Source organism: Rathayibacter sp. CAU 1779 (genome assembly GCF_054551755.1).
Map to the genome: position 1 here is coordinate 1,755,781 of NZ_JBTOLK010000001.1, position 56,777 is coordinate 1,812,557.

Consider the following 56,777-nt stretch of genomic DNA (forward strand, 5'->3'; position numbering starts at 1 on the left):
GGCGCGACAGCGGTCCGCTCGTGCGCAACAGGTCGAGGATGGCCGTGCGGTTGATGAGCGTCACGTCCCTGGTCGTTGCCGTGCGGCGTTGGCCGGGCTGCGGCGCGGCCGCGACGGAGGGCACTCCGTTGCCGTTGCCGTTGTCGGCGCCTTTCGTGCTGTCGCCGTTGCGAGACGTGGTCACTCGGCTGTTCCCTTCGTGTGACGGTCGCCCGGACCGGCGATGTTCTGCGGTGAACGCCTCTTGGCGGCGAAGCGCAGCGTGAGCACCTCGAAAGGCGTCAGTCGAATCGTGCCATCCGATGCGGGCGAGGTGCCGACGGGGATGTCGGTCGGCTCTTCGAGCAGCGACACCGCCTCACCCGGACCGTAATCCGCGTCGACCGTCAGCCGTGCGACGGCGCGCCGACCGTTCGGCTCGTACAGTCGCACGATCAGGTCGCCTGAGCGGTCGTCCGCGAGCTTGACAGCCGAGACGAGGATGCCGTCTCCTTCGACACGCACGAGCGGACCGACGGCCTTCGCGCCGGTGATCCGTCGCAGCGGTGTGTCGAGGTCGATGGCGTGCCGCGCGGCATCCGCCACCTGCGATCCGACGACCAGAGCGTATTCGTGGGTGTGCACGCCCTGGTCGGCCATCGGATCCGGATACCTGGGCGACCGCACGAGCGAGAGCCTCACGGTGGTGGTCACGCCGGTCGCATCATCCGAATCGCGGAGCACGTCGTAGCCGTACGTCGAGTCGCCGACGAGGCTCGCGCCGAATCCCGGCTCTTCGGCGTGCACGAACCGGTGCATCGAGTGCTCGAACTGTGCCGTCTGCCAGCTCGTGTTGGAGTGGGTGACGCGTTTCACGTAGCCGAACTGGGTCTCGGCTGCCGTGTAGTCGGCGTTCAGCGCGAGGGGGAAGGCCACCTTGAGCATGCGCTCGTGCTCGTGCCAGTCGGTCTCCTGCGCGATGCGGATGACCGCGGATGCGGGCGACACCGTGATCCGCTGGCGCACGTGCGACTTCGAGAAGCTTCGTTCCACGATGACGTGCACGCCATCGGTGTCGCGCTGAATGTCGATCGAGTCGGCGGCGGTGAGGCTCTCGACGCGGTTGCGGTAGTGGGCGTCCACATCCCAGGCGTCGCGCGTGTTGGGGAAGTCCTGGTGCAGCTGCAGGAGGCCTGCCCGGCGACCGGATGCGATGGCATCCCGCCCGCTCGCCTTCTCGATGGCCGAGGTGATCAGGCCGTCGGCGGAGACTGCCACGCGCAGCACGCCGTTGTCGATGATGACGCCTCCGTCGACGTGCTCGATCGTGGGTGGCTCCGCGTTCGCGGGCTCGGGCACCGCGATGCCGAGGGCGGAGACGCCGGCACGCTCGAACGGGGCCGCGTTGGCGAGGAGCTCGACGTCGCCGGGTCCGGCCAGAGCATCGATCGAGCGCCGGATGATCTCCTCCGCGCCTCTGGAGAGTGCGGCGTACGACTCGACGGCCTCCCTGTGAACCCACGCGATGGAGGTGCCGGGCAGGATGTCGTGGAACTGGTGCAGCAGCAGCATCTTCCAGAGAGCATCCAGCTCGTCAAAGGGATACGTCGCGCCGGTTCGCGCCGTCGCGGTCGCCGCCCACAGCTCGGCCTCGACGAGCAGCTGCTCGCCGCGTCGGTTGCCCTGCTTGGTGCGGTGCTGGCTCGTGAGCGTTCCGCGATGCGCCTCGAGCACCAGCTCGCCGACCCAGACGGGTGGATCGGTCAGCTCGTGCTTGGCGCGCTCGAAGAAGTCGTCCGGCCGTTCCCACGTCACCCGCGGGCTTCCCTCCAGTGAGGCGAGCCTTCGCGCTCGTCCGACCATCTCTCTCGTCGTTCCGCCGCCGCCGTCTCCCCAGCCGACGGCGGCGATGGAACCGGAGGCGCGGTCCGCCTCGGCGAACCGACGCCTGGCACCGGCCAGCTCGTCGACGGAGAGCCGGGCGTTGTACGTGTCGATCGGCGGGAAATGGCTGAACATGCGGGTGCCGTCGATGCCCTCCCAGTGGAAGGTGTGGTGCGGGAACGTGTTCACCTGGTTCCAGGACAGCTTCTGACTGAGGAACCACTCGAACCCGGCCCGACGCATCAGCTGCGGGAGTGCAGCCGAGTACCCGAAGCTGTCGGGAAGCCAGACCCCCTTGCACGTGATGCCGAACTCGCGGCGGAAGAAGCCCTGCCCGTAGGTGAACTGGCGCACGAGCGACTCGCCGGAGGGCAGCACGGCGTCGCTCTCCACCCACATGCCTCCGAGCGGCACGAAACGACCATCGCGCACGGCGGCGACGACCCGCGAGTAGACCTCGGGGCGGTTGTCGCGCAGCCACTCGTACTGCTGTGCGCTCGACATGCCGTACAGGAAGTCGGGCTCCTCGGACAGAAGCTGCGTCATCGAGGTGGTCGTGCGCGCCACCTTGCGCACCGTCTCGCGCACCGGCCAGAGCCACGCGGAGTCGATGTGCGCGTGTCCGATGGCGGAAAGCGTGTGCTCGCTGGCGGATGCCGGGCGCTCGAGCAGCGGACGGAGCACGGCGCGCGCAGCCGACGCAGTCTCCGCGACACGGTGCAGGTCGATGGCGTCCATCGCCCGATCGATCCCGCGCAGCACGGATGCCCGCCGCGGCCCGTCCTCGAGCTCGGCCTGCAGTTCCAGCAGCACCTCGACATCCAGCGCGAGTTCGTGGCACTCGGCGTCGAAAGCGGTCAGATCCGCTCGCCTCACGGCGTACAGCTGCTGGTCGGATGCGGTCGACCTGTCGCCCTGCCAGGTGGGGAAGAGCGGCAGGTGGTCGAGCAGGTTCGGGTTGGCTGCCGCCTCGACGTAGAACTCGACGTTCTCGCCAGGTGCGGCGCCGATGGGGATCCACTGGTTGCGCGGGTTGATCGCCTTGATGGGCTCGAGATCCGGTGTATACGCGAGGCCCTCGCACTGGAAACCGGGCCACGTGGTGTCGAATCCGAGGTCGACGACGGCCTCGATGCGTTCGCCGTGCCAGCCATCCGGGATGCGCGCAGTCGCCTTGAACCACGCGGTGGACCACGCGGCACCCCAGGGATCGCCCAGGCGGTAGGGCGTGTACTGGAGTGCGAGCGCCTTGGCGGGAGCGATCGGCTCACCCGGCACAGGGGCGATGTGAAGCTCCAGCGCGATGCTGCGCGAGGTGATCGCGGGCCTGATCCGTTCGTCGAGTACACGCTGTGCTCGTTCGACGACGAGTGCATCGGCCGGTTTCATGCCTGTGACTGCCTTCCGCGTTGAGGGTTTCACATCAGGGTGAGATGCCTGCTCGCCGTTGCTACGACTGACGTGGACGCGTGGAAGATCCAATTCGCGTTGCCACTTAGACATCATAGTGATATGAATATCTAACCACCTCCGCAGGCCGCTCCGGCTCGTCCGCTCGGACAGGCTCTGCCCCATCGAAGGACTCAATGATGACTCTGAAGACATCGCAGCCGGGGACGCGGCTACGTCGAGTGCTGGCTTCCGTCGCCGCCCTGTCGGCAGCGGCTCTCGTGTTGGCCGGATGCTCGTCCGCAGGCAGCAGCACGTCGAGCGACAGCAAGAAGGTCACGCTCTGGCTCTCCTCCAGCGCTGCACAGCAGGCGGGTTATGACCAGCTCGTCTCGCAGTACAAGAAGAAGACCGGCGTCTCGGTCAAGATCGTGAACATCCCCTACAGCGGATACACCACGAAGCTGCGCGACGCGGCACAGGCCAATGCGCTGCCCGACATCGCCAGCGTGCCGGCGCTCGACCCGATCTGGACCAACAAGCTGATCGACCTGTCGTCGATCGTGAAGACCAAGTCCAACAAGATCAACGAGAACTTCATCGCCAAGACCTCCGACGGCAAGGTGCTGGCGATCCCGTCGGACGTGACGGCTTCAGGTCTCTTCATCAACAAGAGCCTGTTCGAGCAGGCGGGGGTCTCGTATCCGACCTCGCCGAAGGACACCTGGACGTGGCCCGAATTCATCGCGGCGGCTGACAAGGTGCGCGAGGCGACGGGCGCCAAGTACGACCTCACGTTCGACTCGTCCCCGTCGCGCCTGCGCGCCATGGTCTACGAGATGGGCGGCAAGTACATCCACGCCGACTCCAGCGGCACCTTCTCGGCCGACGCCAAGACGCAGAAGGCCGTCGAGTACTTCGTGGGCCTGAACAACGACACGACCATGCCGAAGTCGGTGTGGACGAGCGGCGCCGACCCGTCGGCCCTGTTCCAGAGCGGTCAGGTGGTCGCCTACTGGTCAGGCGTGTGGCAGGTTTCCTCGTTCGCCGAGAGCATCACCAAGTTCGACTGGGCGAGCGTTCCGACACCGGCTCAGCCCGTGCAGGCCAGCGACGTGAACTCGGGCGGTCTCGTTGTCGGGTTCAACAACAACACGGCGCAGGCCAAGGCCGCGAAGGACTTCCTCACCTGGATGTACGAGCCGGCCCAGTACAAGAAGCTCACCGAGGTGAACGGCTACCTGCCGGTGGAGAGCGGGCTCAACCCCGACTACCCGTTCAAGTCGGCTGCCGCGCAGAATGCCTTCAAGCTCTACAACGAGGAGCTGCCGCTCTACGCGCCCATCTCGGGCTACTTCAACCAGGCGCAGACGAAGTGGGTGCTCGACGGCAAGTCGCTGACCACCGATCCGAGCGTCACCGAGATCGGCAAGGCGATCAACGGTCAGGAGTCGGTGGACACCGCCCTGAAGAACATCGTCGACGGCTACAACCAGCAGGTCGGCAAGTAGCCGACCCGCGTGATCCGCGGATATCAACGATGACAGTCACCGGAACCGCGGCGCAGACGGCCGCTTCGGAGCTGGGGCGCACAGCCCCCGCTCCGAAGCGGGGCCGTCGTGCGCCGCGTCTCAACCACTACACGATCGCCCCGCTCGTGCTGATCGCGGCCAACGTGGTGCTCTTCGCCCTCTTCTTCGTGTGGCCGGCGGTCATCGGTCTCGGGTACTCCTTCACGAACTACACGGGCGTCGGCGACCCGCAGTTCGTCGGCCTCGACAACTACGCCAAGCTGCTCGGCGACTCGAGCTTCTATGCGGCGCTCCTGCGCACGCTCGAGTTCACCATCATCGTGGTGCCGCTCAGCTATGTGATCTCGCTGTTCATCGCGAACCTCATGGTGAGCAGCTACGCCAAGGGCAAGGTCGTCGCCCGCATCATCTTCTTCCTGCCCTGGCTGGTCTCGCCCATCATCACGGGCGTCGTGTGGCGCTGGCTGTTCGGTGAGAACTTCGGGCTTGTGAACTTCATCATCGAGTCCCTCGGCGGCAAGGCCGTGCCGTGGCAGTCGAACGCGAACCTCTCGCTGCTGGTCGTGGTCTTCGCGGCCACCTGGGCCGGCATGGCCTTCTCGATGCTGCTGTTCATCGCCGCCATCAAGAACGTGCCGACGTCGTACTACGAGGCGGCCTCGCTCGACGGGGCGGGTCCCATTCGCCTGTTCTTCTCGATCACTCTGCCGAACATCGCGCCGACCTCGTTCATCGTGATCCTTCTCACCACCATCGGCACGATGAAGGAGTACGCGCTCTTCGTGTCGCTGAACAACGGCGGTCCCGGTACGGACAACAACCTGCTCGTGCAGTACATCTACCAGACCGGATTCCAGCGCGGCCAGATCGGCTACGCGAGCGCGGCCAGCTTCATCCTGATGATCATCCTCATGGCCATCGCCGTCATCCAACTCTTCGTGAACAGGAAGGCGTCTTCCCGATGACCACGTCGACAGACCTCACACGCACACCGGATCTCGGGGACGCGGCGCGGACATCCGTGAACGTGCGACGTCCTGGAAAGCGCAAGAAGGGCATCCCGCCGCGCGAGATCGGGCGTCACCTCTCGGCGACCACGCTGCTGTGGGTGTTCGCCATCGGGTTCCTGTTCCCGCTGCTGTGGTTCCTGCTCAGCTCGTTCAAGCCGGCAGGCGACCTGTTCTCGTATCCGCTCACGCTGTTCCCGAAACAGTGGACGCTCACCGGCTTCACCACCGCGTGGCAGAGCTTCGACTTCGCTCAATACTTCGGCAACACCATCCTCGTCGCGTGCGTCACCACCGTGCTCACCGTCGCCGTCAGCTGTGCGACCGGATACGCACTGGCGAAGTACACGAACCGGTGGTTGAAGGTCTTCTTCGTCTGCATCCTCGCCACGACCATGCTGCCCACCGAGGTCATGCTTGCGCCGTCGTTCATCGTCGTGCGCGACCTCGGCCTCTACAACTCGCTGGCCGGCATCATCGTGCCGTCGATCCTCACCGCCACCGGCGTGCTCATGTTCCGCGGCTTCTTCCTCACCGTTCCCGACGATCTTGTCGAGGCGGCGCGCATCGACGGCGCCAGGGAGCTGTCCATCTTCTTCCGCATCATGGTTCCGCTGTCGCGGCCGATCATGCTGACGCTCGCGATCTTCTCGTTCCAGTGGCGGTGGAACGACTACATCTGGCCGCTGCTCGTGCTCAACGACCCGAGCAAGTTCACCCTGCAGATCGGCATCGAGAGCATCGTCGGCGCCCAGAACATCAACTGGTCGGTGCTGCTGGGCGCATCCGTGATCTCCATCATTCCGCTGGTGCTCATCTACCTCGTGTTCCAGAAGTACGTCATGGGGGCGAACATCAACGCGGGGCTCAAGGACTGATGCGCTTCATACCCTTCCGCGAGGCCATGCTGTCGCAACCCGGGCTGCTGGCCGCACTCGAGTCACGGCTCGACTCCGAACCAGCGGGCTTCCCGGGCGGCGTCGCTCCGTGGCATCCCGGCGAGACCGTCGTCCTCCTGGCGATGGGGGCAGCGCACCACTCGGCCGGCGCGCTGGCGCACGTGCTGCGCTCCGGCGGGATCCGAGCCCTCGACGTCGTCGCGTCCGAAGTGCTCGGAGCGGATGCCGCATCCCTCGGCGATCACGCCCTCGTCGTCACCGAGTCGGGCAGGAGCCCCGAGCCCATCGCCGCCGCCCGTGCGTTCCCGGCGGGTCGGCGACTGGTCATCACGAACGATCCGGATGCCGCGGTGCACGAGATCACGGACGCCGCCATCGACCTCGGAGGATTCGCCGACTCGCGGGCATACACCGTCGGCTTCACGGCGACGCTCGTCGCGTACGACAGGCTCGCGCGGGCGTTGGGGATCGCGCGGTCGGCGGATCCGTCCATCGCGTCCGTCGTCGGCCGGGCGTTGGAGTCGTTCGCATCGCCGGCGGAGGGGTGCGCGCCTGCCGTGGTGCAGGCATCCTCGATCGACGTGGTGGGTTCAGGGCTCTCCGCCTCAGCGGCAGCCGAGATCGCCCTGCTCGCTCGCGAGTGCCTGCGCATTCCCGCGACGGCATACGAGACGCAGCAGTACCTGCACGGTCCGATGGAGTCGGTCGGACCGGGAACGCTGGTCCTGATCGTCGGCGACGGGCGCGAGCGCGAGATCCCGGCATCGCTGGAGGGATCGGGCGCACGCTTCATCGTGATCGGCCGGCGCTCCGAACCTGGTGACGTGCAGTTCGACGTCGGCGCCGCGGAGGGATTCGCCCGGGTCGCAGCCGAGGTGGTGGCCGGACAGCGGCTGATGGCCGCGGCGAACGCCCTCCAGCCCTTCGAGATCGAGGAGTTCGTGCACGGCCAGTCGGACACCAAGGTCTGAGGCGCAGCTGCGTCCACCTCCCAGCAACACGAAAGGCTTCCCGTGACCGAACAGCCAGGCATCGACGCGCCCGCGAACGAGACGATCGTGCATGGCGGAGTCGTGCACAGCAATGCCGTGCACGACGACACCGAGCTCGATCGCGCGTTCCGCGATGACGTGGTGCGTGCGGCGAAGGCGCGTGCCGGCGTCCTCCTGGGAATGACGGAACAGGACGCCCGGTCGGGCGCGCACCGAGGGCTGATGCGGGACGCCAAGGTGCTGCTCTCGCTCGTCGCGGCGAACCGCTCCGAGGAACGGAGTGCCGACCGAGAAGTCCCGGACCCATCGGCACATGACCGATCGGCACAGGACCGATCGGCGCTGATCGCTGCAGCGGCGCTCCGCGTCGACGCGCTACGTGCACTCCAGTCGCCGTCCGGCCTGTTCGCCGGAGGGGACAATCTGCAGTCGCCGCCCGACAGTGCCTTCACCATCAACGATGCGTGCGATGCCCACGCGTTCCTCGAGGGGACGGTCGACGCATCCGCCGTTCGGGACGCGATCGGCACGATCATCCGCGACGCCACCCAGGCGCTGCTCGCCGGCGGCGTGCACACGCCGAACCACCGCTGGGAGATCAGCGCGGCGCTGGCGCGCATCCATCGCTCCTTCCCCGACGAACGGCTCGTCGCCCGCGTCGACGAGTGGCTGTCGGAAGGCGTCGACGTCGATCGGGACGGCCTCTACTCCGAGCGCAGCCCGAATTACGCGGCGCACGTGACGAATCCGTCGCTCAGCGCCATCGGACGCGCACTCGGCCGATCGGAGCTGACGGTCGAGCTGGACGGCATCGTGCATCGCAACCTGGAGACCACGCTGGCGCTGCTGCATCCGGACGACACCGTCGAGACGGTGCAGTCACGGCGCCAGGATCAGGCCACCACCCGGTTCCCGCTCGCGCCCTATCTCGCCGCATACCGCATCGCCGCCGTGGCGACAGGGCGTGTCGACTTCGCATCCGCAGCACGAAGGGCAGCCTCGTCGGCGCCGCTGGATGCCGAACTGCTCGCCGAGTCCCTGCTGCGGCCGGAGCTGCTTGCGCCGCTGCCCGAACGAGGAGATGCGGAGTGCTCGGTTGCCGATCCGTCGGGCCCATCCTCGTACCTGCTCGAGACGATCGGCCTCGCCGGTCGACGGTCGGATGCCGTCGAGACCGTGCTGTACGGCGGGTCCGACTACGCGACGCACGGCCGCATCCGCTCGGGGCTCGCCAACAACCCGACGTTCTGTCGGATGTTCGCCGGCGAGGCTGTGCTGGACTCCGTGCGGCTCTCGCGCTCGTTCTTCGACCTCGGACCGTTCCGAGCATCGTCGCTGCGCCGCGTGGCCGATGACGAGTTTGTGCTGGAGGAGACCCTCGTGGCCGCGTACTACCAGCCGCTGCGTGCAGCCGATCGGCGCAGGGACGGAGCCTACGAGCTCGACGACGACGGTCGATTCAGTGCGTCGATGTCGTTCCCGCTGCGTCCGCGTGACGAGGTGTCCATGACGACGGTCGTCGCCGCACGCCTGCTGGCGGACGGCGTCGAGCTGGATGTCAGCATCGCCGCGCCGCAGCTGCCGTGGTCGCTCGAGTTCGCGTTCCGGCCGGGAGGCACCGTCATCGGCGGGATCCCCGACGGCGAGGATGCGTGGGTGCTGCCATCGGGACGCGGCGGGTACGAGGTGGGTGATGCGCGCATCCTCCTCGATGTCGAGGGCGCGGAGCTCAGCGCGGCACCGCTGCCCTACGAGCCGGGTCAGGACTACGGCTTCCTCGGCGGAACGGATGCTGCGAGCGGCGTTCGCGTCCGTGTCGGCGGCACGGCACCGGCAACGTTCGGCGTGAGCATCCGCGCCGAGCGGGGGGTGCGCCGATGAGCGCCGTACGACCCGCCCGCATCGCCGTGATCGGGGTGCACGGCTACGGCGCCGCCCACGTGCTTCGCGCTCAGGAACTGCACGCGGAGGGCCGAGCCGAGCTCGTGGGCCTCGTCGATCCGCTCGACGGACCTGTCGTTCGCGAAGGACGACGAGTCGAGGGCGAGCTGCCCGCCATCGTGCCCACCATCGATGCGCTGCTGGCGGAGACCGAGGTCGATGTCATCGTCGTCGCCACTCCGCTGCACACGCACGGCGAGCTTGCGGCGAGAGCGCTCCGTTCCGGGGCGGACGTGCTGCTCGAGAAGCCACCGGTGACCGACCTCGCTGCGTTCCGTCGGCTCGTCGACGTGCAGCAGGAGACCGGGCGGATGGTGCAGGTGGGATTCCAGAGCCTCGGCTCCCTCGCCCTCGCCGAGCTTCAGGCGTCGATCGCGCGCGGTGAGCTGGGGACCATCGAGGCCATCGGCGCCGCCGGATCGTGGACGCGCGACCGCGCGTACTGGACGAGATCACCATGGGCCGGCAGGCGCGAGCTGAACGGTGTTCGGGTCTCCGACGGTGCGGTGTCGAATCCGTTCGCGCACGCCGTGATGACCTCGCTGTACATCGCGGGCTGGGATGATCCACGGGCGATCGCCGGCGTGGAAACCGACCTGCACCGGGTGAATCCGATCGACGTGGATGACACGTCGGCGCTCCGGGTGCATCCCTCCGAGCTGGGCAGCCGCACGTTCGACGGCGTTCTCACCTGCGCGTTCACGCTTGCGGGTCCGCGGGAGGACGATCCGTTCATCACCGTGCGCGGCAGTGAGGGCACGGCGGTGCTCCACTACACCCGTGATCGCCTCACGATGCCCGACGGCACGACGCGGGACTTCGGCCGGGCCGACCTCATGGACAACCTCATCGAGGCGAGGAACGGCGGAGCGCAGCTCCTGTCGCCGCTGGAGCGGACGGGCGGATTCGTGTCCGTGATCGAATCCGTTGCGGCCGCGTCGGTGCATCCAGTGCCTGCGTCGGCCATCGAATGGCTGGGCGACGATCTCGACACCCGGCCCGTGCTCGACGGCGTGGTGACGGCCATCGACCGTGCGATCGCCGAGGAGCGGCTGTTCAGCGAACTGGACGGGGCGAGCTGGGCGCGCTGAGGTGGCGACGTGTGCGCGGATGCTGCGCCGCGGCATCCGTCAGCATCGCCCCTGCCATTCGCCCACCTATATGTTAGTTTGTTAGGACAAAGATCGAACTGAAGGGTTGGACGTGACGGACGACAAGTCGACGGATGCGGCAGCGCACGGCGTGACGGCCCAGAAGACGGCGGCGCAGAACACGCTCGCCCGCGAAGCGGCAGCCTCGGACACGGCAGCGCAGAACGCGCCGTTCGACCTGATCACCATGGGTCGTATCGGCGTCGACCTCTATCCGCTGCAGGACGGCGTCGGTCTCGAAGACGTCGAGACGTTCGGCAAGTACCTCGGCGGCAGCGCCACCAACGTCGCCATCGCCGCTGCACAGCACGGTCTGCACAGCGCCGTCGTGACGGCGACGGGTGAGGATCCCTTCGGCCGTTTCGCCCGCCGCGAGGTGGCCCGCCTCGGCGTGGACCCGCGCTTCATGACGACAGTGGCGGGGCTCAATACTCCTGTGACGTTCTGCGAGATCTTCCCGCCGGACGACTTCCCGCTGTACTTCTACCGGGAGCCGATCGCGCCGGACCTGATGATCACGGCCGACCGGCTCGACCTCGACGCGATCCGCGGCGCGCGCATCTTCTGGGCGACGGTGACCGGGCTCTCCAGGGAACCCAGCCGTGCGACGCATCACGCCGCCTGGGCGGCCCGTGAGCGCCGGCCGCTGACGGTCCTCGACCTCGACTACCGGCCCATGTTCTGGGAGTCGGCCGCCGCCGCGACCGCCGAAGTTGGTCGGGCACTCGAGCACGTTACCATCGCCGTCGGCAACCGCGAGGAGTGCGAGATCGCCGTGGGGGAGTCCGACCCGCATCGTGCCGCGGATGCCCTGCTGGAGCGCGGCGTAGAGCTCGCGGTCGTGAAGCAGGGTCCGCGCGGTGTGCTGGCCAAGACCCGTGGCGACACCGTCGAGGTGGCTCCCGTGTTCGTGGACGTCGTCAACGGCCTTGGCGCCGGCGACGGTTTCGGCGGGGCGCTGAGCTTCGGGCTGCTGCAGGGCTGGGACCTGCGCACGGTCATCCGGTTCGCGAACGCCGCGGGTGCCATCGTCGCCGGGCGGCGCGAATGCTCGACCGCCATGCCGACCACGTCAGAGGTCGAGGCGCTGCTGAAGGAGTCCGTCGATGTCCGCGCCTGAACGGATGCGCGCGCCCGACGCGGTGATCGCGCCCGACGCGTTCGCCCGCCTGCGCGCGGCTCGACAGCGCGATCCGGAGTCCATCGGGGTGGCGCTCGCGCAGCGCGCGCGGCGTCCGCTGGTACGAGGCGACGGCCGGCTGTTCATCGTGGCGGCTGATCATCCCGCACGTGGCGCGCTCGGTGTGCGCAGCGATCCCACGGCCATGGCCGGCCGCTACGACCTGCTGCAGCGCCTCGCTCTGGCGCTCTCGCGTCCCGGTGTGGACGGTGTGCTGGGCACCCCGGACATCATCGAGGACCTCGTGCTGCTCGGAGCCCTCGACGACAAGGTCGCGGTCGGCTCGATGAACCGAGGCGGCCTTCGCGGCGCCGTCTTCGAGATGGACGACCGCTACACCGGCTACGACGTCGACGCCATGACGCGTTCTGGAGTGGATGCCGCCAAGCTCCTCGTGCGCATCAACCTGCAGGACCCCGCGACGGCGCGCACCCTCGAGGCCACCGCCAACGCGGTGACGGCCTCGGCACGCTCCGGCCTGCCGATCATGCTCGAGCCCTTCATGAGCGAGTGGGCGGACGGACGCGTCGTCAACGACCTGTCGACGGACGCGGTCATCACGTCGGTCGCCATCGCCTCCGGACTCGGCGCCACCTCTGCGTACAGCTGGCTGAAGCTTCCGGTCGTCGACCGGATGGAGCGGGTCATGGAGGCGACGACGCTGCCCACGCTGCTGCTCGGCGGCGACAGCGCGGCGGCACCCGACGAGACGTACGCGTCGTGGGCATCCGCTCTGGCGCTGCCGGGAGTGCACGGACTCGTCGTGGGCCGCACGCTCTTGTATCCGCAGGACGACGACGTGGCCCTGGCCGTCGACACCGCGGCATCCCTCGTTCACGGGCGCTGAGCATCCGGCCCGTCCGCACACGATCACTGCAGACCAGATCAGAAGGAACCATCGCCATGACGAACCTCACCGCAGCACCCGTGGCCGACGATACGCACACGGACCTCCCGATCGTCTCGCACTGGATCGACGGCGCGGCGTACCCGTCGGCCAGTGGTCGCACGGCACCCGTGTACAACCCGGCCCTGGGCGTTCAGACGAAGCGCGTGGCGCTCGCGGATCGGGCGGAGGTCGATGCGGCCATCGCCTCGGCGCAGCGCGGGTTCGAGGTGTGGAGCGGATACTCGATCGCGAAACGCCTCACGGTGTTGTTCGCGTTCCGCGAGCTGCTGAACGCCCGCAAGGGCGAGCTTGCCCAGATCATCACGTCGGAGCACGGGAAGGTGCTCTCCGACGCGCTCGGCGAGATCAACCGCGGCCAGGAGGTCGTCGAGCTCGCCACCGGATTCCCGCACCTCACGAAGGGCGAGTTCAGCGAGAGCGCGTCGACGGGGATCGACGTGTACTCGATCAAGCAGCCGCTCGGCGTCGTCGGTCTCATCAGCCCGTTCAACTTCCCCGCCATGGTGCCGATGTGGTTCTTCCCTGTCGCGATCGCGGCGGGCAACGCGGTGGTGCTGAAGCCGAGCGAGAAGGATCCGTCGGCGTCGCTGTGGATCGCTGCCCTCTGGAAGGAGGCCGGCCTGCCCGACGGTGTCTTCACGGTGCTGCAGGGCGACAAGCTCGCCGTCGACGGCCTGCTGAACTCGCCGGTCGTCCAGTCGATCTCGTTCGTGGGCTCCACACCGATCGCCCAGTACATCTACGAGACCGCGTCGAAGACGGGCAAGAGGGTGCAGGCGCTGGGCGGCGCCAAGAACCACATGCTGGTGCTGCCGGATGCCGACCTCGACCTGGTCGCGGATCAGGCGGTGAACGCGGGCTACGGCGCCGCAGGCGAGCGGTGCATGGCCGTCTCCGTTGTGCTCGCGGTGGAGCCGGTCGCGGATGAGCTGATCGGCAAGATCACGGAACGGATCGACAGGCTGCGCGTCGGCAACGGCGCAGGCGGCGCCGGTGGCGAACCGGACCTGGGTCCGCTCATCTCCGCAGAGCACAAGCGGAAGGTGTCGGACTATGTCGACATCGCGGAGGCCGACGGAGCACGGATCGTCGTCGACGGCCGCTCCTGCACGGTGGAGGGCGGCGAGGACGGGTTCTTCTTCGGACCCACCCTGATCGACGACCTGCCGACGAGCTCCCGCGCATACCAGGAGGAGATCTTCGGACCGGTGCTGCAGATCGTGCGAGTGAAGACGTTCCAGGAGGGGATCGACCTCATCAACTCCGGGCAGTTCGGCAACGGGACCGCCATCTTCACCAACGACGGCGGTGCTGCCCGGCGCTTCCAGAGCGAGGTGCAGGTCGGCATGATCGGCATCAACGTGCCCATCCCCGTGCCGGTCGCCTACCACTCGTTCGGCGGTTGGAAGAAGTCGCTGTTCGGAGACGCGAAGGCATACGGCGTACACGGCTTCGACTTCTTCACGCGCGAGAAGGCGGTCACCAGCCGTTGGCTCGACCCGGCCACGCAGAGCTCGGCGCACCGGGGAATCAACCTCGGCTTCCCGCAGAACGACTGATCACCGGCAGTCTCGGCCGGAGAAAGGCACCGCGTCACATGGTCGTGCGCAACGAATGGTTCTTCCCAGCAGGGTCGCTGACCCGGGGCGCCTGGGAGTCGGTCGTCGACGACGGCATCACGGGATGGCGGCACACCGGCATCCGCGTCGCCGAGCTGGACGACGGCGTGATCGAGCTGCCGGCCGGAGACGTGGAGCGCATCGTGGTGCCGCTCGCCGGCGGCTTCCGCGTCGACCACGACGACATGACGACCGTGCTCGAGGGACGCGCGAACGTGTTCGACGGCGCCACCGACGTGCTGTACGTGGGTGTCGGCCGCGCCATGAGCGTCAGCGGATCCGGCCGCGTGGCCGTCGCGGAGGCGGTGACGACCGAGCGGAAGCCGAGCGCCTATCTCGCGAAGTCCGATGTGCCCGTCGAGATCAGGGGAGCGGGCCGCGACACCAGACGCGTGCAGAACTTCGGCACGCCGGACGCGCTCGACGCTGCGGCGATCATCGCCTGCGAGGTGATCACGCCGAGCGGCAACTGGTCGTCGCATCCGGCGCACAAGCACGACGAGGCCGACGCAGGGCACGAGTCGCGGCTCGAGGAGATCTACTACTTCGAGTCGGCGCCCCGAGCCGGAGCGGATGCCCCGCCAGACGCTGACGCGTTCGGCACCTTCGCCACGTACTCGTCGCCTGCAGGCGAGATCGACACGAGTGCCATGGTGCGCACCGGCGACATCGCGCTCGTGCCGTTCGGATACCACGGACCGGCCGCAGCGGCGCCCGAATACGACCTCTACTACCTGAACGTGATGGCCGGTCCCGGCGAGACCCGGGAGTGGCTGATCAGCGACGATCCGCGGCAGAGCTGGATCCGCGACCGGTGGGCGACAACACCGCAGGATCCCCGGCTGACGGGATCCACCGACGAACGACACGACGCTCTGCCGGACGACGGCCGACAGGACGGCGATCGACGCGACGACGAACGACACGACAACGGAGCACACCGATGACGACACGACGCATGACCGTCGGCCAGGCGCTGGTCGAGTTCCTGGCGCACCAGTGGACGGTGGACGGCGACATCCGGGAGCGCACGGTGCCAGGGATCCTGGGCATCTTCGGCCACGGCAACGTTGCGGGCCTCGGCCAGGCGCTGAAGCAGTACAACGTGCAGGATTCCGGGCTGCTGCCGTACCACCAGGCGCGCAACGAGCAGGCCATGGTTCATCAGGCGGTGGGATTCGCGCGCGTACACAGGAGGCGCGCCACGCTCGCGGCGACGGCATCCGTCGGCCCTGGAGCAGCCAACATGCTCACCGGTGCGGCGCTCGCCACGGCCAACCGACTGCCCGCGCTTCTGCTGCCGAGCGACACGTTCGCGACGCGGGTCGCGGATCCCGTGCTGCAGCAGCTGGAGCATCCGCACGACACCGGCGTGCAGGTGACGGACGCGTTCCGCCCGCTGTCACGATTCTTCGACCGCGTGCAGCGTCCTGAGCAGCTGTTCTCCATCGCGCTCGCCGCGCTGCGCGTGCTCACGGATCCCGCGGAGACGGGTGCGGTGACGATCGTGCTGCCCGAGGACGTGCAGGCCGAAGCGCTCGACGTGCCCGTGGAGTTCCTCCAGGACCGCGAGTGGCACATCCGTCGTCCGGCGCCAGAGCGCTGGGCGCTGGATGCCGCGGCAGCGGCCATCCGCGGCGCGAAGCGCCCCTTCATCGTGGCCGGCGGCGGCGTCATCTACTCGGGCGCGGAGAACGCGCTGCGCGCGCTCGTCGAGAGCACGGGCATCCCGGTCGGCACCAGTCAGGCCGGAGGCGGCGCGCTGAACTGGGACCACCCGCAGTACCTGGGCGGGGTCGGCGCCACGGGAACGACCGCGGCGAACCGGCTCGCGGCCGAGGCAGACGTGGTCATCGGAATCGGCACGCGCTACAGCGACTTCACGACAGCCAGCCGTACCGCGTTCCAGAACCCTGATGTGGCGTTCGTGAACGTGAACGTCGCGTCGTTCGACGCGTACAAGCACGGCACGCAGCTGCCGGTCATCGCGGATGCCCGCGAGACCCTCGTCGCGCTCCAGGTCGCGCTCGACCGTCACCACATCGACGCCGACTATGTCGAGCGCATCGCGCGCGAGAAGCGCGAATGGGATGCCGTGGTCGATGACGCCCTGAAGCCCACCGGCGCCGAGCTCCTCGGCCAGAGCGAGATCATCGGGGCAGTGCAGAGCGCGAGCGACCCTCGGGATGTCGTCGTGCAGGCGGCCGGATCGCTCCCCGGCGACCTGCACAAGCTGTGGCGGGTGCGCGACCCGCTCGGTTACCACGTCGAATACGCGTTCTCGACCATGGGATACGAGATCGCAGGAGGCCTCGGCGTCAAGCGAGGGCTCGAGGCGCTGGGCGACGACCGCGACGTCATCGTCATGGTCGGCGACGGTTCGTACCTCATGCTGCACAGCGAGCTGGCGACAGCGGTGGCCGAGGGCATCAAGATCGTCGTGGTGCTCATTCAGAACCAGGGGTTCGCCTCGATCGGGCACCTCTCCGAGACCGTCGGATCTCAGCGCTTCGGCACCCGCTACCGTTACCTCGACCGCGAGGAGTCGAACTTCGAGTCCGGAGCGCTGCTCACGGCAGTTGACCTCGCGGCCAACGCCCGGAGCTACGGCATCGACGTCATCGAGATCGCGCCGGGAGCGGATGCCGCATCCCGCCTCCGCGACGCCGTGGCCGCTGCGAAGACGAGCGAGACCTCGACGCTCATCCACGTCGACTCGGATCCCTTCTCCTACGCGCCCGACGGCGAGGGCTGGTGGGACGTGCCCGTCGCCCAGGTCTCCGAGCTGGAGAGCACGCGGCACGCGCACGCCGAATACGTCGAGCAGCAGAAGAAGCAGCGCCCGCTCCTGGGCTGAGGACACCAGCCCAGGAGCGGGTGGCTCGCCCCGCGTCGGGCTCGCTGAGCGAGGCGCAGCCGAGTCGAAGCGAACGCACCACGACCGACCACGACACGAGGAACACATGACTCAGGACAGCTCCACCGCCCCGCACCCCACCGCAGATGCGGCGCGTGCGAGCGGCCCACTGCGCATCGGCGTGATCGGTGCGGGCATCATGGGCAGCGACCATGCCAGGGCGATCGCGTCGGCCACCCACGGCGCGGTCCTCGCGGCGGTGGCCGACATCAACCTGGCACGCGCCCAGGCACTGGCATCCGAGCTCGGTGCACCGCTCGCCGTTGCCGACCCGGTGGAGCTGATCGAAGCGGATGCCATCGATGCGGTGGTCGTGGCATCCCACGACTCCACACACACCGGCCTAGTGCTCGCCGCCATCGCCGCAGGCAAGCCCGTGCTCTGCGAGAAGCCGCTTGCGCTCGATCTGGACGACTGCGCGCGCATCATCGTCGCGGAACGGGAGACGGGTCGTCGGCTGGTCTCCGTGGGATTCTCCCGCCGGTTCGACCCCGCCCTCGTCGAGCTCAAGCAGGCGCTGGATGCCGGCGAGATCGGCCGGCCGCTGCTCGCGCACGCTGTGCACCGCAACGTGTCGGGCGATCCGCGCGGTGACTCCGTCTCCACGGTGCTGAACTCTGCCGTCCACGAGCTCGACCAGACACCGTGGCTCCTGTCCTCGACGGTCGTCGACGTGAGCTGGCACGCACCGGCGTCGACGAGCCTGCTTCCGCAGCGTCAGGACCCGCAGCTCCTCCTGCTCCGCACCGCAGACGGCGCGCTGACCACCGTCGAGGTGTTCGTGAACGCCGTCTACGGATACGACGTCAGGCTCGAGGTCGTCGGCGAGACGGGCACGCTCGCGCTCGGTCGCCCGACGGCCGTCGTTCGCGACACCGGACTGACCAGGCAGAGCGCCTATCCCGCCGACTGGCGGCCGCGATACGCGGCGGCCTATCGCGCGGAGATGCAGGACTGGGTCGACGCCGTCACGCGCGGCGGCTACGACGGTTCCGACCTCGCCGACGCCGTCGACGGATACCGTGCGACGGCCGTCGCCCACGCCGTGATCGCCGCCATGGAGACCGGCGGAAGCAGCGTCGCGGTCGGGTATCCGCACGCCGACCTCCTCGGTCTCTCAGCCGACACGTCCCCCACGGCACAGGCCACAACTGCACCGGCATCGAGCGCACCGGCCGCCAGCTCCTCGGCCACCAGCTCATCGGCCGCAAGGACATCGTCCATGACCACAGAAAGGGCGCTGCGATGACCGCATCCACCGCACCGAAGATCGCTGCGGCGCCCATCTCGTGGGGCGTCTGCGAGGTTCCCGGCTGGGGCTACCAGCTGCCGCCCGACCGCGTGCTGCGCGAGATGGCGGAGCTGGGCTTCTCGGCCACCGAGTTCGGTCCCCTCGGATTCCTGCCCGAGTCGCCGTCTGAGAAGGCGGAACTGCTCTCGGGCTTCGGCCTGAGCGCGACCGGTGGATTCGTGCCCGTCGTGCTGCACAATCCGTTGCACGACCCCGTTCCGGAGGTCGAAGCGGAGCTGGCGTCGTATGCGGCGGCAGGGGCATCCGTGCTGGTGCTCGCGGCGGCGACCGGCGTCGAGGGCTACGACTCCCGCCCTGAGCTGGATGCCACCGGCTGGGCGACCCTGCTGAGCAACCTCGACCGACTCCGGAAGACGGCGGAGGATGCCGGTGTGCTCGCCGTGCTGCATCCGCATGTCGGCACCATGGTGGAGACCACAGACGACCTCGACCGCGTGCTCGCCGGATCCGGCATCCCGATCTGCCTCGACACCGGCCACCTGCTCATCGGCGGAACGGATCCCGTCGCCTTCGCCGCCGCCCACGCCGACCGCATCGCGCACGTGCACCTGAAGGATGTCGACCTCGGCGTCGCACGCACCGTGCAGTCGGGTGAGCGCACGTACTACGACGCCGTGGTCGCCGGGCTGTACCGGCCGCTCGGGCAGGGGGACGTGGATGTGCGGAGCATCCTGGCCAGCCTCGATGCCGTCGGATATGACGGATGGTTCGTGCTCGAGCAGGACAACGTCATCGACGGCGCGCCCGCGGAGGGCGCCGGTCCGATCGGCGACGCGCGCGCGTCGGCCGAGTACCTGCGTTCGGCGCTGGCCTGAGGGTCGGCACGTGTGGGTTCGTGCTGCGGAGACCCAGCACGAGGAGCGTTCTCGACCGGCCGGATCCGACGTCACTTGTTGACGAGCGTGATCTCGAACGCATAGAGGTCGGGCCGGTAACAGTGGTGGCCGTATTCGACCGCCTTGCCGTTGTTGTTGTACGCCGTGCGATCCATCGTGAGCACGGGACCGTGCCCCTTCACGTCCAGGAGCCTGCTCTCCTCGGTCGTGGCCGCCCTGGCGCCGATGCGCTGCTGGGCGACGCTGATCATCGTTCCGCGGGCGCGGAGCAGCTGGTACAGGCCGCGCGTCTGCAGCTCGTCGGCGCTGATGTCGATGAACTCGGAAGGCAGGTAGTTCTCCAGAACGGCCAGGGGCACGCCGTCTGAAGACCGCAGTCGACGCACGTGCAGCGCCGACGACCCCTTCGGTACGGACAGCTGGTCTGCGATCACGTCGTCGGCCTCCACGACCTCACGGGTCAGCAGCGCGGTCGACGGATGCTTGCTCCCGCGCTCGAGATCGTCGTACAGGCTGGTGAGTTCCACCTTGCGCGTGACCGGCCGCTGCACCACCTGCGTGCCGATGCCGCGACGCCGCACGAGCAGGCCCTTGCCCACCAGCTCCTGGATGGCGCGCCGCACTGTCGGACGGGAGAGCCCGAGCCGCTCGCCGAGGGCGATCTCGTTCTCCAGCCGGGCGCCGGGCGCGAGCGTGCCGTCGGTGATCGCCCGCTCGATCGTCGTCGCGACCTGGAAGTACATGGGGATCGGACTCGAACGGTCTATGTCCACGAACAGTTCGGTCGGCAGTTTCGTCTGCTCGGCGATCGTGTCGGGCATGTGGGCTCCCTCTGATGGAACAGTCCTTCTGACCGCGCGGTCGCTCTGACGGCACCGTGTCGCCGAGGTGCGGTGACAGTGACTACACGGTCTCGTGAACAGCACAGTGCGCGAGGCGCTGCGACGGGACGGGTGACAAAGTCCGGACTTTGTCAGAAGTTTACGTCATGGATGAGAGGCGACCGTTCGATAGCGGACGCCGCCTGACACAGGGCGAATACAGAAATGGCGCCGACGCCGAAAGCGGGAATGCGCCGACGCCGCCGGGTTCCGCACCGTCAGGAGGCCCGGCTTCTCCCGGGGGTGACCAGGAGAAGCTCAACGGTGAATCCGTTCCGTGTTCCGTATTCCCGCTCCGTGTTTCGCAGTCCCCTCCGTGTTCTGTATCCCCCTCCGTGTTTCGCAGTCCCCCTCCGTGTTCCGTATTCAGGACATATGACGACTCGAGCGCATATGGGGCTCCGCACTCCCCGTGTCCTGAACACGGCACCGAACCATGTCCCGTATCCGGCACGGAACCTTCTCCTGAATCCGCCACGGAACCTTCTCCTGATTGCGGCACGGAACCGTGTCCCGAATACGGCACGGAACCATGTCCCGAATACGGCACGGAACCGTGTCCTGAATACGGCACGGAGTCGGCTCGCCATTCTGGCCCGGCCCACGCAGAGGCCCGCCGCGCAGTCGACGAACACGGTCGGCCAGGAATGCACCCGTCGACCAGCGTGGCGCGGATAAGCAGCAGTTCGATGCGGTTTATTCGACCTAAGGTGGATGCCATGCCTGACGCAGCGACCGCGATGCACGACCTCGAGGATCGGGACGACGTCGCCCTCCTCGTCTCGTCGTTCTACCGGCGCGCGTTCGCCGATCCGCTCATCGGGCCGATCTTCACGGATGTCGCCCACATGGACCTCGACCACCACCTGCCGATCATGTGCGACTTCTGGCAGACCGTGCTGTTCAACGCGGGGCTCTACCGGCGCAATGCGCTGCAGCTCCACTCTGTGCTGCACGCGAAGCATCCGCTCGGAGAAGACGAGTTCGAGCGCTGGCTCGAAATCTGGGTTGCGAATGTCGACGACCACTTCGCCGGGGCGGTCGCCGAGCATGCCAAGGTGCAGGCCGCCCGGATCGCGGGGTCCATCGAGCGACGGCTGCAGGGGCGCTCCGGCAGTCGGTACGAGACCATCGGATATCGCGACGGGCAAGATCTGGACGGGCCGCGCTTGGACGGGCAGGGCAGCGACGAGCCGAGCCTCGGCGGGCAGCGCAGCGACGAGCCGAGCCTGGGTGGGCAGGGCAGCGACGAACCGAGCCTGGGTGGGCAGCGCAGCGGCGACCAGGCTCCCGACGAGTTCGAGGCCGAGCCAGTCGGAACGCATCGAGCCGAGACGCAGCACGAGGCGACGCAACGAGCGAGGGAGAGCACGTGAGCGCGCACCAGGAATCGGAGGCCAAGGGGCGCCACGCGTCGTCGGCGGAGAGTTCGGAGGCGGCCGTCGCTCTCGAGCCGATGGCGCGTCGACGCGTGCTGGAGGTGCTGGCGGGGGCGGAGCATCCGCTCGACGTGCACGCCATCGCCGAGGCGCTCGGCGTTCACGTGACCACTGCGCGGTTCCACCTCGACCAACTGGTCGCGTCCGGTCTGGTGCAACGGCGTGCCGTGCAGGAGAACCGGCGAGGGCGGCCGCGGATGCTGTACTCGCCCGGCAGCGCCCTGCGAGCGTCCGAGGCCAGAGAGCGGCTGCTCGGGGTGTTGGTCGAGGCGATCGGCGGCTCCGATCCGGGTGCGGAGCGCGCCTCAGGCGCGAAGTCCTCCCGACGAAGCGCCGCCGCGCGGGCGTCGACACAAGCCGGCCGCAGCTGGGCCGACTCGGTCGAGGCTCCCGCTGGTGTCGGTTCCGTGGCATCGCTCGTCGACGTGCTCGACTCGTGGGGCTTCGAGCCCGAGGTCTCCGGCGACGACATCCTGATGCACGGGTGTCCTTTCCGGGATCTCGCCCGAGAGCGGCCGGAGGTCGTCTGCTCCGTGCATCGCGGCCTCGTGGAGCGGATGCTGGAACGGCTCGACGACGGAGCTCATCCTTCCGCGCGCCTGATCCCGTTCGTCGAGCCCGACCTGTGCATGGTGTCGCTCGGCGCGGGGGAGTCCGGCGACGGATCCGTCACGCGCTGAGCAGACCGACCACGCCGAGCCACACCAGCAGCACGACCTTGAGCACTTCGAGCCCGACGTAGCCGAAGTGCAGGTTGTTGCGCGGCATCCGGTCGGCGGTCTCTCCCGCCCGAACGCGGCGGTCCATCAGCGGTCGCAGCACGAGCGCTCCGGCAGCCAGCACGACGGCGAGCGCCACGGTGAGGGCTTCCGGCCAGGCTCCGTGCGTGCCGCCCTGGAGGAACACCGTCAGCAGCAGCACCGCCGCCGCGATGCCCTCGACGGCGTTGAGCACGTGGAAGACGAGGCGGCCGATCCCGACGCCCAGTTCGACGGTCACGCCCGGCGTCCGGAACTTGACAGGCGCCTCGATGAAGGAGATTCCCACGACGAGCCCGAGCCAGGTGAAGGTGGTGGCAATCTGGATGCCGAGTGCCGCGGTCACAGTGCGCCTTTCGCTCGATAGCTTTAAGCGGATTAATCTCCTTTTTATCAGACCCGAGGGGAAACCATGAGCACACCAGGAGCCGATCGACTCACCCGGATGCTGGGCATCAGCACCCCCATCGTGCTGGGTCCGTTCGGTGGGCTCTCCTCGGTGGAACTGACCGCGCGGGTGAGCGAACTGGGCGGCCTGGGGTCGTACGGGCTCTACGGATACGACGCGGAACGCATCCTGCAGACAGCGGACGCTCTGCGCGCCGCCACCGCGCGCCCGTTCGCGTTGAACCTGTGGCTGCCGACCGGCACGGAGCGGGATCCGAGCGCCGAGGAGTACGCCAGTGCAGCCGAGGCGATGCGTCCGCTCTTCGACGAGGTGGGACTGGAGGTGCCGGATCCGCCCGAGCGCTACCTTCCGTCCTTCCAGGAGCAGCTGGCGGCGGTTCTCGAGGCTCGACCGGCGGCGCTCAGCGTCGTGTTCGGGGTGCCGGGGCGCGACATCCTCGATGCAGCGCATGAGCGCGGCATCACCGTGATCGGCACCGCGACGACGGTGCAGGAGGCCGTGGCGCTCGCCGACGGCGGTGTGGACATCGTGGTCGCCTCGGGATCAGAGGCTGCGGGGCACCGGGTCTCGTTCCTTCGACCGGCAGCGGATTCCCTGGTCGGCACGTTCGCCCTGGTGCCTCAGGTGCGCGACGCGGTCGACGTTCCCGTCGTCGCGACGGGCGGCATCGCGGACCGCCGCGGCGTGGCAGCCGCGTTCGCCCTGGGCGCCGACGGTGTGCAGGTCGGCACCGCGTTCCTGCGCACCCGCGAATCCGCCGCGAACGACGCGCATCGAGCCGCGATCGGCTCCACCCCCGCCGACGGCAGCGTGCTGACGCGGGCGATGAGCGGACGCCTCTCGCGCGGCGCCCCCAACCGTGCCGTTCGCACCATCGAGGGGGCGGGTGCCATCGCGCCGTTCCCGGCGCAGAACTGGCTGACCGGGCGGTTCCGCGTCGCAGCGGGGGCGCAGGGCAACGGCGAACTGCAGTCGCTCTGGCTCGGCCAGGCCGCAGCGCTGGCGCGATACGAGGGAGCCGATCAGGCGTTCGCCGAGCTTGCCGCCGGGCTCACGATCGCCCAGGCGCACAGTGCCGGGTGAACGGCGGTCTTCGCGCTCACCGATTCTGCGGCGCCGGCGTTGCGCTGAGACACCGGTGGCGCGTGCGACTCGGGTCTCGCACGCGCCACGGGGATGACGGATACTGCCGATCAGGCGTGCACGCCGAATCCGCCGGTCCAGCCGATGTGCTCGCGCGCGGCGAGCACCATCTGCAGGAATCCGACGGCCTCGAGCTCGCGGGCACGCTTCAGCGAGCCGGCGTCGGCGGCCTTGAGGCCGCTCGCAGTGATCAGGGCGCCCAGTTCCGCCTTGGAGTTGTCGTCATCGCCCGCGATGACCACTGTGGTGGGCTCGCCGCCCACGGTGCCGCTGGCGAGCGTGGCCGCGAAGTTGGTGTTGAACGCCTTCACGACGTGGGCGTCGGGCAGTTTCGCCTGCAGCTCGGCGGCAGCGGACGAGTGGGCGGGCACGGTGAGCGCGTCGAAGGTGGCGAAGTCGACCGGGTTGGTGAGGTCGACGACGGTCTTGCCGTCGAGGCGAGCGCCGTAGGTCGACACGACCTCGTCGAGCGCGGGGTACGGGAGCGCCAGCACCACGATGTCGCCGGTCAGCACGTCGCCGAACGTCGCTGCTGTCGCACCGAGCCGTTCGGTCAGTTCCTGTGCCTTAGTCGTGTCGCGGGCGACGACCTGAACGTGCGCACCGCCTTTCACCGCGAGGGCCGCGATGGCGGATCCCATGTTGCCGGTGCCGATCACCGAGATGCTGGTCATGTCGTCCTCCTGAGACGTTCGATGTGCTGTTGTTGCAAGTGCAACCATTGATGCAACAACTTGTAGCTGCAACTATTCCGACCTCGGTAAACTCCTTCCATGGTCCCGACAGTGCCGCGCATGGATGCGCTCGAGTCGCGCGCCTGGCTGGCTCTCGTTGCGACCGCGGAGCTGCTCCCTGCCGCTCTTGATGCCGACCTGCGGGCGCACGCGGGGATGACGCACTTCGAGTTCATAGTGTTGAGCGGCCTCAAGCAGGCCGGCCACAACACGATGCGCATGTCCGATGTCGCCGTCATGGTCAACTCCACACTGCCCAGGCTGTCGAAGGTGATCGGCAAGCTCTCGGCACGTGGACTGGTCGAACGCGTCGACAGCCCGGACGACGCGCGAGTGATCAACGTGCGGCTGACATCCGAGGGGCGCAAGGCGCTCGTCCGCGCACTGCCCCGACACCTCGAGCTCGTACGCCGGCTCGTGATCGACCGGCTGGACCGGGAGCAGCTGGAGGCGCTCGCCAACATTCTGGAACCTGTCGTCGCACGGCTCGACCCGCAGCGGACGATGATGAGGGTCGCGCCGCAGTAGCGGCACCCGACCTCCGTTCCGCTGCCGCGCTCAGTCGATCGCGCCGACGGGCGTCCGCAGATCGTGCCAGGGGGAGGTCGCCGGAACGAGAGGATGATGCCGTGGGAGCGCTGCTCGCGCTGGTCGCCGCCGTGGGCTACGGGGCGTCCGACTTCTTGGCCGGCATGGCCGGGCGTAGGACGCCGGTGATTCTCGTGACGGCCGTGACGCTGAGCGTGGGGCTCGTGTTCTCGGCCGTGGTGGTCGTGTTCGTGCACGGGGCGGGACCGACGGCATCCGTCCTGCTGTGGGGAGCGCTGAGCGGAGTGGGCAGTGCCGTGGGCACGCTGGCTCTGTACCAGGGGTTCGCGGTCGGATCGATGAGCGTCGTCGCGACGGTGTCCGGTGTGCTCACGGTCGTGATCCCGGCCGTCGTCGGCGTGCTGATCGGCAACCGGCTGCCGGTCCTGGGCGTTCTGGGCGTCGTTGCCGCGATCGTCGCCGTCGCGCTCGTGTCATGGACCGGCGGGGGAGGCTCGGCCGAAGGCGCCCAGGATCAGCGCCGCGGCGGCGCGCTCTACGGGATCCTGGCCGGAGCAGCCTTCGCCCTGCTGTTCATCGCGCTGGAGCGCGCCGGTTCGGGATCGGGCGCCTGGCCCGTCGCGATCGGACAACTTGTGGCGTGCGCCCTCATCGTTCCCTTCGCGGTGGGCGGATTCCGCGCGCGCCGCGGTCTTCCCGGTTCGGAGTGGCGTCTTCCGCTTCTCGCGGGAGTGCTCGGCTCGGCCGCCGCGCTGAGCTATCTCGCCTCGACCGGATTCGGCGAGCTCGTGATCATCGCGGTGGTGACCTCGATGTATCCCGCGGTCACCGTGCTGCTGGCCCGATTCGTGCTGCAGGAGCGATGGAACTGGCTGCAACGCACCGGCCTTGTCCTCTCCGCCGCCTCCGTCGCGGTCATAGCCCTGGCCTGACCGCCTCCCGCGAGAGTGCCCGTTCCTCCCCGCGAGAGTGCCCGTTGATACTCACGAGAGTGCCTCGCGGGCCGCCGACGCGAAGTGCGGCCGTGGCTAGGCTCGAGACATGGCCGAGGATCGATTCAGCACAGCGTTGTACACGTCGCGTCTGCAGCGGGCCGGCGAACTCGTTCGTGAGAACGGGCTCGACGCCGTCATCGTGACGCCCGGCCCCGATCTGCAGTACCTTGTCGGCTCGCGCGCGAGCACGTTCGAGCGGCTCACGGCGCTCGTCCTTCCTGCCGACGGCGATCCCTATGTGGTCGCCCCGCGGATGGAACTGGCCGCCCTCCGAGCATCGGCCGTCGGTGAGGCCGGCCTCGACGTGCGCGACTGGGTCGACGGCCAGGATCCGTATGCCCTCGCGCTACGCGGGCTCGGCGTCACCCGACGGATCGGTGTCAGCGAGGCGACGCCCGCCTTGCACACCGTGCCCCTCTCCGTCACCTCCGACGCCGTCATCGAGCTGGCCACGCCGGTGCTGCGCAGACTGCGCATGGTGAAGGATGCCACCGAGATCGCCGCCCTCCGTGAGGCCGGCGCCGCCATCGACCGCGTGCACGCCCGTGTCGGCGAATGGCTTCGCCCTGGACGCACCGAGCGCGAGGTGGCGGCCGACATCGCCGCGGCGATCGTGGAGGAGGGACATGCCCTGGCGGACTTCGTGATCGTGGGATCCGGTCCGAACGGCGCGGACCCGCACCACGAGGTGTCCGATCGCGTGATCGGCGAGGGGGAGACCGTCGTCGTCGACATCGGCGGCCCGACGGCCATCGGGTACAACTCGGACAGCACGCGAACGTATGCGACGGGCGAGGTGGGCGCGAACATCCGTGATGCGTATGCCGCGCTCGAGCGCGCCCAGCAGGCGGCCGTCGATGCCGTTCGGCCCGGAATCACCGCCGAAGACGTTGACACCGCCGCGCGCGCCGTGCTCGCGGATGCCGGCCTCGCCGACCGCTTCATCCACCGAACGGGCCACGGCATCGGGCTCTCGGTGCACGAGGAGCCGTACATCGTGGCGGGCAACGCGCTCCCGCTGGAACCGGGCATGGCGTTCAGCATCGAGCCCGGCATCTACTTCGACGGCGAGTGGGGCGCCCGCATCGAGGACATCGTCGTCGTCACCGAGGACGGCGTCGAGCCGCTCAATCTGCGGCCGCACGGGCTCGGCGTGTTGTGATCGACCGGGCAGCGCCGCTGGTGGAACCGCGGAGCTGCTGAGATCCGGATCCACAGATCTGCGATCTGCAGCCCTGTGGACCATGGGCCTGCGCTCAGGGCTTCAACAATCGATCAGGTCCTCGGCCGTTCACGGGATCAGCACCGTGCGGGCGCCGGCCACGTCGTGGTCGTTCCACGCCGCCTCGACGTCGGCCAGGGGAACGGCACGCGGGGTGATGCCGATCGTTCCGGCCTGCAGCTCCTCCACGAGGGAGGGCAGCTCGGCGAGGTAGGTGCGCGGCCCCACCGATCCCTGGCCGCTGCCCTGCAGGCGGAAGTTCGCCGACCGGAACGCCACGGAGGGCAGCTCGATGTTCGGGCCGGCAGTGGCGCCGATGCCGATCCAATCCAGCGATCGCTCGCGGTCCTGGCGCGTCGTCAGGATGGCCATGATCGCCTGCGCGGCCGGCTCGCTCCACACGTAGTCGAGCGCGATGTCGACGTCGGCAGCGGCCTCTGCCATGGCGCGCGAGGTGGCGTCCGCGTCGTCCGTGAGCTGCACGATCGCGTCGACACCGTGGGCGGTGAGCTCCTCGAGCCGCTCGCGGTTGCGTCCGGCGGCAACGACCCGGCCTGCGCCGAGTCGCTTCGCGACCTGCACGGCGGAGGTTCCGGCGCTGCCGGTGGCGCCGAGCACCAGGACGCTTGCACCCTTCTGCATCGGCACGCGCTTGCGCAGCGAGACCCACGACGACATCGCGGGGTTCATCGACGCGGCGATGCGAGCGACGTCGGCATCGGCGGGAAGCGGGATCGAACGACGCACGTCGACGATCGCCTTGTCTGCCATCGTGCCGATCGTGTCGTCGTCGGAGGCGAAGTAGACGAGGGTGCCGTCCGGCATCCTGGCAACTCCGTCGACACCCGGGATCGCCGGCAGCACGCCGGCACTCGTGTAGTGCGATCCGGACGCCTGCGACCGCACCCGCGGATGCAGGCCGACGGCGAGCACGTCGGCGAGCACCTCGTGGTCGCCGGTGGGCCGGGGAGTCTCGAATTCGCGGTAGTGCGGCGGCTCGTCGAACGAGGTGACGACGGCAGCGTTCATGGTGGGCATGCGAGACTCCTCGGTTGAAGGTAGTTGGTGACACGAACTAAAATAGTTGGTGACACGAACTAAGTCAAACTACGATGAGGGCATGACCTCCGAGGATGCGTCCCGTGCGCCGAATATCGATGATCCCGACCTTGCGGGCGTTGCCTATTCGGACTTCCCTGACGGCGCCGACGCCGAAGGGCAGCCGTCGGAGGAGCTGTCGTCCGTCGACGCGCTGGCGCAGCTCTCGTTCCTCGTGCACGGCATGCTCGAGCGCAGGGCAGGCGAGCGCGACGTGAGCATCGTGGTGACGCGGCTGATGGGCATCCTCCGCGATCGGAGGCCGACGATGAACGAGCTGGCCACCCTTCTCGAGCTCGACAAGTCGAGCGTCTCCGGGCTGGTCGACCGTGCGGTCCGTCGTGGCCTCGTGCTGCGGACGCCGTCGGCCACCGATCGCCGGTCGGTGCGGGTGGCGCTCACCGATACGGGCAAGCGCATGGCCGCGGATGTCACAGCCGAGTTCGGCGCCGACGTCGACGTGCTGCTCTCCCGACTGTCACCCGACGATCGGGGCGCGCTCACGCGCATCGCGACCGATGTTCTGCGACATCACCGTGAGGCGATCTCCTCGAGCTTGTCGTAGCCGTCGCGCATCCCGTCTTCCATGCCCATCGCCACGATGCCGTCGCGGCCCTCGAGCGTGGGATACACGGCGTGGCCGGAGACCCGGCTGCGGCCATCGGGGAGGGCCTCGAAGGTGATGAACTCGATGCTCACGGCATCCGGCACTCCGTCGAACTCGAAGGTCTGCACGGCGAACTCGTTGTCGCGCACCTTGTGGAACACGCCGCGGAACCCGAACTCGTTGCCCTCGGGATCGCGATGGACGTAGCGGTAGCGGCCACCCGTCGTGAAGTCGTACTCCTGAAGATCCATCTCGTAGCCGCGCGGCCCGTTCCACTGCCGGTACAGTGCCGGATCCTTGTAGGCGCGGAAGACGGCCTCGACAGGTGCGTCGAACTCGCGCGTGAAGTCGACGAACGGCAGCCCGTCTGGGGCGTTCACCGTCAGTTCGTTGCTCATGATCTCTCTCCTTGCTTCTTGTGGTCGGTCTTGGTGCTTGCGGGCTTCAGTCCGGCCAGAACACCGTCGAGTGCCCGGAACGAGCTCTCGTGTGCGAGCCGGTACCCGTCGATCCACGAGGTCAACTCTTCGAGCGCTCCCGCATTCAGGTGCACAGGGCGTCGTTGAGCGTCGCGGCTTCTGGTGACGAGGCCGGCTTCCTCGAGCACGTGGATGTGCCGCGAGACCGCCTGCACGGTGATGCCGAACGGTTCCGCGAGCTCGTTCACCGTGGCCGGTCCCCGGCTGAGCCGGGCGATGATCGCACGTCTCACCTGGTCGCCGAGGGCGTGGAATGCTCTGTCGAGCCGCTCCTCGTGGGGATCGACCGCGTCCTTCGAGTTCTCACCAGTGTTCAACAGAATCCTTTATCAACGAATATGTTGAATAAGCTACGCCGAGTTCCCCACGGCGTCAATGGTCTGTGCAGGTCGAGTGGTTCGTGATGCCCGCCTGGCGTCCGTCCCGCCGGACACGGATGCCTGCGCCCGCCCGGTCCCGCGCCCGCAGACCGGCCTAACGTGGTGCTCATGACAGAGGCGCAGCTCTTCGACGATCCGCACTGGCCGCGCGCAGGGCGCTGGCCATCGGCAGACTCGCTCGGATCCGCAGAGCGCGTCGGCGTCGGAATCCTCGGGGTGCCGACCTGGCGCACGTCGTTGTCTCCAACCGGCGCGCACGCGACGCCTGCGGCGATCCGAGCGGCCGTGCAGCGCTACGGCACGTTCGCGGACGGATCCGCCTGGCCGCGCGTCGCGGACTTCGGCGACGTCGTCGAGCCGGACGGCGACGGCGAAGCGGATGCCGTCGACGCGGTGCGTGCCGCGGCATCGCGCAGTGACCTCGTCATCGCACTCGGCGGTGACAACGCCCTCACCTACAGCGTTGCGCGTGGCGCATGGCTCGGTGGCCGACCCGGCGCGGGCACCGCTCGCACCGACCACGCGCACCGGCCCGCGACGGATGCCGGCCGGATCGGGGATGCCGGCCTCATCACGATCGACGCGCACCATGATCTGCGAGACGGCATCTCCAACGGATCCCCGGTGCGCCGCCTCCTGGAAGCCGGCCTCGACGGGCGACGAGTGGTGCAGCTCGGCATCGCGGACTTCGCCAACTCCGCCTTCTACGACGCTCGGGCACGCGAGGCGGGCATCAGCATCGTGCGGCGCGACGTGTTCGAGCAGCGTCCGCTGGCCGAGATCGCGAATGACGCGCTCGAGGTGGCAGGTGCGTCCGACGGTCCGATCCACGTGGACGTCGACGTTGACGTTTGCGACCGTTCCGTCGCGCCCGCCTGCCCCGCCTCGGTGCCGGGCGGCCTGTCCGCGTACCAGTTGCGCCGCACGGTGCGGCTGCTCGCGCGCGACCCGCGCGTGGCATCCCTGGACATCGCCGAGGTGGACGCCACCAGGGACGCCGCCGACGGCCGCACGGTGCGGCTCGCCGCACTCGTGGTACTGGAAGCGATCGCGGGCTACGCCGAGCGCCCGACGGCGTTGACGATGGCAGCGTCCGGTTCATAACTCAGGAACGGCATGGACGGCCGCCTGCTGCGGGCGCATCACTTCGCTATGTCGCGCGGCCGGCGTCGACGCCGATCCTGAGTTGTGAACGCCGCGGCAGTGCTATGAACGGGGCGGCGCTCCGATGCGGCGCCCCAGCTCCGCCGCTGCCCGCGCGATGCGCGCGGCGGTCGCATCGAGGTCGACGTCACGTTCGGCGGGGAACGTGACTGCAACCGATGCCGCCGGCCAGCCAACGTGATCCGGAACGGCGACGGCCAGCGACTTGAGCCCTTCCGTGACAGAGGAGTCCTCAACGGCGTAGCCCCGCTCGCGGATCGCCCGCAGCTCAGCGCTCAGCTCGCGGTACGACGTCACGCCGCGCCCGGTTCGGGTCGTGAACGCTCCCTTGTCCGGATACAGCGCCCTCACCTGAGCGGCCGGCAGGCCCGCGAGCATCGCGAGGCCCGACGCGGTGAGGTGCGCGGGAAGCCGCACCCCGACATCCGTCACGAGGTACGGTCCGTGCGGTGCCCGCTCCTCGATGAGGTACACGACATCACGGCCGAGCAGCACAGTGAGGTGACCGCTCAGTCCCGTCTCGTCGACGAGCCGCGCCAGCACGGGAGCGCCGACACGGGTGAGCGGCTGCTGCCGATTGAAGCCGCTGGAGAGCTCGAACGCGGCGACGCCGAGACCGTACTTGGCCGCCTCGGGAAGAGGGATGACGAACCCGTGCTCCGTGAGCGCATTCAGCAGTTGGTAGACGGTCGAGCGCGGCAACTCCAGGGTGCGCGCGATGGTCGAGGCGGCAACGGGTCCGCGCTGCTGTGACATCAACCGCAGGATGCGCAGCGTCGCATCCGCGGCGGGAGCCTTGCCCGGCATCCCTCCAGTTTAGGCGGAACGGATGCTCGCGGTCCGGTATCCCGGACACGGATCGGCGGTCGGCGGGCACGCATCGCCGGTGCGCGGCGTGCAATGGAGGCATGAGTTCGTCAGCACCGCACACCCATCTGTCGGCACCGGAGCCGAGTGTTGAGGTCGTCGTCGGCGTCGGAGCACTGAGCATCGCCGACGTGGTCGCAGTGGCACGCGAGGACGCGCGAGTCGTGCTGGATCCGGATGCCGTCGCCGCCGTCACCGAGACTCGCCGCGTCATCGAGGCGCTCGCCGACGACCCACAGCCGCACTACGGCATCTCGACGGGGTTCGGCGCCCTCGCCACCACCTACATCGAGCGGAAGGACCGCGACCAGCTCCAGCTCAGCCTGATCCGCTCGCACGCCGCCGGATCCGGCCCCGAGGTCGAGCGCGAGGTCGTCCGCGCCCTCATGCTGCTGCGCCTCAGCACGCTGATGACGGGGCGGACCGGCGTGCGCGCCTCCACCGCGCGGGCGTACGCGGATGCGCTGAACGCGGGCATCACGCCGATCGTGCGCGAGTACGGATCCCTCGGCTGCTCGGGCGACCTCGCCCCGCTCGCGCACTGCGCTCTCGCGCTCATCGGCGAGGGCGAGGTGCGCGATGCCTCCGGCCACGCGGTGCCCGCAGCTCTGGCGCTGGCCGAGGCGGGCATCCGGCCGATCAGGCTCGCCGAGAAGGAGGGCCTCGCCCTCATCAACGGCACGGACGGCATGCTCGGCATGCTCGCGCTCGCCCTCACCGACCTCGACGCGCTGTACAAGGTGGCCGACCTCACGGCCGCGATGAGTGTCGAGGCACTGCTCGGAACGGATGCCGTCTTCGCCGCCGACCTGCAGGCCCTGCGCCCGCAGACCGGCCAGGCCGACTCGGCGGCGAACCTGCGCAGCATCCTCGGCGGCTCGCCGATCGTCGCCAGCCACGCGGGACCCGAGGATCCAACAGTGCAAGACGCCTACTCGCTGCGCTGCAGCCCCCAGGTCAACGGAGCCGGACGCGACACCGTGTCGCACGCACGGCTCGTGGCGGAACGCGAGCTCGCGTCCGCCGTCGACAACCCCGTCGTCACGAAGGACGGCCGCGTTGTCTCGAACGGCAACTTCCACGGTGCTCCTGTCGCGTATGTGCTCGACTTCCTGGCGATCGCCGTCGCGGATGCCGCGAGCATCTCCGAGCGCCGCATCGACCGGCACCTCGACGTCGCCAGGAACAAGGGGCTTCCGGCATTCCTCGCCGACCGTGCCGGCGTGGACTCCGGGCTCATGATCGCGCAGTACACGGCAGCGGGGATCGTCAGTGAGCTGAAGCGGCTGGCGGCACCGGCATCCGTCGACTCCATTCCCTCCAGTGCCATGCAGGAGGACCACGTCTCGATGGGCTGGGCCGCGGCGCGCAAGCTGCGCCGCGCGATCGATGGCCTCACCAGGGTGCTCGCCATCGAACTGATGACCGCGGCCCGGTCGCTCGACCTGCGTGCACCGCTGCAGCCGGGCGCCGCGACGGCGGCCGCCCGCGCCGCGCTGCGCGAGCACGTCGCCGGTCCCGGTCCCGATCGTCCGCTCTCCGCCGAGATCGAGGCGTCTGTCGCGCTCGTCGCGTCCGGCCGTGTGCTGGATGCCGTCGAGTCCGTCACGGGACCCCTCCGATGACCGGTCCCGATGCTCGCCCCGATCGCCACAGCGACCATCCCTCTCCTCCCTTCAGGCCCTTTCCCCGGCCCGGGCGTCGCGGGCAACAGCGCCATTTGCGCTTGACCGCGCCAGAACGAGTGGCGCAATAGTGCGCACATGGCGCTGACGCGACCACGAAGCACGAACGCGCACTCGGCACCACACGCACATCGACCACGAAGGAGCGACGACATGAACGATCGACTGCCCATCCACGCCCCGCGCGGCACACAGCTGCGCGCGAAGTCGTGGCAGACCGAGGCGCCGCTGCGCATGCTGATGAACAACCTCGACCCGGACGTAGCCGAGCGTCCGGAGGATCTCGTCGTCTACGGCGGCACCGGCCGTGCTGCCCGCAGCTGGGAAGCGTACGACGCCATCATCCGCACACTGGAGAGCCTGGAGGTCGACGAGACGCTGCTCGTGCAGTCCGGTAAGCCGGTCGGCGTCTTCCGCACGCACGAATGGGCACCGCGTGTTCTCATCGCCAACTCCAACCTCGTGCCGGACTGGGCGACGTGGCCGGAGTTCCGCCGGCTCGAGGCCGAAGGCCTCACGATGTACGGCCAGATGACCGCCGGGAGCTGGATCTACATCGGCAGCCAGGGCATCCTGCAGGGAACGTACGAGACCTTCGCGGCGGTCGCCGAGAAGCTCGCCGCCCGAAACAAGACCGGTGGAGACGGGCAGGGCGCGGTCAGCGGGCAGGGCGGTGCGAGCCTCAAGGGCACCCTCACCCTGACCGGCGGATGCGGCGGCATGGGCGGCGCCCAGCCGCTCGCCGTCACCATGAACGACGGCGCCGTGCTCATCGTCGACGTCGACCGCGCCCGCCTGCAGCGCCGCGTCGACCACGGCTATCTCGACGCCTTCACCGACGATCTCGACGAGGCCGTCACCCGCGCACTCGTCGCACGGCAGGCGGGCGAGGCGTACTCCATCGGACTCGTCGGCAACGCGGCGACGGTGTTTCCCGAGCTGCTGCGCCGCGGAGTGCCGATCGACATCGTCACCGATCAGACCAGCGCGCACGACCCGCTCAGCTACCTGCCGGAGGGCATCTCGGTCGAGGACTGGCACGCTGCGGCCGAGGCGGACCCCGAGGGATTCACCGCCAAGGCACGGGCATCCATGGCCAAGCAGGTCGAGGCGATGGTGGGATTCCTGGATGCCGGCGCCGAGGTCTTCGACTACGGCAACTCCATCCGGGCAGAGGCGCAGCTCGGCGGGTACGAGCGGGCGTTCGCGTTCCCCGGATTCGTGCCTGCGCACATCCGTCCGCTCTTCGAGGAGGGCAAGGGACCATTCCGCTGGGCCGCGCTCTCCGGCGACCCGAAGGACATCGCGGTCACCGACCGCGCGATCCTGGAGCTGTTTCCGAACGATGCGAAGCTGCGTCGCTGGATCACCAAGGCGTCCGAGAAGGTGCACTTCGAGGGCCTCCCTGCCCGTATCTGCTGGCTCGGATACAAGGAGCGGCACCTCGCAGGCCTCAGGTTCAACGAGCTCGTGGCCTCCGGTGAGCTCTCGGCTCCCATCGTGATCGGCCGAGACCACCTCGACTCCGGATCCGTCGCCTCGCCCTACCGCGAGACGGAGGGCATGAAGGACGGCTCGGATGCCATCGCCGACTGGCCCCTGCTGAACGCGCTCCTGAACACGGCCTCCGGCGCCACGTGGGTGTCCATCCACCACGGCGGGGGAGTCGGGATCGGACGCTCCATCCACGCCGGACAGGTCGTCGTCGCCGATGGGACGGACCTCGCGGCGCAGAAGATCGAACGCGTGCTCACCAACGATCCGGGCACCGGCGTGATGCGGCACGTGGACGCGGGTTACGAACGCGCCGCAGAAGTTGCACGCGAACGCGGCCTGCGCATCCCCATGCTGGAGGAGTGAGCACCGAAATCAGCAGCGATCAGGCACTCTTCGTGTCCGATGCCGTGTTCCTGATCACGGACCGCGACGAGCGCACGATGGGAGGCCGACGGTGAGTACGCTCTTTCTGCACGGCATCGGTCTGCTCGTCACGAACGATCCGAGCACGAGGGGTGCGCGAGCGGACGACCCGCTGGGCGCAGTGCAGGATGCCGCCCTCATCGCCCGCGACGGCGAGGTGGTCTGGGCCGGTCCGCAGGCCGACGCCGCGCCCCAGGTGGCACGGCTGCTGCAGGGCGATGTGGAGCGAGTGGATGCCGGCGGCCGCGCCGTCATCCCCGGTTTCGTCGACAGCCACACCCACCTCGCGTTCGCGGGCGACCGTTCCGCCGAGTTCGTCGCCCGCATGGCGGGGGAACGGTACACGGCAGGTGGGATCCGCAGCACCGTTGCCGCGACACGTGCGGCCAGCGACGAGCAGTTGCGGGCAAGCCTGCAGCGCTTCGAGCGCGAACTCGCCTCGCTGGGCACGACCACCTTCGAGGTGAAGACCGGATACGGACTCGACGTCGAGAACGAGGAACGCCTCGCCAGGCTCGCCCGCGAGGTGACCGACGAGGTGACGTTCCTCGGCGCGCACGTCGTGCCATCCGAATACGCCGACGACCGCAGCGGATACGTCGACCTCGTGACGGGCCCCATGCTCGACGCCTGTGCGCCGCACGCCCGCTGGATCGATGTCTTCTGCGACGAGGGCGCGTTCACCGCCGAGGAGGCCGCACGCATCCTGTCCGCGGGAGCTCACCGCGGCCTGGGCGTGCGGATCCACGCGGGTCAGCTCACCGAAGGAGAAGGAGTCCGCGTCGCCGTTGGACTCGACGCTGCGAGCGTCGATCACGCCACCTACCTGTCGGCGGATGACGTCGCCGCGCTCGCCGCATCGAACACGGTCTGCACGCTGCTGCCAGGGGTCGAGTTCAGCACACGACATCCCTACCCGGATGCCCGTGCCCTGCTCTCCGCCGGCGTCACCCTTGCGCTCGCCAGCGATTGCAACCCCGGCTCGTGCTTCACCTCGTCGATGCCGTTCGTCATCGCCCTCGCCGTGCGGGAACTCGGGATGACACCGGATGAGGCACTCTGGTCGGCGACAGCGGGCGGAGCACGCGCGCTGCGTCGCGACGACGTCGGACGGCTCTCGCCGGGTTCGAGCGCGGACCTCGTCCTGCTCGATGCGCCGAATCACGTCTACTTCGCGTACCGCCCAGGCGTGCCGTTGATCCGCCGCGTGTGGAAGCAGGGCGTCGAACTCCGCGTGGACTGAGCGCCCACCACGAGCAGATCCACTCTCAGATAGCGCCATTTGCGCACTGTTGCGCCAACAGGCGTGGCGCAACAGTGCGCACATGGCGCTGCTGCGGGCAGGCCCGGCGGCTCAGTCCTTCTCTTCGAGCTTCAGCGCGACGCCGAGCGCGAGCAGCGACGCCACCCACTCGCCGAGGAAGAGCCCCCAGTGCTCCGACCTCGATCGCTCGTCCTTCTTGGCGCGCGAGACGAGCCAGATGAAGAAGACGAGTCCGAGCGAGACGAACGCCGCGAGGTAGGCGTGCTCGCTGCGGATGCCCCATCCGCTCAACGTCGTGATCGGGTTGTTGCTTGCGAGTTCGACGATCTCGTCGCGCTTGCTCATCGATGCTCCCCACTGCACGGTCCCCGGCGACGGCGGTCGCGTCGCCACGATGACGCGGAGACCCGGCGTTCGCGGATGCCGCTGCCCGCCTCGTCCCGTCGTCGCCCGTCAGCCTACGCCGCGGCTGCCGCAAGGCATAGGGTGCCGCCATGCGCCCGGATGCCGTTGAAACGGCCTTGCCTCATCGGTATACGGCCCTGTTCCGCATAGGGTTTCCGGTGTGCGGAGACCCGAAAAGAGGCACGACGTGGACTTCACGTCCTTGGAGGCGCTGGCAGACGTCTCCCTCGACCCGCGCACCGCGACGGGTCCTGAGACCGTGACTCTGGGGGATCCGCACGTGGCGGCGGGCAACATCGCTGAGCCGACGTGGACGCAGTGGCGCGACGAGGTCGCCGCGATCGGCGGTCCGTCACCGCTCCTCCACTTCGTGGACACGCCGCGCACGCGCATCGAGCTCAGCGCCACGCATCCAGGCGGACTTCCGCAGTTCATCACGGGTGACCGCACGCTGCTGTCGAGCCTGATCCGCGACGACCTCGCTCTCCGCACGGCGAAGGGCGCTGCAGGGGCGATCACGGCGAAGGGGATCGAGCTGCGCGCGGTGCGCGGGATCGATGCCGTGCATCTCGGCATCGGGCTGGCGCATTGGCGTAACGGCGCAGACGAATACAGTGCGCCCGTGCTGCTGCGTCCCGTGGCGATTAGGCGTTACGGCCGGGATTTCGAGTTGAAGCTGCGGGGCAAGACATTCCTCAACCCTGAGCTCTCCCGTGCGTTGCACGAGCAGTTCCGCATCGAACTGGATGCCGAGGCGTTCGTCGCGCTCGCCGAGACGAACGGCGTCTTCAAGCCGCAACCGGTCATCGACCGCCTGCGCGGGCTGACCAGCCATCTCGAGTACTTCACCGTGCAGCCGAGGCTCGTCGTGTCGTCGTTCGCGGATGTCGCGCATTCCATGTCCGACGATCTCGGCGAGTTCGACCACGACGTGCTGCTGGCGTTGGCGGGCAACCCGAGCGCGCGCGACCGTGTGGAGAGCGCCTTCTCACCGGCCGAGATCGTGCCGCAGGACAACCGGCCGCCGTCCATCGACGCGCTGCTGCTCGACTCGGATCCGGAGCAGGAGAGCGTCGTCGCCCAGGTCGCGAACGGCAACTCCATCGTCGTGAAGACTCTGCCGGGCACCGGTGCGACGCAGACCGTCGTGAACGCGATCGGCGCGCTCGTCTCGCGCAACCGCCGTGTGCTGGTCGTCGGTCCGCGGCGATCGAGCCTGGATGCCATCGCTCACCGACTCGACCAGGTCGGCCTGGGCGGTGCAGCTGTCGCCTCCCGCTCGGTGCGTCGGGATCTGATCCGGTCCATCACCCGCAACGAGAAGACCGAGAAGCCGAACGTCGACGAGGTGGATGACGCCCTCGTGCGGCTGCGTCGCGTGCTGCTGGACTACCGCGGAGCGCTGACGGCGCCGCATCCGCAGTTCCGGGTCAGCGTGCTCGATGCCCTCGGCGAGCTGGCGCGGCTCGCGTTGCTGCCCTCGCCGCCGCGCACGCACGCTCGTCTCGATCGCGAGACGATCGAGGCCCTGGCGGAGGACAGAACCGAGGCTGCAGGCATCCTGCGTCGTGCCGCGACACTCGGCGAGTTCCGTTACGGCCCCGACGACTCGCCCTGGTACGGCGCCGGATTCCACACGACGACCGAGGCCACGAACGCGCACGCTCTGGCGAAGAAGTTGAGCACCATCGAGGTGCCGCGGCTCATCGACCGCTCGACGGCGCTCATCGAGGGCACGCGACTGCGCCCGTTCGAGAACATCGCCGAACTCGGCATCTATCTGCGCCTGCTCGCCGACCTGCGTGAGACGCTGGACCGGTTCCTGCCCTCGGTGTTCGACCGCCCGCTCGACGAGCTGATCGCCGCCACGTCGAACCGACGCGATGCTCCTGGGATGTCCGGGGCGACCCGTCGCAGGCTGCGCAAGCTCGCGCTCGAATACGTTCGCCCCGGCGGACACGTCGCCGACGTGAACGAGTCGCTGCGGCGCATCCAGCAGCAGCGCAAGCTGTGGAACCGGTTCGCGGATGCCGGCGCCCCGCCGAACGTCCCCGTCGGTGTCGCCGACGTGCAGGTCGCGTACCAGAAGGTCGCGGAAGACCTGATGAGCCTGGACGAACCGCTCGGCCGCACGCGGCGTCCGGATTCGCTCCTCGTGCTGCCGCTGGCGGAGCTCACGAACCTGCTTGGCGGGCTCGCGATGGAGTCCGAGGTGCTCGTCAACCTGCAGGAGCGCACGTCGCAGCTGTCGCGACTGCGGGAGCTCAGGCTCGACCCGCTGCTCTCCGACCTGTCAGCCCGTCACGTCACGAGCGAGAACGTCGCAGCCGAGCTCGAGCTCGCGTGGTGGCAGTCCGTGCTCGAGACGCTGCTGGCGGACGACCGCGCCCTCCTCGGTGCGAACACCCGCGTGCTGGACCGTCTCGAGGCTGACTTCCGGCTCGTCGACCAGGCGCACGCGTCGGCGACGGGCCAGCTCCTGTCCGCCCAGCTCGCCGTGCAGTGGAAGATCGCGCTGGCAGACAACGCCGAGCAGGCGGATGCCCTGCGCCGCATGCTCCGCGCGGGCACCGCGAGTCCCGTCATCCTGACGGACCGCGCGCCGCAGCTCTCCAGGGTGCTGGCGCCGGTGTGGCTCGCGTCGCCGTACGACGTGGCATCCCTTCCATTGTCGATGGCGTTCGACGCCGTCGTGCTCGTGGATGCTGGCGGCTGCACCCTCGCGGAGAACATCGGCGCCATCCGTCGTGCCCGCCAGGTGGTGGCGTTCGGAGATCCGGTGACGCAGACGCCGTCGCCGTTCCGCATCGCCGTCACGGATCCCTCTGACCCGGGCGCCGACGACGAGAACGAGCCGCATGACGTGGATGCCTGGCACGACGCCTCCGCCCTTGCACACCTCGCCGGGCTGCTGCCGGTCTACACGCTGACGCGCAGCTATCGCTCCGTGGGAGATGACCTCGCCGAGCTCGTGAACCGGCGTTTCTACGGCGGACAGATCGACTCCCTGCCGTGGGCAGGCAGCTTCCTCGGGCATTCCAGCCTCACACTCAGCTACGTGCGCGGCGGACACGGCATGCCCGACGACGACACAGGGACAGTCGAGAGCGTGGACGCCGAGGTGACACGGGTCGTCGAACTCGTCATGGAGCACGCACTGAACAGGTCGCGCGAGTCCCTCATGGTCGTCACGGCGAGCCAGAAGCACGCCGTGAGGGTGCAGCATGCGGTGCTCGCGGCATCCGCGAAACGGCAGGAGCTCGCGGACTTCGTCATGGGCGACCGTCCGGAGCCGTTCACCGTGGTCACGCTCGAGGAGTCGGTGGCGCAGAGCCGCGACCGGGTCATCTTCTCGATCGGATACGGCCGCACGCCGCACGGACGCCTTCTGTCGTCGTTCGGCCCGCTCGGTGAGCCTGGCGGCGAGCGGCTGCTGGCGGTCGGGTTGACGAGGGCTCGCCGCGCGATGGACATCGTCTCGTGCTTCCGGCCTGAAGACATCGACACGTCGCGCATGAAGCACGGCATCGTCGCGCTCGCGCAGGTGCTCGAGGAAGCCGCGGAGATCGAGGGCGCGGCAGAACACGAGCCGGACGATTCTGAGCCGTTGCTCGTCGACCTGGCCCGTCGTCTCGAGAAGCTCGACATGCGGGTGCAGCTCGGCCACCGCGGCGTGCTCCCGCTCGTGGCGTCGTACGGATCCAAAGCAGTCGTCGTCGAGACGGATCGTGTTCTCGGCATGGCCAGCCTGCGTGAGTCGCTCCGCCTGCGACCCGAGGTTCTGCGCCGCCTCGGCTGGCACTACGTGCGGGTGCACAGCTTCGAGCTGTTCGCGAATCCGGAGGCGGTCGCCCAGCGGATCGGACGCCTTCTCGGAGCCGTCGAGCCCGAGCCGAAGGATCAGTAGACGAGTTCACGCCCCGGCGGCGACGTCTGACGCGTCCACGAACGACGTGTCAGCGCGGCACCGTAACCTGGATGCGTGGTCGATCGCAGCACGGGAACACGCCGACCCGGACGGCGGGCGCAACGCCCGGGGGCCCCGGGGTCCGACCCGACCCCGCAGGCGCGGGCCGGAGCGGATGCCGCGGTGCGGGCATCCGAGGACACCGACCGCGCGTGGGGCGACGGCTCCGACCGCAACGATGAGCGTCTGCGTCGTGACAAGCCGCCGCACTGGGGCTGACAGTGCACGTCTCCGAACCCCGGACGTACGGGGGCCGGTGCGGGCGGAGTCGACGCCGGTCCGTGCGACGGGCGCGCCAGCCGCCGAGTGCGGGGCCGGTTCCCAGGTGTGACGAACCTCGGGTGTGACGAACCTCAGGCGTGACGGCCGCTCTGTCCGTCTGCCTTGCCTCCTGGCAGCTGAGAGTCGGCCTGCGCGGCGAGCAGGTCGCGAATCTGCGTGAGCAGTTCGACGTCCGGCGGCAGAGCTTCCTCCTCCGGCTCGGCGTTCACGCCGCGCTTCTGCTCCGCGCGCTGTCGGAAGTGATTCATCGGCATCACGAAGACGAAGTAGACGACGAGCGCCACCGCCAGGAACTGGATCACCGCGCCGATGATCGCGCCGAACGCGAGGTACGTCGTCCCGCCGCCGACGGTCGGCATAGGGACCTTGAGCGCCTGGTCCAAGGACCCCGCCTTGAAGACAGCGCTGATCAAGGGGTTGATGAGGCTGTTCACGATGGCGTTGACGACGGCGGTGAATGCGGCGCCGATCACGACGGCGACAGCGAGGTCGATCACGTTGCCGCGCATGATGAAGTCTCTGAAGCCCTTGATCACGATGTACCCCCCAGTGTCGTCGGCATCGTGTGCACCATCGATGGTACGAAAGCCGGGCCTCCGCCGGAAACCGACATCCTGATCATGATCCGTATTCGGCTCCGACGCCGGCCCTGCCCGAGTCGAGACGTGCCGGTGGTCAGGCTGCGGAGCTCGCGGAGCCCGACGACGACGCCGGCGTGCTCTTCTTCTCCGTGGAGGCCGGTTTCGAGTCGGATCCTGAGGACCCGCTCGAGGCATCCTTCTTCGCTGACTCCGTCTTCGCCGCAGGCGTCGACTGCGACGTGCCGGAGCGCGAGTCGGTGCGGTAGAAGCCCGATCCCTTGAAGGTGACGCCCACGGATCCGAAGACCTTGCGCAACGGACCGCCGCAGTCCGGGCACGTCGTCAGCGCCTCGTCGCTGAAGGACTGGTGGATGTCGAACGCTGCGCTGCATTCGGTGCACTTGTAGGAATAGGTGGGCATTGTTTCTCCGCTGACTTGATCGTGGGTGTGTCGTGGTGGCGGATGGGGGATCCGCTCTTCAGCCGAAGCGGATGATGCGAGTCGGGGTCACAGCACCGGTCACCGGCTCGTCGTGTCGTTCCCGAGGCACCTCGTCGAGCACCTCGCCGTCGAAGACCACGGCAAACACCGGAGGACATTTTTCCATGCTGCCCAGGGTTTTGTCGAAGTAGCCCTTGCCCCAGCCCATACGCATGCCTCCGTCGTCCACCGCGGCAGCCGGAACCACGATGAGATCGACGTCGTTGACGGCGATCGGACCCAGCAGTTCGCCGACGGCCTCCGGCCAGCCGTGGATGCCGAGCGCTTCGGATTCGCCGTCGTCCACCGTCCAGTCGAGGAGACCGTCCTCGCGGCTGATCGGCAGCAGTACCCGCAACCCTTCGGCGAACGCCCAATTGAGGAACGGACGCGTGTTCGGTTCCGTCGGACCGGACAGGTAACAGGAGAGCGAGCGTGCCCCCAGTTCCGCGACCAGCGTCTGCAGGTTCTTCGTGATGCCGACCTCGGCCTTCTCCCGCTCTGTCGCGGTGAGGTTCTGCCGGCGTTCACGGAGGTCGGCGCGGAGCGCGCGCTTCGCGCTGCTCGGGTCGGAGGGCATACCACGCAGTTTAGGGTCTGGGGTCGGCGGTGCTTCCGCGGGGGAGCATCCGGTGTCACCTTCCGGGACACGGGGTCCTCGGGGCCGCTGTGAGAAGTGGATTGTCGGTGTCGACGGGCCAGCAGATACCCTGAGCAGCATGGCCATCACCAAAGCAGTCATCCCTGCCGCGGGCCTTGGCACGCGGTTTCTCCCCGCCACCAAGGCCATGCCCAAGGAGATGCTCCCGGTCGTCGACAAGCCCGCGATCCAGTACGTGGTCGAGGAGGCCGTCGACGCCGGACTCGACGACGTTTTGCTCATCACCGGACGCAACAAGAACGCGCTCGAGAATCACTTCGATCGCGCGACCGAGATCGAATCGACCCTCCTGGCCAAGGGCGACACCGAGAAGCTGCGCCGGGTGATGTACTCCTCCGAGCTCGCCGACATGCACTACGTGCGGCAGGGGGATCCGAAGGGTCTCGGGCACGCCGTGCTGCGTGCGAAGAAGCACGTCGGCCAACAGGCGTTCGCGGTGCTGCTGGGCGATGACATCATCGACAGTCGCGACGTGCTGCTGACGCGCATGATCGAGGTCGCCGAGCAGCGCGGCGCCAGCGTTGTGGCACTGCTCGAGGTCGACCCCTCGCAGATCCACCTCTATGGGGCGGCCGCCGTCGACGCGACCGACGAGGGTGACGTCGTGCGGGTGCGCGGTCTCGTGGAGAAGCCGGCAGCCGAGGACGCCCCGTCCAATCTGGCGATCATCGGCCGCTACGTGCTGCAGCCCGAGGTGTTCGACGTGCTCGAGCACACCGAGCCGGGCAAGGGCGGCGAGATCCAGCTGACGGATGCGCTCCAGGAGCTGGCAGCTGAGCAGGACGGCCCCGGCGTGTACGGCGTCGTCTTCCGCGGTCGTCGCTACGACACCGGTGATCGTCTCGACTACCTCAAGTCGATCGTGCAGCTGGCCATCGACCGCGAGGATCTGGGACCCCAGTTCCGTCCGTGGCTGCGCGAGTTCGCATCCGGGCTGGCCGACGAGCCGGCGCGGGGCGAGACGCTCGACGAGCCCGGCGTCGGTCACACCGCGAACTGACCGAAGGCCGGAGACCCGTGTACGTTCCCAGCCTCAGCGACGGAGCTGTAGGCATCCGACCGATCAGGTTGCGCGATGCTCGCGCGCTCGAGAAGGAGCTGATCGACAACCGCAGCTGGCTGCGGCAGTGGGAGGCGACCAGCCCGCACGCGCCGGTGTCGTTCGACACCAGGGCGAGCATCCGCTCGCTTCAGGCATCGGCTCGTGCCGGCCACGGGCTGCCGTTCATCATGGAGCACGACGGCCAGCTGGCCGGACAGCTCAACGTCTCATCGATCACCTACGGATCTCTTGCCTCCGCGACGATCGGGTACTGGGTGGCCGAACGATTCGCGGGCAAGAACGTGACCCCCACGAGCGTGGCGCTCGCGACGGACTACTGCTTCTTCCAGCTCGGGCTGCACCGCATGGAGATCTGCATCCGTCCAGAGAACGGCCCGTCGCTGCGCGTGGTGCAGAAGCTGGGCTTCCGCTACGAGGGGCTGCGGCGGCGCTACATCCACATCAACGGCGACTGGCGCGACCACTTCTGCTTCGCGCTCGTCGTCGAGGAGATCCCGCAGGGCGTGCTGCGCCGCTGGAAGTCGGGCAATGCGCCGCTGGACGCCGCGACCGTCCCGCTGTCCGACGTCGAGGCCGCGACGCACCCGATCGTTCCGCGCTCACGGTGAGGCCGCCGCACCCCGCGCAGGCGACCCAGGGGACAGGATCGTCGAGGCGATCGGTGACACACGGAGCCCACGCCCGGTCCTGGGGCTCGGACCCGCCTAGCGTGGTGGCATGAACGGGGGAACGTTGAGTGGCGGCGTGGTCATCGCCCTGGCCGCGACGCTCTGGCTCGCGTACCTCGTTCCCACCTGGCTCCGCCGCCGCGACTACCTCAACGCCGAGCGCAACGCCGTTCGTCTGCAGCAGACCCTGCGGATCCTCGCCGAGACCGCCGAGGCGCCCGAAGAAGTGCATGTCGAGGCGACCGCACGCGAAGTCGCACGTCAGCAGAGGCTGCTGAAGAAGGTGCAGGCCAAGGCGGATGCCGCCGCTCGCGCGCACGCGGCGTCCGAGGCTCGTGCTGCAGCCAGGCTCGCCGCCAGGGAAGAAGCACTGGCCGACGACGGCGCGGCGTTCCCGAGCGTCTCTCCGTTGCGGCAGCGTGCGACGGACTCTCTGCGTGAACCGGATGCCGCAGCCGACGAGACCCAGGCCTTCGACGTTCGCCAAGACGTGTTGACCCATGCCGAGGGCACGCGGAACACGGCACGCGCGCCGCGATCGGATGCTGCACCGTCGAGCCAGGAGCGCGCTGACGCACGGCCGATGGCGCGCCAGGGAGCACACTCCGGGATCTCGGCTGCCGCTCGCGCCGAACACGATCGGGCGTTCGCGCACGCGGTTCGTCGCACCCGTCTGATGACGACTCTTGTGGTGCTTGCCTCACTCGTCGGCATCGGATTCGGCGTGTACTCGCTGATCACGGCCGGCAGTTGGTGGGTGCTCGTGGCATCGGCGGCACTGCTGGTCTGCGCCTTCGCCGTGCTTCGACGTCTCGCGGTGCAGGTGGCGGCGCACAAGGCGGCCCGCCGCACGAGGGTGGAGGTGGTGCGGCAGAATCCGGAGCTGTACGACCACGCGCTGCACACCGAGCCGGAGCCTGTCGAGGACGAGCCGGTCGATGCGAGCTGGCAGCCCCAGCCTTTGCCGAAGCCGATGTATCAGTCGCCGGGGTCGCGCGCGGCGGCGGCCATGGCATCCGTCGACGCGGCGGTCGCGCTGCGCCGTGCTGCGGCTCGCGCAGAGCTGGAGGAGCGTGCTGCACGTCTCGCCGCCGCGCAGGTGCCGACCATTCAGCCGCAGAAGGAGCGTCCGGCCGAGCAGCCAGCGGCCCAGGCTGCGGGAACAGCCGTGACAGCAGGTGCATCGACCGCGAGCGCACCGGCTGCACCTCAGAAGCCCCCGAGCCGGTATGCGCGCATGGGCGTGGTCGACGATGTGCAGAGCGAACACATCGACCTCGACGAGGCGCTGCGGCGCCGTCGCGCCGCGGGCTGACGCGCCCGCGACCCTGCGCCGCAACTGACGCGCTGCGACCTGCGCTGCGACTGACGCTGACGGCCGTGCGCGGCCCTGTCGCCCGGCTCTCGCGTCACGGCTACGGCCTTCCTGGTGGCCGACCGCGACCTCACGCGACGCCCCGTCGTGGCGCTGCGGCACGTCGCGAAAACCGGAGGGGGCGACGGGAACCGGAGGGTTCCGCCGGTGCTCGCGCCGGGTGCGCGATTCCTTCGGGTCCGGGTGCACGCGGACGCGTGCGGCGGCGCTCGAAGGACGGATGCTCGGCCCGGCCTCGATTCAAGGAGTGCGGGCGCGGCGTGCTAGAGTCTCATACGCACTTGGGGCTATGGCGCAGTTGGTAGCGCGTCTCGTTCGCAATGAGAAGGTCCGGGGTTCGAATCCCCGTAGCTCCACCAAGTACCCTCAGAACCTCGGCAACGCTCGAGGTTCTGAGGGTCTCTTCGTGTCTGGACATGGACAGTCGGCCCATGCGTTGCCGGCCGTCGAGGAACGCCGAGCGTGCTACTTCAGGAGCGCAGCGAGTCTCGGCAGCTGCTCCGGATCCTCCAGCGCGGAGCCGACCGCGACCACGCGAACGCCCGCGGCGAGGAAGGCCGGTGCGGTAGAGGCATCCATTCCGCCCGTGGCGACGAACGACGCCTGAGGGAACGGCCCACGGATGGCGCCGAACCAGCCGGTGCCGAGCAGGGAGGCAGGGAATGCCTTGAGCCAGGTGAGCCCTTCCTTCAGTGCGAGCTGCACCTCGGTGCCCGTCGCGACGCCGGGCAGGGACGGCATGCCTGCCGCGTGAGACGCGCGCACGACCTCGACGTCGAAGCCGGGGGAGACGGTGAAGTCCGCGCCGGCCTCCTTGGCGAGGCGCACGTGCTCGGCCGAGACGACAGTGCCTGCGCCGACGCTGAGGCCGCGGGCGTGAGCCGCCTCCGCGACGACGCGCAGCGCTTCGACGTCGACCGGGGTCTGCACGGGAAGTTCGACGGCTTCGATGCCGAGGTCCCAGGCGGTCGTGGCCACGGCGAGGCTGCGTTCGACGCCCATGCCGCGCAGGATCGCCATGAGCGGCACGTCGTGGAAGAGCTCGCCGAAGGAGGAATTGTCGGTCATGGTGTGTGCGCCTTTCAGCGAGTGCTCCGACTGTCAGAGCGTGTTCTGGGTCTCGGTGGATGGTCTGACGTCGGCGTGATCCGCGTGGGCGTGCTCCGTCGGGAGGTCGTCTACGAGGGTCTCGTCGATGACGAAATCGCTCGTCGAGAGCAGCACCCGGTGGGCGCGCTGGTGGCCCCTGGCGAGGCGGGTCGTGGCATCCGCTCCGTCCAGCAGCGCTGCGAGGTAGCCGCCGGCGAAGGCGTCGCCAGCGCCGACCGGCTCGACGACCTCGGTGGCAATGGCGGGTACGAAGGTCGCGACGTCGAGACGATCGACGCGATCGAACTCCGTGGCACCGACGGCACCGTCCTTGACGATCAGACGCCGGGGCCCTGGCAGCAGGGCGCGCACGTCGTCTGCTGTCCGGCACGACCAGAGGCACTCGGCCTCGTCGAGGCCGACGAAGACGATGTCGGCGCGCCTGGCGAGAGCGAGGAGAGCGGATGCCGCGGCGCCGGGTTCCCAGAGCGCCGCGCGGTGGTTCACGTCGAAGCTCAGCAGAGCGTCGCTGTCGGCGACGCGATCGATCACGGCGTCGACCAGCTCGGAGCAGCTGCGCGACAGCGCCGACGTGATGCCGGAGAGGTGCACGACCTCCGCGAGCTCGAACGGGACATCCGCAACGGACCCCGGACTCATGTGGGAAGCCGCGGAGCCGCGGCGGTAGTACAGCACGCCGTTGCCGGGATCCTTGAAGTAGACGCCGGTCGGCGCAGCCGCATCGCTGGTCACCCAGCCGACGTCGACGCCCCGCTCCCGGATGACGCGCACGATCCGCTCGCCGAGCACGTCGGATCCGACGGCGCTCACCCAGGCGCTGGGAACACCCAGCGCGGCGGCATGGCATGCCACGTTGGACTCGGCGCCGCCCACGTGCAGCCGCAGCTCGTGCGCCGTGGCGAGGGATTCCGGCAACGCGGGGGTGACCATCGCCATCGTCTCGCCGAGCGTGATGAGGCGAGGACGGGATGTCGGATCCGCCTCGTGCGCCATGCGTCCAGTGTGACGAGGCGCTGCACATCGTGCAACGCGCGTTGTACTATTTGCACACCATGCGTCGCCGGTCGAGTCCGTCGAAACCGATCTCGGAACCAGGTTGCGACAGTCTCAACCGGCGGCGTCTCGTGGCTGGTTTCGACGGGCTGAACCGGCGGCAGGCGACGATGAAGGAGCCGACGATGACGCAACTCTCGCCGCGCGACCACGATGGATCCGACGTGCTGACGCCGCGCGACAACAGTCTTCCGGTGCGCGCCGCCGGGATGACGATCGCGGACTTCCTCGCCACGTCGCCCGACCTCTCCGAGTTCTGGACTCCGCTCGTCGCTCTCGACGACGCGGCGATGACGCACAACGTGTCGGTGATGGACGAATGGACGCGCGCCCGTGGCCTGGAGCTCATGCCGCACGGCAAGACGACGATGGCGCCGGCACTGTGGCAACGCCAGCTCGACGCAGGATGCCTCGGCATCACGCTCGCCACGATGGGGCAGGTGCGAACGGCGCGAAGCCTCGGATTCGACTCGATCATGCTCGCGAACGCCGCCGTCGACGTGCGCGCCTTGCGCTACCTGGCCGGTGAGCTGGCGGATCCCCGGCTTCGGTTCGTGTGCTGGGCCGACTCGGTGGAGACGATCGAGGCGATGGAACCTGCGCTCGTCGCGGCGGGCACGCCACGACAGCTCGACGTGTGCGTCGAGCTCGGCGCGCCTGGCGGGCGCACCGGAGCGCGCACCGTGGCCGAGGCGACACGCGTGGCTGAGCGGGTGGCGGCATCCGCCGTGCTGAGGCTCGCGGGCGTCGCCGGCTACGAGGGATCCCTTGCACACGACAGGTCTGAGACATCGCTGCGAGCGGTGCGGGAGTACCTGGAGCGGCAGATCGAGCTGCACGACGGCATCCGCTCGCTCTACGACGACGGCGAGGTGTACATCACGGCGGGCGGGAGCGCGTACTTCGACATCGTGGCCGACGTGTACGGACAGGCGACGGCCCATGCGGGAGCTGCGGGTGCGGAAGCCCCCGGCGCCGAGGATCGAACGCACTTCGTGCTGCGCTCCGGCGCGTACATCGTGCACGACGACGGCTACTACCGCACCGTCTCGCCGTTCGACGAGGCACGCGCCTCGGCCGACGCCCCGCGGTTCGTGCCGGCGATGCTCGGCATCGCACGCGTCGTGTCGCATCCGGAGCCCGGGCTCGCACTGCTCGACGGCGGCAAGCGCGACTTCCCCTACGACGAGGGCCTGCCCATCCCGCGCCAGATCGCCCCCGATCTCAGCGGGCCATGGACGACGCCGACGGATGCCTCGGTGTCGGCCATGAACGACCAGCACAGCTACCTGCGCCTGAGCGAAGCGGATGCCGCGCGCGGCGTCGCACCGATCGGGTCCGTCGTCGCACTCGGGCTCTCGCATCCGTGCACGGCGTTCGACAAGTGGCGCGTGCTGCCGGTCGTGGAGTCGGCGGACTCCACCCGGGTCGTCGACCTCGTGCGCACATACTTCTGATGGGTTCCGTACCGCCGATGAGGGAGACGCGGATGACCGAACGCATCGTGCTGCGCGGCGGCTCGGTGGTGGGACCGGAGCCGTTCAGGGATCCCGGAGTGGTGCCGCTCTCGGCGGCGGACCCGGTGACGCGCGCCGACGTCGCGATCGAGGGCGGTGTGATCACGGCAGTGGGCGACATCCGCGCCGAACCCGGCGACAGGGTCATCGACTGCTCCGGCCGATACGTGATGCCCGGCTTCGTGGACGCGCATTCGCACGCCGACGGACTGCTGACCGACGACGACGTGCAGCTGGCCCTGCTCCGGCAGGGCGTGACCACCGTGATCGTCGGTCAGGACGGCGTGTCGTACGCTCCGGGCGACGGGTCGTACGCGTCGGAGTACTTCGCTGCGATCAACGGCGCCCATCCCTCGTACTCCGGCGGCGGCATCGCCGACTACCTGAGGCTTACGGACGGCACCTCGCGTCTCAACGCCGCCACGCTCGTGCCTGCCGGAACCGTGCGGTTCGAGGTGTGCGGTCGCGCCGACGCGCCGGCTGACCCCGAGCAGCTGACGGCGATGGTCACCCTCGTCGAGCAGGGCATGCGCGAAGGAGCCGTCGGGCTCTCCACCGGGCTCGACTACGTGCCGGGGCTCTTCCAGTCGACCGAGGAGATCGCCGCACTCGCCGCGCCGGTCGCCCGCGCCGGCGGCGTGTACGTGAGTCACATGCGCGGCGGATACGAGGCGAACTCCGCGGCGGGCATCGACGAGATGGCCGGCATCGCCGGTCTCGTGCGAGAGAGCACCGGAATCCCGTTGCCCGTGCACGTGTCGCACTTCCACGCCGACGCCGACATCGTGCTCGGTCGGCTCGACGCCCTCGCGTCGGCCGGCGTCGACGCCACGTTCGACGCCTACCCCTACATCCGCGGATGTTCGCTGCTCACCATGCCCCTGCTGCCGCCCGAGCTCTCACGGCAGCCGGTCGACACCGTGGTGCTGGCGCTCGGCGATCCGTCCGAGCGGCAGCGGCTGAGATCCGAGTGGTTCCCGCTGGTGGCGACCTACCCCAGCCTCGGGTCGGACTGGCCGTCCATGATCACGTTCGCGCACATCGGCGCGCCGGAGTTCGCGTGGGCGCACGGCCTCACGATCGAGCAAGCGGCGAGGCGGACCGGTGTCGACGCCGTCGACCTCGCACTCGACGTGCTGCGAGCATCCCGGCTGCGGGTGAACGTCGTGATGGCCGTTCGCAACCCGCGGCCGGTCTCGGAGTTGGCGCGCATCTTCGCGCACCCGGGGCATCTCGGCGGCTCTGACGGCATCTTCATCGGTGCCCATCCGCATCCGCGCGCCAGGGGCACGTTCCCGCGGTTCCTGCGCGAGTACGTGCGTGAGAGCGCGACCTGGACGTGGACGGATGCCGCGCATCACCTCTCGCGCGCGGCCGCTGTCCGCTTCGGGCTGGGCGGCCGCGGTTTCATCCAACCGGGTGCGGTCGCCGACCTGGTCGTCCTCGATCCGGACGCCGTGACCTACACGGCGACGTACGAGGCGCCCCTGACGGATGCCGTAGGCATCGACGACGTGCTCGTGGGCGGGGTCCCCGTGCTGACCGGCGGTGCGTTGACCGGCGGTGCGTTGGCCGGCGGTGCGTTGGCCGGCGGGGCGCCGCGCGCTGCACAGTCCGGTGCCCCGGCCGGCGCGCTTCCCGGACGCGGACTGCGCAGGGACCGTCGGATGACGACGGGCGGAAGGAGCTAGCACGTGTCTCAGAGCGTGAAGCGGGCGGCCGACATCCTCGACTCTCTGGCGACGGAACCGAAGACGGTGGCGCAGCTGGCCGTCGAGTTCGACATCCATCGCTCCACGATGTTCCGGGAGCTGCAGACCCTGGAAAGCGTCGGATTCGCCCGCCGCCGCCACGATGGCACGTACGCGCCGGCCTTCCGGCTCGCCGTGCTCGGGGCAGCGGCACTGGAGAGCCTCGACCTGCGCGAGGCGGCTCACGCGGCCGTGCGGCGTCTGCACCGCGCGGTCGGCGACACCGTACACGTGGCGGCGCTGGTCGACGACGAGATCGTCTACGTGGACAAGGTGGAGGATGCCGGCCGGGTGCGCCTGTACTCGCGCGTTGGATCACCCGTTCGCCCGCAGTGCAGCGGGCTGGGCAAGGCGATCCTGGCATCCCTCGGCGCCGTACGACGCGACGCCGTGCTCGCCGGCGTCGACTGGACGCCGTACACGCAGCGCACGATCACCACGCGCGCGAAGCTGGACGCGGAACTCGACGCCGTCGCCCGCCGCGGATGGGCGACGGACGACGGCGAGTTCGAAGACGTCGTCAACTGCATCGCCGTCCCCATCACCAGTTCGGCGGGAGTCGTGGGAGCCTTGTCCATCACGTCGCTGCGCGTCGTGCACGACCTGCGCGAACTGGAAACGCGCATCCCCGTGCTGCAGCAGACCGCTCAGCAGATCTCCCGTGAGCTCCGCTGAGCTCTCGATCCACCACCGATGAAGGGAAACACCATGTCGAAGACGGCCATCCGCACCACGAACGCCCCACAGCCGGCCGGCCCGTACAGCCAGGGCATCGTGGCGAACGGATTCCTCTACACGGCCGGATTCGGACCGCAGGATCCCGCAACCGACGCCGTTGCCGACAGCGTCGGCGAGCAGACCAGGCAGGTGTTGCGCAATCTCGCCGCCGTTCTCGCCGAGCACGGGCTGACCCTGGACGACTGTGTCAAGTCCACCGTTCACCTCGCGGATCTCGCCGACTTCGCCGAGTTCAACGAGGCCTACAAGGAGTTCTTCGCCGAGCCGTATCCCGTGCGCACCACGGTGGGCTCGCAGCTGGCGGGCATCCTCGTCGAGATCGACGTGGTCGCCGCGCTTCCCGTCGCGTAGGGCAGGTAGTGCATGTCTGACACTTCGGGGCGCGCCGAGTGCATCGCAGCCAGCCCGGAATTGTCAGACATGCCCAAGTCCGAGGACGGAGCACGCCGCGGGGCCGAGACTGCATCGCCGCGCCCGACACTGTGAGCCCGAGGCCATCGGCTCAGCCCAGGATGGTGGCGCCCGCTGCCCGCATGGCCTGCACGAACTCCGCAGCAGTGTCACGCTGGCGGAGCATCTTGAAGTCGTTCTGCGACATCCGGTTGATGTGCTCGTGGCTCACGGTGAGCTGCAACCGGCCGGTCGGCTGAGAGTCGATCCCGAGGTCGCTGTTCGCCAGCACGAAATTGGACCATACGCCGAAGGACACGGACGGGACGGACCATCCCTGCACCGTTCCGTCATCGGGCGCGAAGGTCAGCCACCCGTTCCCCAGGGTCAGCGTTCCGAAGCCCGAGAGCGGGTCGAGGTGCCCGTCGCGTCGCACGTGGGCGTTCCACGAGCCGTTCCCGAACGCGGCCGGGCTGCCCGGCTGCACGGCGCGCGTTGAGGGGTTCCGCGACATGCGGACCACCAGCACGACGACGAGGGCGACGATGCCCACCATCACGACGACGATGGGTATCGCGATCAGCAGCATGGTTCCTGTGAGACCGGTCACCCTTCCACTCCACACCGCGGCCGGCGTCGTCGCGATGGGGACCGCTCCCCATCGGGACCGCGTGCTGCCGTCTCGGACACCGACATGCGGCAGCGTTCGGAGAACAGTGTCGAGGGGACGACCGTTCCGAATTTGGTATACCGTTTTGTGGTGAGTACAGCAGCCCTGATCCTGACGAACGTGCGCCCGCTGGGCGGCGCGGCCTCCGACCTCGTGATCGTCGACGGGGTGATCGCCGAGGTGCTCACGGCCGGGTCAGGCTCGGCGGCGCATCCGGATGCCATCGTCGAAGACGGTCGAGGACTCCTCGCGCTCCCCGGACTCATCAACGCCCACGCGCACGTCGACAAGTCCTGGTGGGGCAAGGACTGGGTTTCCTACGGCGGCGTGGCGACGACGCAGGGACGGATCGCGCACGAGCGCGCCCACCGCGCGGAGCTGGGCATCCCCTCCGTGAGCGGCGTCGAACTCGTGCTGCGGGAGTTCCTTCGGCATGGCACGACCGCGACACGCTCGCACGTGGACGTCGACCTCGGCATCGGGCTCACAGGCGTCGAGGACGTGCTGGCCGCAGCCGAGAACCTGGCAGGAGCGGTCGAAGTGGAGATCGTGGCCTTCCCGCAGGACGGCGTCATCCGCCGTCCGGGCGTGCTGAAGCTGCTCGAGGATGCCGTTGCCCTCGGCGCGCGCAGCATCGGCGGCCTCGACCCGGCCGGCATCGACCGTGACCCTGTCGCACAGCTCGACGGGCTGTTCGACATCGTCGACCGCACCGGTGCCGGCCTGGACATCCACCTGCACGATCCGAACGAGCTCGGTGCGTTCCAGCTCGAGCTCATCATCGAGCGCACCCTGGCGGTGGGCGCGCAGGGTCGCGTCAACATCGCGCACGGGTTCGCGCTCGGCGACACGAAGGGCGCGGCGCAGCAGGCACTGCTCGAACGGCTCGCCGAGGCGGGCATCTCCTGGACCACCGTTGCGCCGATCGGCACCCGGCCGCTGCCGTGGCGTGCCATGCGCGAGGCGGGGATCGGTCTCGGGTTCGGGACCGACGGCATCCGCGACCTGTGGAACCCGTTCGGCGACGGCGATCTGCTGAAGCTCGCGCTCCAGTTCGCGCGGCTGCACGGCATGCGCACCGACGAGGACCTCGCCCGAGCCGTGAGCCTCGCCACGAGCGAGGCGGCCCCGTTCGTGCATCGCGATCGTCACGGACTCGAGGTCGGTGACCGGGCGGACATCGTGCTGCTCGACGCCCAGAACGTGCAGGACGCCCTGGTGCGCACCCCTCGTCGTGAGCTCGTGGTCACCGGCGGACGCGTCGTGACGCGCTCGGGCGAGCTCACTCTGTAGTTCCCCCCTTGCCGGGGCGGTGCGCGGTTGCCGCCTGGCGGCGACCGGATGCCGGTCAGTCCGGCGCGCCGTCATCCTCCGAGGCGGACTCACCCGGTGCCGTGCGGGCGGCCTGGGCGACGCGGCTCTCGCCGAGGTGCTCAGCGGCCAGCCGGGTCACCCCGTCGAGGTCGCGGTGCGCGATGGCATCGAACAGCTCGGCGTGCTGACGTGCCATCTGCTCTGTGTCGTCGTGTTGTCCGAGCAGCCAGCGCATGCGCGAACGGAAGACGAGTTCGACCTCCGACAGCAGACGATTGCCGGCGAGCTCGGTGACCGTCTCGTGGAAGTCGGCCGCAGCACGGCGGGCGGCCACGGTGTCCCCCTCGGCGGCGGCAGCCTCCTCCCGTTCGAGGACGATGTGCAGCGTCTCGAGGCCCTCCCTGGTGTGCCGCTGCGTCGCGAGCCGGAACGACAGCGCCTCGAATCCTTCGCGCACCTCGTGCAGGTCGGCGATGTCGCTCGGCGTGAACTCCCGCACGACGGCCCAGGTGTTGGGGCGGAGCGTGACGAGCCCCTCGGCCTCCAGCGTCTTCAGCGCGTCGCGCACCGGGACACGGCTCACGCCGAGCTCGCCCGCAAGGTCGCGTTCCACGAGCTTGCTGCCCGGCGCGCGCACGCCGTCGAGGATCTCGTCCCGCAGGCGGGCCGCGACGCGCACGGCCTCCGGCTGGCGGGATGACGGAGTGACCACCGCCTCATCCTCCCATCCCAGGAGTTGTTCGCCAATTTGGTATACCAATGTGCGGTGGACGAGCAGAGCGTGATGGATGCCGATACTGGTCGTGACCGGGCGAGCTCGGGTCCAGAATGGCCGGATGACGGATCCGCTCCAGCACGCGAGAGGACGCCCGATGCCACGCTCGCCTTTCCGCCGCACGCCGACCACGTGTTCAAGGAGGAAGACCGAACCCCGGCCGAGGTCGCGGGAGCGCCGGGCAACGGCTGCAACGACCCGGACGCGCACCTGGATCCGGAGAGCCTGGACATCATCCTGAACTGGCTCGGGGGAGTGTTCGCAGCGCGAGCCCGCTAGCGAACGACGTCGTACACCTGTTTCACGATGCCGTTGGGGTACGCCGCGTGATCGACGAGGGCGAGCTTGGTGGCATCCGCATCGGCGTCGCTGAACAATCGCGTCCCTGCGCCGAGCAGCACAGGGAACACGAGCAGGTTGTAGCGGTCGACGAGCCCGGCGTCCGCGAGCGTCTTGCCGAGGACCGCGCTGCCGTGCACGAGGATCGGCCCGCCGTCCGTCTGCTTCAACGCGGCGACGTCGTCGAGCGAGCGGAGGATCGTCGCCGGCCACCGCTCGTCGTCATGCTCCAGCGTGCTGGAGACGACGTAGTGCGGCATGGCGTTGTAGCCCGCGAACTCGTCCATCGTCGGCCAGACGGGAGCGAACGATTGATAGCTGCGGCGTCCGAGGAGGAGGGCCGTCGCGTCCTCCTGTTCCGTTCCCTTGAGCTCGTAGGCCGCGGGATCGAAGTCCACGAGCTTGAAGGTCCAGCCTTCGTTGCGGTAGCCCTCCGGGCCTCCCGGTGCCTGCATGACGCCGTCGACGGAGACGAACGCGGTGATGATGATCGGG

53 protein-coding genes and 1 tRNA gene (2 of these 54 only partly in view) are annotated in these 56,777 nt (G+C 69.0%); 36 read left to right on the forward strand and 18 right to left on the reverse strand.

Annotated features, from left to right (window positions below; genetic code table 11):
* Together ACX9R5_RS08060 and ACX9R5_RS08065 are read right to left on the reverse strand one after the other, a co-directional pair.
* Positions 1-184, reverse strand: the 5' end (the start) of a protein-coding gene (locus tag ACX9R5_RS08060; RefSeq protein ID WP_459408461.1) for an ROK family protein. 1,082 nt of this gene lie to the left of the window's left edge; 184 of the gene's 1,266 nt are visible here — the first part of the coding sequence; the start codon lies at positions 182-184; the stop codon falls past the left edge of the window.
* Positions 181-3,252, reverse strand: a complete 3,072-nt coding sequence (locus ACX9R5_RS08065; RefSeq protein WP_459408462.1) for an alpha-mannosidase — start codon at positions 3,250-3,252, stop codon at positions 181-183. The genes ACX9R5_RS08060 and ACX9R5_RS08065 overlap by 4 nt, the downstream gene beginning before the upstream one ends.
* 200 nt (positions 3,253-3,452) lie before the next feature.
* Between ACX9R5_RS08065 and ACX9R5_RS08070 the strand changes: the two genes are divergently transcribed.
* The 13 genes from ACX9R5_RS08070 to ACX9R5_RS08130 all read left to right on the forward strand — a co-directional run bounded on the left by ACX9R5_RS08070 (position 3,453) and on the right by ACX9R5_RS08130 (position 19,527).
* On the forward strand, positions 3,453-4,763 hold the full coding sequence (locus tag ACX9R5_RS08070; protein ID WP_459408463.1) for an ABC transporter substrate-binding protein: 1,311 nt from the start codon (positions 3,453-3,455) through the stop codon (positions 4,761-4,763).
* Between the two features lie 29 nt (positions 4,764-4,792).
* Positions 4,793-5,749 (forward strand): carbohydrate ABC transporter permease, encoded by a 957-nt coding sequence (locus ACX9R5_RS08075; protein WP_459408464.1) that lies wholly within the window; start codon positions 4,793-4,795, stop codon positions 5,747-5,749.
* Entirely contained in the window at positions 5,746-6,669 is a 924-nt protein-coding gene (locus ACX9R5_RS08080; RefSeq protein ID WP_459408465.1) for a carbohydrate ABC transporter permease, read from the forward strand. The genes ACX9R5_RS08075 and ACX9R5_RS08080 overlap by 4 nt, the downstream gene beginning before the upstream one ends.
* Complete coding sequence (locus tag ACX9R5_RS08085) at positions 6,669-7,661, forward strand: SIS domain-containing protein (RefSeq protein WP_459408466.1); 993 nt, start codon at positions 6,669-6,671, stop codon at positions 7,659-7,661. Before ACX9R5_RS08080 ends, ACX9R5_RS08085 begins: the two co-directional genes overlap by 1 nt.
* Before the next feature lie 42 nt (positions 7,662-7,703).
* Positions 7,704-9,563: a hypothetical protein gene (locus ACX9R5_RS08090; RefSeq protein ID WP_459408467.1), complete on the forward strand. Its 1,860-nt coding sequence runs from the start codon at positions 7,704-7,706 to the stop codon at positions 9,561-9,563.
* Positions 9,560-10,714: a Gfo/Idh/MocA family protein gene (locus tag ACX9R5_RS08095; protein ID WP_459408468.1), complete on the forward strand. Its 1,155-nt coding sequence runs from the start codon at positions 9,560-9,562 to the stop codon at positions 10,712-10,714. The genes ACX9R5_RS08090 and ACX9R5_RS08095 overlap by 4 nt, the downstream gene beginning before the upstream one ends.
* A 238-nt stretch (positions 10,715-10,952) precedes the next feature.
* Positions 10,953-11,894 (forward strand): 5-dehydro-2-deoxygluconokinase, encoded by a 942-nt coding sequence (iolC, locus tag ACX9R5_RS08100; RefSeq protein WP_459409051.1) that lies wholly within the window; start codon positions 10,953-10,955, stop codon positions 11,892-11,894.
* Positions 11,881-12,801 (forward strand): class I fructose-bisphosphate aldolase, encoded by a 921-nt coding sequence (locus tag ACX9R5_RS08105; RefSeq protein ID WP_459408469.1) that lies wholly within the window; start codon positions 11,881-11,883, stop codon positions 12,799-12,801. Before iolC ends, ACX9R5_RS08105 begins: the two co-directional genes overlap by 14 nt.
* A 56-nt stretch (positions 12,802-12,857) precedes the next feature.
* Entirely contained in the window at positions 12,858-14,423 is a 1,566-nt protein-coding gene (locus ACX9R5_RS08110) for a CoA-acylating methylmalonate-semialdehyde dehydrogenase (RefSeq protein WP_459408470.1), read from the forward strand.
* Positions 14,424-14,461: 38 nt separating this feature from the next.
* The gene (iolB, locus tag ACX9R5_RS08115; protein WP_459408471.1) at positions 14,462-15,430 is read left to right on the forward strand and encodes a 5-deoxy-glucuronate isomerase; all 969 of its coding nucleotides are present in this window, start codon (positions 14,462-14,464) and stop codon (positions 15,428-15,430) included.
* Positions 15,427-17,340, forward strand: coding sequence for a 3D-(3,5/4)-trihydroxycyclohexane-1,2-dione acylhydrolase (decyclizing) (gene iolD, locus ACX9R5_RS08120; protein ID WP_459408472.1), 1,914 nt, complete (start codon positions 15,427-15,429; stop codon positions 17,338-17,340). Before iolB ends, iolD begins: the two co-directional genes overlap by 4 nt.
* Before the next feature lie 106 nt (positions 17,341-17,446).
* On the forward strand, positions 17,447-18,649 hold the full coding sequence (locus ACX9R5_RS08125; RefSeq protein WP_459408473.1) for a Gfo/Idh/MocA family protein: 1,203 nt from the start codon (positions 17,447-17,449) through the stop codon (positions 18,647-18,649).
* Positions 18,646-19,527 (forward strand): TIM barrel protein, encoded by an 882-nt coding sequence (locus ACX9R5_RS08130; protein WP_459408474.1) that lies wholly within the window; start codon positions 18,646-18,648, stop codon positions 19,525-19,527. Before ACX9R5_RS08125 ends, ACX9R5_RS08130 begins: the two co-directional genes overlap by 4 nt.
* 71 nt (positions 19,528-19,598) lie before the next feature.
* On the opposite strand, the gene ACX9R5_RS08135 is transcribed toward ACX9R5_RS08130, so the two are convergent.
* Positions 19,599-20,369, reverse strand: a complete 771-nt coding sequence (locus tag ACX9R5_RS08135) for a GntR family transcriptional regulator (RefSeq protein ID WP_459408475.1) — start codon at positions 20,367-20,369, stop codon at positions 19,599-19,601.
* A 779-nt stretch (positions 20,370-21,148) separates the two neighbouring features.
* On the opposite strand from ACX9R5_RS08135, the gene ACX9R5_RS08140 reads away from it, so the two are divergent.
* Together ACX9R5_RS08140 and ACX9R5_RS08145 are read left to right on the forward strand one after the other, a co-directional pair.
* The gene (locus ACX9R5_RS08140) at positions 21,149-21,805 is read left to right on the forward strand and encodes a group III truncated hemoglobin (protein WP_459408476.1); all 657 of its coding nucleotides are present in this window, start codon (positions 21,149-21,151) and stop codon (positions 21,803-21,805) included.
* The gene (locus tag ACX9R5_RS08145) at positions 21,802-22,548 is read left to right on the forward strand and encodes a helix-turn-helix transcriptional regulator (RefSeq protein ID WP_459408477.1); all 747 of its coding nucleotides are present in this window, start codon (positions 21,802-21,804) and stop codon (positions 22,546-22,548) included. Before ACX9R5_RS08140 ends, ACX9R5_RS08145 begins: the two co-directional genes overlap by 4 nt.
* Here ACX9R5_RS08145 and ACX9R5_RS08150 read toward each other — a convergent pair.
* On the reverse strand, positions 22,538-22,972 hold the full coding sequence (locus ACX9R5_RS08150; protein WP_459408478.1) for a hypothetical protein: 435 nt from the start codon (positions 22,970-22,972) through the stop codon (positions 22,538-22,540). The genes ACX9R5_RS08145 and ACX9R5_RS08150 overlap by 11 nt on opposite strands.
* Before the next feature lie 66 nt (positions 22,973-23,038).
* Between ACX9R5_RS08150 and ACX9R5_RS08155 the strand changes: the two genes are divergently transcribed.
* Complete coding sequence (locus ACX9R5_RS08155; protein ID WP_459408479.1) at positions 23,039-24,118, forward strand: NAD(P)H-dependent flavin oxidoreductase; 1,080 nt, start codon at positions 23,039-23,041, stop codon at positions 24,116-24,118.
* A gap of 110 nt (positions 24,119-24,228) precedes the next feature.
* On the opposite strand, the gene ACX9R5_RS08160 is transcribed toward ACX9R5_RS08155, so the two are convergent.
* Positions 24,229-24,900: an NADPH-dependent F420 reductase gene (locus ACX9R5_RS08160; RefSeq protein WP_459408480.1), complete on the reverse strand. Its 672-nt coding sequence runs from the start codon at positions 24,898-24,900 to the stop codon at positions 24,229-24,231.
* A gap of 51 nt (positions 24,901-24,951) precedes the next feature.
* On the opposite strand from ACX9R5_RS08160, the gene ACX9R5_RS08165 reads away from it, so the two are divergent.
* From ACX9R5_RS08165 to ACX9R5_RS08175, 3 genes are all read left to right on the forward strand, one after another.
* Positions 24,952-25,440, forward strand: a complete 489-nt coding sequence (locus ACX9R5_RS08165; protein ID WP_459408481.1) for a MarR family winged helix-turn-helix transcriptional regulator — start codon at positions 24,952-24,954, stop codon at positions 25,438-25,440.
* A 101-nt stretch (positions 25,441-25,541) separates the two neighbouring features.
* Positions 25,542-26,393 (forward strand): EamA family transporter, encoded by an 852-nt coding sequence (locus ACX9R5_RS08170; protein ID WP_459408482.1) that lies wholly within the window; start codon positions 25,542-25,544, stop codon positions 26,391-26,393.
* Between the two features lie 109 nt (positions 26,394-26,502).
* Positions 26,503-27,618 carry a M24 family metallopeptidase gene (locus ACX9R5_RS08175; protein WP_459408483.1) on the forward strand — a complete coding sequence of 372 codons (1,116 nt, stop codon included), beginning with the start codon at positions 26,503-26,505 and terminating at the stop codon, positions 27,616-27,618.
* Between the two features lie 129 nt (positions 27,619-27,747).
* On the opposite strand, the gene ACX9R5_RS08180 is transcribed toward ACX9R5_RS08175, so the two are convergent.
* Positions 27,748-28,716, reverse strand: coding sequence for a zinc-binding dehydrogenase (locus ACX9R5_RS08180; protein WP_459408484.1), 969 nt, complete (start codon positions 28,714-28,716; stop codon positions 27,748-27,750).
* Between the two features lie 82 nt (positions 28,717-28,798).
* Between ACX9R5_RS08180 and ACX9R5_RS08185 the strand changes: the two genes are divergently transcribed.
* Entirely contained in the window at positions 28,799-29,341 is a 543-nt protein-coding gene (locus ACX9R5_RS08185) for a MarR family winged helix-turn-helix transcriptional regulator (protein WP_459408485.1), read from the forward strand.
* On the opposite strand, the gene ACX9R5_RS08190 is transcribed toward ACX9R5_RS08185, so the two are convergent.
* Together ACX9R5_RS08190 and ACX9R5_RS08195 are read right to left on the reverse strand one after the other, a co-directional pair.
* Complete coding sequence (locus ACX9R5_RS08190) at positions 29,308-29,781, reverse strand: SRPBCC family protein (RefSeq protein WP_459408486.1); 474 nt, start codon at positions 29,779-29,781, stop codon at positions 29,308-29,310. The genes ACX9R5_RS08185 and ACX9R5_RS08190 overlap by 34 nt on opposite strands.
* Positions 29,778-30,179, reverse strand: a complete 402-nt coding sequence (locus ACX9R5_RS08195) for an ArsR/SmtB family transcription factor (RefSeq protein ID WP_459408487.1) — start codon at positions 30,177-30,179, stop codon at positions 29,778-29,780. The genes ACX9R5_RS08190 and ACX9R5_RS08195 overlap by 4 nt, the downstream gene beginning before the upstream one ends.
* A 171-nt stretch (positions 30,180-30,350) precedes the next feature.
* Here ACX9R5_RS08195 and ACX9R5_RS08200 point away from each other — a divergent pair, with 171 nt between their 5' ends.
* Positions 30,351-31,346, forward strand: a complete 996-nt coding sequence (locus ACX9R5_RS08200; protein ID WP_459408488.1) for an arginase family protein — start codon at positions 30,351-30,353, stop codon at positions 31,344-31,346.
* 102 nt (positions 31,347-31,448) lie between these two features.
* Here the strand turns inward: ACX9R5_RS08200 and ACX9R5_RS08205 are convergent, their stop codons facing one another.
* Complete coding sequence (locus ACX9R5_RS08205) at positions 31,449-32,213, reverse strand: IclR family transcriptional regulator (RefSeq protein WP_459408489.1); 765 nt, start codon at positions 32,211-32,213, stop codon at positions 31,449-31,451.
* Between the two features lie 101 nt (positions 32,214-32,314).
* On the opposite strand from ACX9R5_RS08205, the gene hutH reads away from it, so the two are divergent.
* From hutH to hutI, 3 genes are all read left to right on the forward strand, one after another.
* The gene (gene hutH / locus ACX9R5_RS08210) at positions 32,315-33,898 is read left to right on the forward strand and encodes a histidine ammonia-lyase (protein WP_459408490.1); all 1,584 of its coding nucleotides are present in this window, start codon (positions 32,315-32,317) and stop codon (positions 33,896-33,898) included.
* A 213-nt stretch (positions 33,899-34,111) separates the two neighbouring features.
* On the forward strand, positions 34,112-35,818 hold the full coding sequence (gene hutU / locus ACX9R5_RS08215) for a urocanate hydratase (RefSeq protein ID WP_459408491.1): 1,707 nt from the start codon (positions 34,112-34,114) through the stop codon (positions 35,816-35,818).
* Positions 35,819-35,909: 91 nt separating this feature from the next.
* The gene (hutI, locus tag ACX9R5_RS08220) at positions 35,910-37,121 is read left to right on the forward strand and encodes an imidazolonepropionase (RefSeq protein ID WP_459408492.1); all 1,212 of its coding nucleotides are present in this window, start codon (positions 35,910-35,912) and stop codon (positions 37,119-37,121) included.
* A 111-nt stretch (positions 37,122-37,232) separates the two neighbouring features.
* Here the strand turns inward: hutI and ACX9R5_RS08225 are convergent, their stop codons facing one another.
* Positions 37,233-37,487 (reverse strand): hypothetical protein, encoded by a 255-nt coding sequence (locus ACX9R5_RS08225; RefSeq protein ID WP_459408493.1) that lies wholly within the window; start codon positions 37,485-37,487, stop codon positions 37,233-37,235.
* 247 nt (positions 37,488-37,734) lie between these two features.
* Here ACX9R5_RS08225 and ACX9R5_RS08230 point away from each other — a divergent pair, with 247 nt between their 5' ends.
* Positions 37,735-41,454, forward strand: a complete 3,720-nt coding sequence (locus ACX9R5_RS08230; protein WP_459408494.1) for an AAA family ATPase — start codon at positions 37,735-37,737, stop codon at positions 41,452-41,454.
* A gap of 75 nt (positions 41,455-41,529) precedes the next feature.
* A complete protein-coding gene (locus ACX9R5_RS08235) occupies positions 41,530-41,733 on the forward strand; it encodes a hypothetical protein (RefSeq protein WP_459408495.1) in 204 nt (67 codons plus the stop codon).
* Positions 41,734-41,867: 134 nt separating this feature from the next.
* Here the strand turns inward: ACX9R5_RS08235 and mscL are convergent, their stop codons facing one another.
* The 3 genes from mscL to ACX9R5_RS08250 form a co-directional block, all read right to left on the reverse strand.
* Positions 41,868-42,332 (reverse strand): large conductance mechanosensitive channel protein MscL, encoded by a 465-nt coding sequence (gene mscL / locus ACX9R5_RS08240; protein ID WP_459408496.1) that lies wholly within the window; start codon positions 42,330-42,332, stop codon positions 41,868-41,870.
* Positions 42,333-42,471: 139 nt separating this feature from the next.
* Positions 42,472-42,798: an FmdB family zinc ribbon protein gene (locus ACX9R5_RS08245; protein WP_459408497.1), complete on the reverse strand. Its 327-nt coding sequence runs from the start codon at positions 42,796-42,798 to the stop codon at positions 42,472-42,474.
* A 58-nt stretch (positions 42,799-42,856) separates the two neighbouring features.
* Complete coding sequence (locus tag ACX9R5_RS08250) at positions 42,857-43,438, reverse strand: 5-formyltetrahydrofolate cyclo-ligase (protein ID WP_459408498.1); 582 nt, start codon at positions 43,436-43,438, stop codon at positions 42,857-42,859.
* Positions 43,439-43,577: 139 nt separating this feature from the next.
* On the opposite strand from ACX9R5_RS08250, the gene galU reads away from it, so the two are divergent.
* From galU to ACX9R5_RS08270, 4 genes are all read left to right on the forward strand, one after another.
* On the forward strand, positions 43,578-44,519 hold the full coding sequence (gene galU, locus ACX9R5_RS08255) for a UTP--glucose-1-phosphate uridylyltransferase GalU (RefSeq protein WP_459408499.1): 942 nt from the start codon (positions 43,578-43,580) through the stop codon (positions 44,517-44,519).
* Between the two features lie 17 nt (positions 44,520-44,536).
* The gene (locus ACX9R5_RS08260; protein WP_459408500.1) at positions 44,537-45,190 is read left to right on the forward strand and encodes a GNAT family N-acetyltransferase; all 654 of its coding nucleotides are present in this window, start codon (positions 44,537-44,539) and stop codon (positions 45,188-45,190) included.
* A 109-nt stretch (positions 45,191-45,299) separates the two neighbouring features.
* Entirely contained in the window at positions 45,300-46,565 is a 1,266-nt protein-coding gene (locus ACX9R5_RS08265) for a hypothetical protein (RefSeq protein WP_459408501.1), read from the forward strand.
* Between the two features lie 343 nt (positions 46,566-46,908).
* A tRNA-Ala gene (locus ACX9R5_RS08270) sits at positions 46,909-46,984 on the forward strand.
* 106 nt (positions 46,985-47,090) lie between these two features.
* On the opposite strand, the gene ACX9R5_RS08275 is transcribed toward ACX9R5_RS08270, so the two are convergent.
* Positions 47,091-47,693, reverse strand: coding sequence for a bifunctional 4-hydroxy-2-oxoglutarate aldolase/2-dehydro-3-deoxy-phosphogluconate aldolase (locus ACX9R5_RS08275; protein ID WP_459408502.1), 603 nt, complete (start codon positions 47,691-47,693; stop codon positions 47,091-47,093).
* A 33-nt stretch (positions 47,694-47,726) separates the two neighbouring features.
* Positions 47,727-48,728, reverse strand: coding sequence for a sugar kinase (locus ACX9R5_RS08280; protein WP_459408503.1), 1,002 nt, complete (start codon positions 48,726-48,728; stop codon positions 47,727-47,729).
* Positions 48,729-48,913: 185 nt separating this feature from the next.
* Between ACX9R5_RS08280 and ACX9R5_RS08285 the strand changes: the two genes are divergently transcribed.
* The 4 genes from ACX9R5_RS08285 to ACX9R5_RS08300 are packed head-to-tail and all read left to right on the forward strand — an operon-like array spanning position 48,914 to position 53,145.
* A complete protein-coding gene (locus ACX9R5_RS08285) occupies positions 48,914-50,245 on the forward strand; it encodes a type III PLP-dependent enzyme domain-containing protein (protein ID WP_459408504.1) in 1,332 nt (443 codons plus the stop codon).
* 32 nt (positions 50,246-50,277) lie between these two features.
* Positions 50,278-51,996, forward strand: a complete 1,719-nt coding sequence (locus ACX9R5_RS08290) for an N-acyl-D-amino-acid deacylase family protein (RefSeq protein WP_459408505.1) — start codon at positions 50,278-50,280, stop codon at positions 51,994-51,996.
* 3 nt (positions 51,997-51,999) lie between these two features.
* Positions 52,000-52,731: an IclR family transcriptional regulator gene (locus ACX9R5_RS08295; RefSeq protein ID WP_459408506.1), complete on the forward strand. Its 732-nt coding sequence runs from the start codon at positions 52,000-52,002 to the stop codon at positions 52,729-52,731.
* Between the two features lie 33 nt (positions 52,732-52,764).
* The gene (locus ACX9R5_RS08300; protein WP_459408507.1) at positions 52,765-53,145 is read left to right on the forward strand and encodes a RidA family protein; all 381 of its coding nucleotides are present in this window, start codon (positions 52,765-52,767) and stop codon (positions 53,143-53,145) included.
* Between the two features lie 151 nt (positions 53,146-53,296).
* On the opposite strand, the gene ACX9R5_RS08305 is transcribed toward ACX9R5_RS08300, so the two are convergent.
* Entirely contained in the window at positions 53,297-53,794 is a 498-nt protein-coding gene (locus ACX9R5_RS08305) for a hypothetical protein (protein WP_459408508.1), read from the reverse strand.
* 150 nt (positions 53,795-53,944) lie between these two features.
* Between ACX9R5_RS08305 and ACX9R5_RS08310 the strand changes: the two genes are divergently transcribed.
* Positions 53,945-55,147, forward strand: a complete 1,203-nt coding sequence (locus tag ACX9R5_RS08310; RefSeq protein ID WP_459408509.1) for an amidohydrolase — start codon at positions 53,945-53,947, stop codon at positions 55,145-55,147.
* A gap of 55 nt (positions 55,148-55,202) precedes the next feature.
* Here the strand turns inward: ACX9R5_RS08310 and ACX9R5_RS08315 are convergent, their stop codons facing one another.
* Complete coding sequence (locus tag ACX9R5_RS08315; RefSeq protein WP_459408510.1) at positions 55,203-55,880, reverse strand: GntR family transcriptional regulator; 678 nt, start codon at positions 55,878-55,880, stop codon at positions 55,203-55,205.
* A gap of 54 nt (positions 55,881-55,934) precedes the next feature.
* Here ACX9R5_RS08315 and ACX9R5_RS08320 point away from each other — a divergent pair, with 54 nt between their 5' ends.
* Complete coding sequence (locus tag ACX9R5_RS08320) at positions 55,935-56,222, forward strand: hypothetical protein (RefSeq protein WP_459408511.1); 288 nt, start codon at positions 55,935-55,937, stop codon at positions 56,220-56,222.
* Here the strand turns inward: ACX9R5_RS08320 and ACX9R5_RS08325 are convergent.
* On the reverse strand, positions 56,219-56,777 hold the 3' portion of the coding sequence (locus ACX9R5_RS08325; RefSeq protein ID WP_459408512.1) for a dihydrofolate reductase family protein. 5 nt of this gene lie beyond the right edge of the window; the window shows 559 of its 564 coding nt (coding positions 6-564); its start codon lies beyond the right edge, outside the window — the gene reads right to left on this strand; it ends in the stop codon at positions 56,219-56,221. The two genes, ACX9R5_RS08320 and ACX9R5_RS08325, sit on opposite strands and share 4 nt — an antisense overlap.

Bases quoted from the DNA above. Each gene is read 5' to 3' on its own strand.
- ACX9R5_RS08065 (WP_459408462.1), bottom strand. From the start codon at position 3,252: ATGAAACCGGCCGATGCACTCGTCGTCGAACGAGCACAGCGTGTACTC.
- ACX9R5_RS08070 (WP_459408463.1), top strand. From the start codon at position 3,453: ATGACTCTGAAGACATCGCAGCCGGGGACGCGGCTACGTCGAGTGCTG.
- ACX9R5_RS08075 (WP_459408464.1), top strand. From the start codon at position 4,793: ATGACAGTCACCGGAACCGCGGCGCAGACGGCCGCTTCGGAGCTGGGG.
- ACX9R5_RS08080 (WP_459408465.1), top strand. From the start codon at position 5,746: ATGACCACGTCGACAGACCTCACACGCACACCGGATCTCGGGGACGCG.
- ACX9R5_RS08085 (WP_459408466.1), top strand. From the start codon at position 6,669: ATGCGCTTCATACCCTTCCGCGAGGCCATGCTGTCGCAACCCGGGCTG.
- ACX9R5_RS08095 (WP_459408468.1), top strand. From the start codon at position 9,560: ATGAGCGCCGTACGACCCGCCCGCATCGCCGTGATCGGGGTGCACGGC.
- ACX9R5_RS08105 (WP_459408469.1), top strand. From the start codon at position 11,881: ATGTCCGCGCCTGAACGGATGCGCGCGCCCGACGCGGTGATCGCGCCC.
- ACX9R5_RS08110 (WP_459408470.1), top strand. From the start codon at position 12,858: ATGACGAACCTCACCGCAGCACCCGTGGCCGACGATACGCACACGGAC.
- iolB (WP_459408471.1), top strand. From the start codon at position 14,462: ATGGTCGTGCGCAACGAATGGTTCTTCCCAGCAGGGTCGCTGACCCGG.
- iolD (WP_459408472.1), top strand. From the start codon at position 15,427: ATGACGACACGACGCATGACCGTCGGCCAGGCGCTGGTCGAGTTCCTG.
- ACX9R5_RS08125 (WP_459408473.1), top strand. From the start codon at position 17,447: ATGACTCAGGACAGCTCCACCGCCCCGCACCCCACCGCAGATGCGGCG.
- ACX9R5_RS08130 (WP_459408474.1), top strand. From the start codon at position 18,646: ATGACCGCATCCACCGCACCGAAGATCGCTGCGGCGCCCATCTCGTGG.
- ACX9R5_RS08135 (WP_459408475.1), bottom strand. From the start codon at position 20,369: ATGCCCGACACGATCGCCGAGCAGACGAAACTGCCGACCGAACTGTTC.
- ACX9R5_RS08140 (WP_459408476.1), top strand. From the start codon at position 21,149: ATGCCTGACGCAGCGACCGCGATGCACGACCTCGAGGATCGGGACGAC.
- ACX9R5_RS08155 (WP_459408479.1), top strand. From the start codon at position 23,039: ATGAGCACACCAGGAGCCGATCGACTCACCCGGATGCTGGGCATCAGC.
- ACX9R5_RS08160 (WP_459408480.1), bottom strand. From the start codon at position 24,900: ATGGTTGCACTTGCAACAACAGCACATCGAACGTCTCAGGAGGACGAC.
- ACX9R5_RS08165 (WP_459408481.1), top strand. From the start codon at position 24,952: ATGGTCCCGACAGTGCCGCGCATGGATGCGCTCGAGTCGCGCGCCTGG.
- ACX9R5_RS08175 (WP_459408483.1), top strand. From the start codon at position 26,503: ATGGCCGAGGATCGATTCAGCACAGCGTTGTACACGTCGCGTCTGCAG.
- ACX9R5_RS08180 (WP_459408484.1), bottom strand. From the start codon at position 28,716: ATGCCCACCATGAACGCTGCCGTCGTCACCTCGTTCGACGAGCCGCCG.
- ACX9R5_RS08185 (WP_459408485.1), top strand. From the start codon at position 28,799: ATGACCTCCGAGGATGCGTCCCGTGCGCCGAATATCGATGATCCCGAC.
- ACX9R5_RS08190 (WP_459408486.1), bottom strand. From the start codon at position 29,781: ATGAGCAACGAACTGACGGTGAACGCCCCAGACGGGCTGCCGTTCGTC.
- ACX9R5_RS08200 (WP_459408488.1), top strand. From the start codon at position 30,351: ATGACAGAGGCGCAGCTCTTCGACGATCCGCACTGGCCGCGCGCAGGG.
- ACX9R5_RS08205 (WP_459408489.1), bottom strand. From the start codon at position 32,213: ATGCCGGGCAAGGCTCCCGCCGCGGATGCGACGCTGCGCATCCTGCGG.
- hutH (WP_459408490.1), top strand. From the start codon at position 32,315: ATGAGTTCGTCAGCACCGCACACCCATCTGTCGGCACCGGAGCCGAGT.
- hutU (WP_459408491.1), top strand. From the start codon at position 34,112: ATGAACGATCGACTGCCCATCCACGCCCCGCGCGGCACACAGCTGCGC.
- ACX9R5_RS08225 (WP_459408493.1), bottom strand. From the start codon at position 37,487: ATGAGCAAGCGCGACGAGATCGTCGAACTCGCAAGCAACAACCCGATC.
- ACX9R5_RS08245 (WP_459408497.1), bottom strand. From the start codon at position 42,798: ATGCCCACCTATTCCTACAAGTGCACCGAATGCAGCGCAGCGTTCGAC.
- ACX9R5_RS08250 (WP_459408498.1), bottom strand. From the start codon at position 43,438: ATGCCCTCCGACCCGAGCAGCGCGAAGCGCGCGCTCCGCGCCGACCTC.
- galU (WP_459408499.1), top strand. From the start codon at position 43,578: ATGGCCATCACCAAAGCAGTCATCCCTGCCGCGGGCCTTGGCACGCGG.
- ACX9R5_RS08265 (WP_459408501.1), top strand. From the start codon at position 45,300: ATGAACGGGGGAACGTTGAGTGGCGGCGTGGTCATCGCCCTGGCCGCG.
- ACX9R5_RS08275 (WP_459408502.1), bottom strand. From the start codon at position 47,693: ATGACCGACAATTCCTCCTTCGGCGAGCTCTTCCACGACGTGCCGCTC.
- ACX9R5_RS08280 (WP_459408503.1), bottom strand. From the start codon at position 48,728: ATGGCGCACGAGGCGGATCCGACATCCCGTCCTCGCCTCATCACGCTC.
- ACX9R5_RS08285 (WP_459408504.1), top strand. From the start codon at position 48,914: ATGACGCAACTCTCGCCGCGCGACCACGATGGATCCGACGTGCTGACG.
- ACX9R5_RS08290 (WP_459408505.1), top strand. From the start codon at position 50,278: ATGACCGAACGCATCGTGCTGCGCGGCGGCTCGGTGGTGGGACCGGAG.
- ACX9R5_RS08300 (WP_459408507.1), top strand. From the start codon at position 52,765: ATGTCGAAGACGGCCATCCGCACCACGAACGCCCCACAGCCGGCCGGC.